At 42.9% G+C, this 57671-nt stretch carries 48 protein-coding genes and 2 pseudogenes; 1 reads left to right on the forward strand and 49 read right to left on the reverse strand.

Annotation, left to right across the window (positions count from 1 at the left end):
- Positions 1-3: 3 nt before the first annotated feature.
- The 23 genes from K8S19_01920 to K8S19_02030 all read right to left on the reverse strand — a co-directional run bounded on the left by K8S19_01920 (position 4) and on the right by K8S19_02030 (position 31171).
- Positions 4-3600, reverse strand: a complete 3597-nt coding sequence (locus K8S19_01920) for a hypothetical protein (GenBank protein ID MCD4812442.1) — start codon at positions 3598-3600, stop codon at positions 4-6.
- Positions 3601-3609: 9 nt separating this feature from the next.
- Entirely contained in the window at positions 3610-4500 is an 891-nt protein-coding gene (locus tag K8S19_01925) for an ABC transporter ATP-binding protein (protein ID MCD4812443.1), read from the reverse strand.
- A 170-nt stretch (positions 4501-4670) separates the two neighbouring features.
- Positions 4671-6887 carry a TonB-dependent receptor gene (locus K8S19_01930; GenBank protein MCD4812444.1) on the reverse strand — a complete coding sequence of 739 codons (2217 nt, stop codon included), beginning with the start codon at positions 6885-6887 and terminating at the stop codon, positions 4671-4673.
- Positions 6888-7025: 138 nt separating this feature from the next.
- Complete coding sequence (locus K8S19_01935) at positions 7026-7256, reverse strand: hypothetical protein (protein ID MCD4812445.1); 231 nt, start codon at positions 7254-7256, stop codon at positions 7026-7028.
- 95 nt (positions 7257-7351) lie between these two features.
- Positions 7352-9280 (reverse strand): TonB-dependent receptor, encoded by a 1929-nt coding sequence (locus tag K8S19_01940; protein ID MCD4812446.1) that lies wholly within the window; start codon positions 9278-9280, stop codon positions 7352-7354.
- A 119-nt stretch (positions 9281-9399) separates the two neighbouring features.
- Positions 9400-9549 (reverse strand): YezD family protein, encoded by a 150-nt coding sequence (locus tag K8S19_01945; protein MCD4812447.1) that lies wholly within the window; start codon positions 9547-9549, stop codon positions 9400-9402.
- Between the two features lie 11 nt (positions 9550-9560).
- Positions 9561-13385: a cobaltochelatase subunit CobN gene (locus tag K8S19_01950; protein MCD4812448.1), complete on the reverse strand. Its 3825-nt coding sequence runs from the start codon at positions 13383-13385 to the stop codon at positions 9561-9563.
- Positions 13386-14331: 946 nt separating this feature from the next.
- Positions 14332-14658: a DUF2149 domain-containing protein gene (locus K8S19_01955; protein MCD4812449.1), complete on the reverse strand. Its 327-nt coding sequence runs from the start codon at positions 14656-14658 to the stop codon at positions 14332-14334.
- Entirely contained in the window at positions 14648-15250 is a 603-nt protein-coding gene (locus tag K8S19_01960) for a MotA/TolQ/ExbB proton channel family protein (protein ID MCD4812450.1), read from the reverse strand. Before K8S19_01960 ends, K8S19_01955 begins: the two co-directional genes overlap by 11 nt.
- The gene (locus K8S19_01965) at positions 15244-15933 is read right to left on the reverse strand and encodes a hypothetical protein (GenBank protein ID MCD4812451.1); all 690 of its coding nucleotides are present in this window, start codon (positions 15931-15933) and stop codon (positions 15244-15246) included. Before K8S19_01965 ends, K8S19_01960 begins: the two co-directional genes overlap by 7 nt.
- Before the next feature lie 12 nt (positions 15934-15945).
- Positions 15946-16401, reverse strand: a complete 456-nt coding sequence (locus K8S19_01970; protein ID MCD4812452.1) for a flavodoxin — start codon at positions 16399-16401, stop codon at positions 15946-15948.
- Between the two features lie 3 nt (positions 16402-16404).
- Entirely contained in the window at positions 16405-17076 is a 672-nt protein-coding gene (locus tag K8S19_01975) for a DUF3793 family protein (GenBank protein ID MCD4812453.1), read from the reverse strand.
- Between the two features lie 58 nt (positions 17077-17134).
- Positions 17135-18409, reverse strand: a complete 1275-nt coding sequence (locus K8S19_01980) for a tetratricopeptide repeat protein (protein ID MCD4812454.1) — start codon at positions 18407-18409, stop codon at positions 17135-17137.
- A 5-nt stretch (positions 18410-18414) separates the two neighbouring features.
- The gene (locus K8S19_01985) at positions 18415-19065 is read right to left on the reverse strand and encodes an energy transducer TonB (protein MCD4812455.1); all 651 of its coding nucleotides are present in this window, start codon (positions 19063-19065) and stop codon (positions 18415-18417) included.
- Positions 19062-19463 (reverse strand): biopolymer transporter ExbD, encoded by a 402-nt coding sequence (locus K8S19_01990; GenBank protein ID MCD4812456.1) that lies wholly within the window; start codon positions 19461-19463, stop codon positions 19062-19064. The genes K8S19_01985 and K8S19_01990 overlap by 4 nt, the downstream gene beginning before the upstream one ends.
- 2 nt (positions 19464-19465) lie before the next feature.
- The gene (locus tag K8S19_01995) at positions 19466-20089 is read right to left on the reverse strand and encodes a MotA/TolQ/ExbB proton channel family protein (protein MCD4812457.1); all 624 of its coding nucleotides are present in this window, start codon (positions 20087-20089) and stop codon (positions 19466-19468) included.
- Positions 20090-20331: 242 nt separating this feature from the next.
- Entirely contained in the window at positions 20332-21726 is a 1395-nt protein-coding gene (locus tag K8S19_02000; protein ID MCD4812458.1) for a MotA/TolQ/ExbB proton channel family protein, read from the reverse strand.
- Positions 21723-22517 carry a DUF3450 domain-containing protein gene (locus tag K8S19_02005; protein MCD4812459.1) on the reverse strand — a complete coding sequence of 265 codons (795 nt, stop codon included), beginning with the start codon at positions 22515-22517 and terminating at the stop codon, positions 21723-21725. Before K8S19_02005 ends, K8S19_02000 begins: the two co-directional genes overlap by 4 nt.
- 149 nt (positions 22518-22666) lie before the next feature.
- Positions 22667-24937 (reverse strand): TonB-dependent receptor, encoded by a 2271-nt coding sequence (locus K8S19_02010; protein MCD4812460.1) that lies wholly within the window; start codon positions 24935-24937, stop codon positions 22667-22669.
- 299 nt (positions 24938-25236) lie between these two features.
- Positions 25237-27384 (reverse strand): ferrous iron transport protein B, encoded by a 2148-nt coding sequence (gene feoB / locus K8S19_02015; protein MCD4812461.1) that lies wholly within the window; start codon positions 27382-27384, stop codon positions 25237-25239.
- Positions 27385-27456: 72 nt separating this feature from the next.
- Positions 27457-28215 (reverse strand): metal-dependent transcriptional regulator, encoded by a 759-nt coding sequence (locus tag K8S19_02020; GenBank protein MCD4812462.1) that lies wholly within the window; start codon positions 28213-28215, stop codon positions 27457-27459.
- Between the two features lie 90 nt (positions 28216-28305).
- Positions 28306-29379: a class I SAM-dependent methyltransferase gene (locus K8S19_02025; protein MCD4812463.1), complete on the reverse strand. Its 1074-nt coding sequence runs from the start codon at positions 29377-29379 to the stop codon at positions 28306-28308.
- A gap of 64 nt (positions 29380-29443) precedes the next feature.
- Entirely contained in the window at positions 29444-31171 is a 1728-nt protein-coding gene (locus K8S19_02030) for a hypothetical protein (protein ID MCD4812464.1), read from the reverse strand.
- A gap of 538 nt (positions 31172-31709) precedes the next feature.
- On the opposite strand from K8S19_02030, the gene K8S19_02035 reads away from it, so the two are divergent.
- Positions 31710-32144: a peptidylprolyl isomerase gene (locus K8S19_02035; protein ID MCD4812465.1), complete on the forward strand. Its 435-nt coding sequence runs from the start codon at positions 31710-31712 to the stop codon at positions 32142-32144.
- 48 nt (positions 32145-32192) lie between these two features.
- Here the strand turns inward: K8S19_02035 and cls are convergent, their stop codons facing one another.
- From cls to K8S19_02165, 26 genes and pseudogenes are all read right to left on the reverse strand, one after another.
- Entirely contained in the window at positions 32193-33653 is a 1461-nt protein-coding gene (gene cls, locus K8S19_02040) for a cardiolipin synthase (protein MCD4812466.1), read from the reverse strand.
- A 65-nt stretch (positions 33654-33718) separates the two neighbouring features.
- Entirely contained in the window at positions 33719-35008 is a 1290-nt protein-coding gene (locus tag K8S19_02045; GenBank protein MCD4812467.1) for a radical SAM protein, read from the reverse strand.
- A gap of 143 nt (positions 35009-35151) precedes the next feature.
- Positions 35152-37566: a glycosyltransferase gene (locus K8S19_02050; protein MCD4812468.1), complete on the reverse strand. Its 2415-nt coding sequence runs from the start codon at positions 37564-37566 to the stop codon at positions 35152-35154.
- 191 nt (positions 37567-37757) lie between these two features.
- Positions 37758-39428, reverse strand: a complete 1671-nt coding sequence (locus tag K8S19_02055) for an FAD-dependent oxidoreductase (GenBank protein ID MCD4812469.1) — start codon at positions 39426-39428, stop codon at positions 37758-37760.
- 122 nt (positions 39429-39550) lie between these two features.
- Positions 39551-40387, reverse strand: a complete 837-nt coding sequence (locus K8S19_02060) for an MBL fold metallo-hydrolase (protein MCD4812470.1) — start codon at positions 40385-40387, stop codon at positions 39551-39553.
- Positions 40384-40845, reverse strand: coding sequence for a PaaI family thioesterase (locus K8S19_02065; GenBank protein ID MCD4812471.1), 462 nt, complete (start codon positions 40843-40845; stop codon positions 40384-40386). Before K8S19_02065 ends, K8S19_02060 begins: the two co-directional genes overlap by 4 nt.
- The gene (locus tag K8S19_02070) at positions 40835-41173 is read right to left on the reverse strand and encodes a NifB/NifX family molybdenum-iron cluster-binding protein (protein MCD4812472.1); all 339 of its coding nucleotides are present in this window, start codon (positions 41171-41173) and stop codon (positions 40835-40837) included. Before K8S19_02070 ends, K8S19_02065 begins: the two co-directional genes overlap by 11 nt.
- A 5-nt stretch (positions 41174-41178) precedes the next feature.
- Entirely contained in the window at positions 41179-42078 is a 900-nt protein-coding gene (locus tag K8S19_02075; GenBank protein MCD4812473.1) for an Mrp/NBP35 family ATP-binding protein, read from the reverse strand.
- A complete protein-coding gene (locus K8S19_02080) occupies positions 42075-42965 on the reverse strand; it encodes an ATP-binding protein (protein ID MCD4812474.1) in 891 nt (296 codons plus the stop codon). Before K8S19_02080 ends, K8S19_02075 begins: the two co-directional genes overlap by 4 nt.
- Before the next feature lie 4 nt (positions 42966-42969).
- Complete coding sequence (locus K8S19_02085; GenBank protein ID MCD4812475.1) at positions 42970-43938, reverse strand: SLAC1 anion channel family protein; 969 nt, start codon at positions 43936-43938, stop codon at positions 42970-42972.
- 263 nt (positions 43939-44201) lie between these two features.
- Positions 44202-45039: pseudogene (locus tag K8S19_02090) on the reverse strand (ATP-binding protein).
- Complete coding sequence (locus tag K8S19_02095) at positions 45039-45380, reverse strand: DUF5320 domain-containing protein (protein ID MCD4812476.1); 342 nt, start codon at positions 45378-45380, stop codon at positions 45039-45041. Before K8S19_02095 ends, K8S19_02090 begins: the two are co-directional and overlap by 1 nt.
- A 22-nt stretch (positions 45381-45402) precedes the next feature.
- A complete protein-coding gene (locus K8S19_02100; protein ID MCD4812477.1) occupies positions 45403-45768 on the reverse strand; it encodes a NifB/NifX family molybdenum-iron cluster-binding protein in 366 nt (121 codons plus the stop codon).
- A 6-nt stretch (positions 45769-45774) separates the two neighbouring features.
- Complete coding sequence (locus tag K8S19_02105) at positions 45775-46242, reverse strand: DUF134 domain-containing protein (protein MCD4812478.1); 468 nt, start codon at positions 46240-46242, stop codon at positions 45775-45777.
- 183 nt (positions 46243-46425) lie between these two features.
- Positions 46426-48006, reverse strand: coding sequence for a hypothetical protein (locus tag K8S19_02110; protein MCD4812479.1), 1581 nt, complete (start codon positions 48004-48006; stop codon positions 46426-46428).
- A gap of 16 nt (positions 48007-48022) precedes the next feature.
- Positions 48023-51385: a hypothetical protein gene (locus tag K8S19_02115; GenBank protein ID MCD4812480.1), complete on the reverse strand. Its 3363-nt coding sequence runs from the start codon at positions 51383-51385 to the stop codon at positions 48023-48025.
- 159 nt (positions 51386-51544) lie between these two features.
- On the reverse strand, positions 51545-52057 hold the full coding sequence (locus tag K8S19_02120; protein MCD4812481.1) for a dihydrofolate reductase: 513 nt from the start codon (positions 52055-52057) through the stop codon (positions 51545-51547).
- Positions 52058-52059: 2 nt separating this feature from the next.
- Entirely contained in the window at positions 52060-52911 is an 852-nt protein-coding gene (thyA, locus tag K8S19_02125; GenBank protein MCD4812482.1) for a thymidylate synthase, read from the reverse strand.
- Positions 52912-52959: 48 nt separating this feature from the next.
- Positions 52960-53103 (reverse strand): hypothetical protein, encoded by a 144-nt coding sequence (locus K8S19_02130; GenBank protein MCD4812483.1) that lies wholly within the window; start codon positions 53101-53103, stop codon positions 52960-52962.
- The gene (locus tag K8S19_02135) at positions 53103-53474 is read right to left on the reverse strand and encodes a DUF86 domain-containing protein (protein ID MCD4812484.1); all 372 of its coding nucleotides are present in this window, start codon (positions 53472-53474) and stop codon (positions 53103-53105) included. The genes K8S19_02130 and K8S19_02135 overlap by 1 nt, the downstream gene beginning before the upstream one ends.
- A complete protein-coding gene (locus K8S19_02140) occupies positions 53467-53757 on the reverse strand; it encodes a nucleotidyltransferase domain-containing protein (GenBank protein MCD4812485.1) in 291 nt (96 codons plus the stop codon). The genes K8S19_02135 and K8S19_02140 overlap by 8 nt, the downstream gene beginning before the upstream one ends.
- 64 nt (positions 53758-53821) lie before the next feature.
- Entirely contained in the window at positions 53822-55534 is a 1713-nt protein-coding gene (locus K8S19_02145) for an ATP-binding protein (GenBank protein ID MCD4812486.1), read from the reverse strand.
- 10 nt (positions 55535-55544) lie between these two features.
- Positions 55545-56588 (reverse strand): SIR2 family protein, encoded by a 1044-nt coding sequence (locus K8S19_02150; protein MCD4812487.1) that lies wholly within the window; start codon positions 56586-56588, stop codon positions 55545-55547.
- Positions 56585-56815, reverse strand: a pseudogene (locus K8S19_02155) (site-specific DNA-methyltransferase). Before K8S19_02155 ends, K8S19_02150 begins: the two are co-directional and overlap by 4 nt.
- Before the next feature lie 155 nt (positions 56816-56970).
- Positions 56971-57294, reverse strand: coding sequence for a nucleotidyltransferase domain-containing protein (locus tag K8S19_02160; protein MCD4812488.1), 324 nt, complete (start codon positions 57292-57294; stop codon positions 56971-56973).
- Positions 57264-57650 carry a HEPN domain-containing protein gene (locus K8S19_02165; protein MCD4812489.1) on the reverse strand — a complete coding sequence of 129 codons (387 nt, stop codon included), beginning with the start codon at positions 57648-57650 and terminating at the stop codon, positions 57264-57266. Before K8S19_02165 ends, K8S19_02160 begins: the two co-directional genes overlap by 31 nt.
- Positions 57651-57671 lie beyond the last annotated feature (21 nt).

A 57671-nucleotide genomic window follows, 5' to 3' on the forward strand; every position in this document is an offset into this window, starting at 1 on the left:
GCATCACGAAAGTAGCTTTACATGCGGCTTGAGGTCAAACTCGCTGAAATACTCCGAATTAGAGTCCCGGTTTTCAACGATATACCAATAATATGGATCCAGTTCAATTTTAATCGGTTCAAATTCAGTGTTAAATGAATAACTATGCGAGCCTGACTTTAATCTAATCTTTACTATTTCCTTTAGTTTTTCATTTTCATCAAGTATACCCACCTCAAGCCATTCATTAACTGCTTTTTTTGTCAGATTGCCAATGCCATCATTGTTTATTTTCTCCGCTAATATTTCTAAAGTAACCGCATTATTATTAACAGAAGCATTTCGCAATTTTATCCGGTACTGCATTCGGTTTTCAAACCATTCTTCAGCAGCAATACACATAGATTCAGGCAGCCATTTTTTCAAATCCCTGTAAAAATCACTAGATGTAACAAAATCACCCGAGCTGTTTCGCGATTGACGCAGCAGCCATTTACACAGCCACTCATTAAATTTTGTCACTCCTGCCTGCTGCGCAATAGAATACAATGCCCAGCCGCCCTTATTCCGGGATACATAACCAGCATCATCTACCCGCAATAGCAACGGTTCTTTTATGGATTCATCGCCTTTGCCTTTTTCATAATCAGCATATTTTTTGGTGAACCATTTTTTTAATTCCGGATGTCCGAATTTGTGATCCATAAAAATCAAGGCTGCATATTCGGGAATCGAATCGGTAATAACTCCGGCACCCTGCACATCCGCAGTCATTATTTTTACGGAAGTCCATTGTTTAGCCATTTCATAAGCGATGTTAAAGTATATATATTCCAGATCTTCCGGTTTTTGGGTATCTGCGGTCCATCCATGATTTTCGGAAATGGCAACCACATTGTGATAGGTAACAAAATCTTTATTATAAAATGGCTTTTCCAAAATGTGTAAGCAGGAATAGGGATATTCTCCGAATTTTTCAGATAGATATAGAAAAGATTCCTGTACTGCTTTTTGAATATGTTCAATATTGTAGGTATGTCTGGGATGGTAATATATTGTGGTTTGAGTTTCCCCAATCCTCATCACCTTCTTTGAATATCTCGCTGATGCTATATAAAAATTCATAAAACCGGGTTTTTCGGATTTATACTGAAAGTAATTTTTATCATTTTTCTGCCATTGGTTAATTAATACACCGGGACAAACTACTTGCTGCTCCCCGGATGTACTGACAACGATATTCCAGGATAATTTATCAGCCTGATCGGACTGCACCAGATTCCCACGGGAAAAAGGCTCCTGGTAACCGGCCATGCGAGATTTTTTAAGTACAAGATTATTTCCCAGACGATCTATGTTATTTTCCACTTCCCGCTTTTCATCATATCCAAAATAAGGAAGAATATCCGTACCCGAAAATGAGCCGTTATAAGTCAAATCCGCCTGAGGATCATTTTGATGAAACCCTTTATAATGAAGCTCAGCCTGGACATGAAGTACGGTTTTTTCTCCGGATTTAAGCGGGCGTGATAAATTGTAAATCGCATAACGCAGTAATTTATCTTCGGCTATCAATTCCATATCCCGGTTTTCCAGCTTTAAATTATCAATAAATAAAAACCTTTTCCAATTAATATGTAAAGTGTCGATTGCCTGTCCGCTCTTGTTTACAAGCAGCAGCCTGGCATTATATTTTGTTCTGCGATCAAGAGGATTTATATCCAACTCCATGTTTATATCAGCAATCTTTGGCTGAGGCAGTTCTGAATACTTTAGATATTTATTTTCATAATCAGCTGCTTCCGCGTTTTTTTGATCGCTGGTTTGGAATCCTGCCAGCTTATGAACGTTTTTATCAATTACATATTCAAAAGCGATAAATAAACCAAGAAAAAGGAAAAATACTATGACAAAACCTGCATTAAGTCCTTTATAAAAACCCATAAATCGTTCTTTAAAAATTTTTTTAATGCCGCGGTTCCATAATTTAACTGTAAGCAGCAGAAACATCACCGCCAGTGCGCTCCAGGCTCCGGCATACCAGGGCATGGCTTTATCGAATATGCCATAACCATTCATTTCCGAATAATCCTCTACCCCAGGCGTAAAGGGAAAAAGAAATCTCAGTTGCTCGATTAAACCAAACTCCACCGAAATTACCAAAAACAGAAATATGGCAATAGATGTTATATGCCCGGCTATACGACTATTGAATAAAGTGCCGGCAAAAAACGCGAGGGCTATCAAATGCATAAACGATACCAGACCAAAACGCGATAGATATATATCCTTAAAATATAATCCCCATTCTATATCAAAAAAGCCCTGGCTGATTTGCGCGCATAAACCCGCGCCGAGCATTACCGTACATACCAGAAAGGCAACACCTGACATCGCGATAAATCGCGATAAAACAAACACCCAGGTGGGCGCCGGCATGGCGTCGGTAATCTGCCAAATCCCGGATTTCCGGTCTTTAAATAAAACCTCACCTGCCCACAGCATTATAAAAATAGCGAGCACAACACCCATAGGTGCCCTGACAAATGACATGATATAAGTAAGCGGCAAATGAGAGGTGGTTATGTAATACTGAGTATTCCAGATAAAATTATAGCCGACAAACATCACAAACAAAAGCAGCATTACAATACGAAATACCACCGGCCGGGTAATATTTTTTAATTCCAGCCAGGCCAGGCGCAAAGACTTGCGCAGCAATTCCCTCACAGAATAAACCGGAGTTACAACGGACATTTCCAATTGCTGCCTGGCGGTGCCAGCAATATTTTCCGGTATTTTATTTTGTTTTGTAGCCAGAATCTTTATAAAATATTTAAAATTAAATTTTTTGAAAGAAATTATAAACATTATACCCGTTAGACCAAGCCAAAGCAGGCGGTTGATTAAAAACTCGGCATTAAGCGCCAAGTACGCGGTATTACGTTCTACAATACTCATGCTGTTAATAATTTTTTCCGCAACTACATAGCCGAATGGATCTATTAATGATAAAAGCAAAACATAAGTCGAACTGTCTTTAAGCGCCAGACCTACCATCACAAAAAAAAACAGGCTTGCGGTTCCAATAAAAGCAGCAGCGGCTTTTCTGAAAAGGACAACCAGAAAAATCGGAAATATAGTCAGCAGTAATATGTTAGGAATGGTGAAAATAATAAAAGCATGTATCAGTTGGCCGATAGGCGCAGGGCCGAATTGCTCCGGAGCACCAATCCCTATATAGGGTAAAAGCAGCATACCAAGGGGATAACCAATAAATAATACAATAGTTATCAAAACAGCGCTGATTAATTTACTGACAAAATAAACTTTATCATTTACCGGGCCGGCATACATTATTTCCGCAGTTCTTGCCTGCAAATCCCGGCCCAGCGCGGACGCGGCAATTATGCCGGAAATAACTATACCCAGCATTCCCATGCAGGCTATATTCAGATATATAGCAGCCGGCGCGTTCATAAATAATTTGACATTTGTCGCCATATTGTAAAAACCGAGATTATACCATATACCCTGGGCGGCCAGGATTGCAAACAGAATGTAGGTAAGGGGGTTTTTTAATCGTTCCAGAAATTCAAATTTAATTATTTTCGCTATCATAATAATCTCCTATACGCCGGCCAGGGCATTAGTTCCCGGATGGATAACGGTAAAATAGGCGTCTTCCAGATCAGGTTCTTTTCCCCGAAAGGAAGCATCCGGCTGCTCATCACTATAAACATCTATGCTCATCTTCCCTTGTTTTAAATGGGATGACGTTACTTTGAATTTATTTTCATAATCCGGCAGTTCATGCGCGGTGATTTCTTTCTCCCAAATCTTTCCTTTGACCGAGTCAATAATATCCTGCGGTATGCCGGTAACCAACATCTTGCCATGGCCAATAACCGCCATTTGGTGGCAAAGGCTGGTGACATCTTCCACAATGTGGGTGGAAAGAATTACAATCGCGTCTTCTCCCAGCTCACTTAAAATACTATAAAAACGTTTCCGTTCTGCGGGATCCAGTCCGGCAGTCGGTTCATCCACTATAATAAGCTCCGGATTTCCGATTAAAGCCTGGGCAATACCAAAACGCTGTTTCATTCCTCCGGAAAAAGTCCCCAATTTACTGTCCCTCTCAGCATACAAATTGACTTTTTGCAGCAAGGAGTTGACCAGTCCTTTGCGCTCATTTTTTTTTGACATACCCTTAATATCCGCCAGATAATCAAGCATTTCAAAAGCTGTAACTGAATCATACAACCCGAATTCCTGGGGAAGATACCCGAGTTTTTTGCGTGTTTCCATGGACTGTTTAAATACATTTATGGTATCAAAATATATTTCACCGGAATCAGCGTCTTGCAGCGTGGCAATCGTACGCATCAAGGTAGATTTACCCGAGCCGTTCTGGCCTAACAAGCCGAACATGCCTTTGCCGATGGTTAGACTGACACCCTTAAGCGCTTGCACCCCATTGGGGTAGGTTTTTGAAAGATTATTTATTTTTAATTGCATCATTTATCTCCTGGTTATTAAAATACCCTTCTCTGAAAAGACCGGGCCATAATTCATTTTTGTCATCCCCGAATAATGTTATCGGGGATACAGTGACTTTTAACTCTTAAAATTGAAACCTCTGGATTCCGGCTAAAATCATGCCGGAATGACGGCAAGGCTGTTTTCTCTCAAAATTTATAGGAAACCTTACCTCCAAATGTTCTTGGCGCTCCCATTAAAACACTATTCATACCCGTCAGATCATAGGCAAATTGAAAATACCTTTTATCTAAAATATTTTTCATCCAGAACATAAACTCAAAATTATTGATACCCAGTCCAATATGAGCATTAAAAAGCGCATAACCCGAATTTTTCATCGAGTTGTCCACACTATAATATTGTTCTCCGGTATATTTAAGTTCACCTCTAATAATGGGTTTGTACGACAGCTTATCCGAATGCATGATTTCTTTCGCATATTGAATACCAATCAGCCCGGTATATAACGGAGTAAAAGCCTGTGATTTACCCTTTAAGTCTTTTTTCTCCATTTGATTGGTCATAAAGTTATAAGTTGTTATCTCAAACTCTCTTAGAGTTGATTTATTGTACCCGCCTGAGGCATCAATAGTCAGACCATCAGCTATTAATGCCTGGGTCTCAAGTTCCACGCCATAAACCACGGATAAAGCGGCATTCTGTATCCCATAGTCCGTCGGGCCGAAATAAACATTCACCTGCTGATCCTTCCACTCTGCATAAAATATATTCGCATTTACTGAAAGCCTTTGGTTAAAAAGCCTTGATTTAATTCCTGCTTCATAGTTCCAGCTATATTCAGGATCATATTTAATTTTTCCCGAAATATGACTATAGGTGTTTATGCCACCGGCTTGATAGCCCCGGGTAACACTGATAAAGGGTTTTGCAATATCGTCAATATTATAGGCTATGGCAAATTTAGGCGACAGAGCCTGATAATCCGCTGATTCATTATATTTTTCCCCTGTAAATACTGTTTCGCCCATATAGCTACTCATAGTTTGGATTTCTGTTTTTTTAGTATCATAGTCACACCTTAGCCCTGCTGTTAATCCCAGCCGGTTAAATAAAGTATAGGTAAGTTCGCCAAAAGCCGAACCGGTTAATGTTGAGAGGGAATAATTATCCATAAACCCATTGCCTTCCATAGTAGCGTAAGGAAAATAGGGACTACATGAATCTTTCCCATATACTGCTCCCAAGTTCTGTTCCCGGTCATCATAGGAAACAAATAATCCCAGCAGCCATTTTAGATTTATATCTGTCATATCAGTTTGAATTCGCAGCTCATCATTTAAGGAAAAATCGTTATTCTCTCCACCGAATAACATAATATCACTCGCAGTATAATCCATTTCCATATCAGCAAATTTGCTGTCAGCTTTATTAATTCCCAGAATATTGACAATATTAATATTTTTTATTGAAAATTCAGACTTGAATGATCCGTTATGGCCAATAGTTTCATGAGTACCTGTTGCATTATGGTATAGCGTATACGGATCTTTATTTGCCATATCCGGCGAGGAATGAAAAGGGTATAACTCCTCTGACTTTTGCCAGTATTCATATTTTATATCAAACTCACTTGAAGAAGACGGCTTGATTTTTACAGCCACATTACCCGCACCTGCTGTAATTCCCCCGGTTTGCCTGCTAAGCGTTTCATTATAAAAATATCCGTCAAAAGACTTGAAATACCCTCCGAGTTTTAAAAATATTTTTTCATTTATCAGCGGGAAGGATATATCTCCATTGGTAATAGTATTATTAAAATTTCCATATTTAGTGCTAATATGTCCGCTAATTTCATTAACCGGAGGTTTTGAAATTATATTGATTACGCCCCCCATATTGTTTTTGCCGTATAAAGTTCCCTGCGGGCCTTTTAATATCTCAATCCTTTCCACGTCGTATAAAATCGGCGGGATTGACATAAACTTGCCCATATATATGCCGTCTAAATAAATCCCGGTGGCCGATCCACAGGCATTCATCGTGTAGAATCCCCGAATCACAGGCGATACCGATCCTGAAAATCCGGCATCTACTATAGTTACATTCGGACTTACTGCTGATAAATCCGCAATATCATCTATATGTAAATCCTCAATACGTCCGGAATCAAGCGAGGTTATCGCGGCCGGCACATCAAAAGCATCTTCTTCTTTTTTCTGGGCGGTTACCACGACAACCGGCAGCACGACAGCGAACAATTTTTCTGAGTTAGCTTCTTTTTCAATTGCCTGCGCCTGCCCGGTTTCCGGTGATGGTATCCGGGTATTTGTTTCTTCGGCACACACATTAAATTGCAGCAGCATAGCTGCCATTACCATTAAGCATGTTTTCTTTTTCTTCATTCTTTTTACCCCCTGTTTAAATTACTTTTTTATTTATTCTGCCAATAAGCACTCCAATATCCTTTTTATGCTTTTAATCCGCTCATACCCGTCTCCTCCTTAAATACATATAGCTTCTATCTCACATTCAACATCCTTCTAATTCAAATAGAATACCAACATACGCGGGCATTTGTGTCCCATGGAACATGGAAGCTTATGACTGTTTGCCACAACTTCAAGCAATGGCCCGCAGGTCTTTTGGCTGATAAATTCCCGCTTTTCAATCTCAGGAAGACAAAAATCAACAGGCCTTGCCCGGCAGGCCCAAACATCTGTAAATTTCGTCAACTGGACGTTTTTCTTCGAATTGATAATTTCAATCTCCACTGCGTGTGCCTCCGGTAAATTGATGTTATTAATCGGTAGGGACGATTCACTTGTGCCCTTCTTTTAGGTATGAATCGCCCCTGCATGACTATCGGTTAGAACTTCACTTTCAACCCAGCGAGAACACTGGTACCATCAATATCATATTCATCTGTGATATTTTTCTCGCCCGAAAGGTTATCTGCCCGGACAAATATGTCCACATAATCAAGAATATTGCGGGACAAAGCTAAATTAAACAGGGTATAGGCATCCAGTTGGTCTTCATTTTCCGCATCCTCAAAGCGTTCGCCCACATATTCCGCCTCTGCCACCAGCAGTACATCAATAAAGGGAATGCGGTAACTGGCGCTGAAGTCGAGCTTATGTTGAGGCTTACAGGTCAGTTCTTTCCCTGTCTCTTTATCCTCGGTTTGAAGATATGTGTAACCCAGCCTAAAGTTCAGATCATCCAGGGGCTGGCCGGCCACGCTAAATTCCATACCTTGCGTCATAACCGCATCCACATTGACCCAGTTCATATCCCAGGGCGGACGTCCCCGTCTTACATATTCAGCATTAATTAAATCCTCAATATCATTACGGAAATAAGAGAGCTTGGTCAGGAGCAGAGTTGAAAGGTTATACTCCGCGCCTACCTGATAACCAATGGATTTCTCAGGCTTGAGATCAGGATTCGCTTTGACCAGGAAAGGTCCCATGCGCCAGTCCTCTGCATACAACTTAACCAGGCTGGGAGCACGAAATGCGGTTCCCGCAGAAGCTCGCAATTTTAATCCTTCCATAACCTTATACATCAAGCTGGCCTTGGGATTAGTCTCTGTTCCCCAAAGGTCGTGATTATCCCCCCTGGCACCCAGAACTGCTGTTACCGGGCCAATATCCATTTCCGTCTGCAGCAGTCCACTGTGCAGGGTCTGATCCGCAGAATATTCTTTGCCCTGATCGTCTAATTTTTTGCTGTAATACGAATATCCACCGATAAGTGTGTAGTAATCAAACAAAGTACGGCTGTAATTGATTTCAGCATCATAATCATCGCCAATGTAATCAGTACTTTTATCCTCGGTGTAATGTTTATAATTTAATAATCCCCCCCGGAAATTTAATTTTGAATATTTGTCCGGAGTCCAATCAAACAGCATATTCAAACCCAGATGCTCCTGATTGCGGCCTTCATAATCCATCTTGTTTTTAGAGTAGGATGGTTTGACAGCTAATTTAACCTGGGGAGTAAATGAGTATTGCATGGTCCCTTGCACCATATCCTCGCTGTATTTATCGGTTTCCTTCTCAATGCCGTCGGACTGCCGGTGCGTATAATTTGCGGCCACCCCGAAATCTCCGGTCTTAATGCAGCCGCCTGCCTCATAAATCTGAGTCTGCCGGCTGCCCAAAGATGCGCCGGCTGAGGCTTGCATTTTTTCCGTCGCTGACTTAGTAATAATATTCACCACCCCGGCCATGGCATCGCTTCCGTAAAGCGCGGAACCCGGTCCTTTAACAATTTCAATTCTTTCAATCATTTCCACCGGGATTTGGTTAAGGTCAACAGCGTTGGCATGCCCGCCTACAGCTCTCTGTCCATCCACCAGAATAAGCGTCTGACTTGCGTCTAAACCCTGGATTTCAATCTTCCCCTTATCTCCCCAACTGCCGCAGGATTTGTTAATCTTTATTCCCGGCAAACCGCGCAAAGCATCCTGAACCGTTTTAACGCCCCTGGCCTGAATATCTTCCTTTGTTATGATCTCGGTTGTCACCGGCACATCGCCCAGTTTGTGTTCAGTCCGGGTAGCTGAAATTACAAGCGTATCTAAATTAAAATTTGACATTTCTTTCTCTGCTGAGGCAGCGGGAATCTCAACCGGCACTGCCGATTCCGCCACCGGAGCTGATTGCTCCTCAACCGGCGGCGCTGTTTGTTCTGCAACCGGCGTTGTCTCAATTTTCTGTTGCGCCCATGCCGGCATTCCCCATGTAACCATGCCCAGCATGGTTACTATTGCTATGTATTTTTGCATTTCTTCCTCCTGGTTTTACTAAATTTTTTTTCTATTCGGAATCCTCTGGTTATCCAGTGGGTATTCACGTATGAAATCTAAAAATAAGCTCCACCGGCATGGTAGCTTTTGGAATCAGTTTAGTTTTGGAAACGTTTCTTCTCAATTTTTTCTATTTGCACTATCTTTGCATCATGAATAATGATTCTCACCTCCCCATAATTCAATTTCATAATCGCCTTTGCGATTTCAGCCATAATATTTTTTTCTTCAAGATTCTCTTTTTTCATTAGCCTGACTCCTATAGTCGCTGCCTGCGCATGCCCCACAAAAGCGCTCCTGCAAAAACACCTATCAAAAGCAGCAAGATAAAGATAAGTTTTCTATTTTCTTTGATCATTTTTTTAACTTGTTCCATAACCTGCTGCTTCTTTTCCAGTTTCATGCCTTTTTGGTTTTCCGCAGCTTTGCCGACGCGGGTCTGAGTTATCTGTTTTTCATAGGCTTCTTTTAATTGCGGATCCAGTTGTTTGGTAAGCATGGCTCTTAATTTGGCATTGTCACATACAAAACCGCTGCATCCGGCTTTGTAATCAACCACCAATCGGGCATGCAGAATTGCCAATTGCTTGATCACTTTAGCATCCGGTTTCCATAATCCTTTGCGCACGGTTTCCAGCATAACTGCTGTCATTTCCTGCAATGCAAAAGGATTTTTCTTTTGAAAATATTTTTCCATACCCAGTTGATGCTTATCCTCAATATAGACCTGATGCAGTTCATCCCACAACGCTTTATCAATGACTTTAGGTTTCATTACATTCCAGCCATAGGTGTTTCTAAAACTCTCGGCAAATGTTTCCGCAGCAGAAGCTCCTTCTTTTTGCAGGCCTTTAATATATTTGGGATTAAATAGCGTTGTTCTGGACTCAAGCCATATAGCTTCTTTGGCGCCTTGTACTTGGGCACTATGTTTATTACGCAAATCATTAAAATAGGCATCCGGATCGCGGCCGGTTACATTGCGTATTACAGCATTAAGCCCGCCCATAAATTCATACACATGATCCAGGGATAAGGGACCGTTGACAGAAGACGAGCGCGGTTGAACAACAGTATCGGTCATCTGCAAAGCACCTTCAAAAATGCCAGGTTTAAAGGTTCCCCAGTTACCGGGCATATAAACTGCGCCCATATTTTTCATATATTGATCGGTTATTTCTTTGTCTTTTTCCCACTTGTCACCTGATTCCACTAATCCCATAATCGCTGTGCCATAATTACCATTAACACCTCCAAACACTCTGGCTGTTGAAAAAGTCCGGGCTTCTTCCGGTGACAAACCTTTGGCTTTCATCACTGCTTCTGCCTGTTGGGTACCTTCTTTGACATAATTCTTATATTCCTGTCCATCATCAGCCTGACTGGCCAAATCCACAGCTTTTTGAATCAGATTAATTCGCGATGAAGCAATATCCCGGAACTGTCCGGATGTCTGTACCACCACATCAATCCGGGGCCGCTTTAACCTTTCCATAGGAATTAACTTCAGATCGTGGACAACACCCCGCGAATTACGGACCGGCTCAATACCCAGTAAATAAATGATTTCTGCAATCTGAGTACCCTGACCACGAATAAATTCACCACCCCATAGGGTAAAAGCCACTTTTTTAGGATAGTTACCTGTTGTTTTTAATTTAGCTGCCAATAATTGTTCTGCCAGTTCAACGCCGGTTTTCCAGGCTTCTTTAGTTGGTGTTTTTTCCGCATCAATGGCATAAAGATTTCGTCCGGTAGGCACGGCCTGGGGATTAACAATGGCATCGCCGCCGGAAGAAGGTGCTATATAGCCTCCATTTAATGCATTTTCCACACCTGATAATTCAGCTCCGGTTGATGCCTGCAAATTCCGGTAATACGTTTTTACTGACAACAAGGCATTACTATAGGTTTTGGCGGCCCTGACATATGCTGCTTCTTTTGCTTCCAGATCAACCAAACGGGCTTGGGCCAGTTCCAGGCCTTTTTCCAGTCGCTCCGTATAAGCAGAACTTGTCATCATGGTTGATACTGCTTTGGCCATGGGATGATCCATATCAGTAATGATTTCCGCCAGATTTTTATTTTTTAAATAAAATTCCCAATCAATAATTATTTCTTTTAATTTGGCAACATTTTGCTTATCTACAATTGTTTTTTCAACCGAACTCCCTTTAAACAATATAAGCAATGCATTGCTGGTTTTTTTATCCAGACACTGCTCAGCCCGCTTTTTCCGCATCATTACTTGTTGGGCAGCAACCCGTTGCTGCAATTTCTTGTCCTTTAATAATTCAAATACCCGCTGCCGGACATTCTCATCCTGCATTTTTCCAACTAATTGAAGAACATCAGGCATGTTCATAAATTTTAGTTTCTCCTGCATGGCAGGAATTAGTTTGGCAATTTTCATAGCCTTTTTCATACTTACCGGATCAAGTAATCCAAAGATACGATCAACGTTTTTCTCTTTTTTTAATTCTTCAATAAATGCCTTTTTTTCAGGATCACCGGCAACAGCCACCACATCATTAATTAATGCTTCTTCATCTATAAAAGAGACCGACTCGGCTTTTTTGTGACCTGTTTTTTTCCCCGACATGGCAATCATGCCGGCAAAAAATTCATCATCACTCATGGTTTTGTTGGCATCATCCCAGACTTTGATCCGTCTTTGATCTTTTAGATCAAGATAGTCAAACTCATCTTTTTCACCTTTGAGTATGGCAGCAATCATCGCGCCTGCTTTTTGGCGGTAGTGTTCTTCAAAATAATGAGCATTACCTTTTTTTTCCAGCGTTAAAAGGCCTTTAATTACATCCATATCAGCTAATCCATACGCCAACCCATCAATAGCCATTAACCTGGCTGTTTGATAATTTTCCTTTTTTGTATAAGAGCGGCCCATTGAATATAATCCTTTGGTGATTTTTTCCTGTTCAATGGCATGAATATAATTATGAAGTTTGCTTAACATTTCTTCTGTAAAAGGGTCCTCATCTTTAAGACCTATATCTTTTCTCAAATTAAGTTTATCTACTACTTCAATAACAGTATTTTTATAAGCTTTTTTCATGCCTGGTTTTTCTGTGCTGTAATAATGATGAATCGCCTCATGCAGGTCATTAAATTGCGCATACAATTCTGATTCTGTAAACGGCGGAGTTAAATGCGTTACCAATGTGGCATAGCTTCTTCTTTTGGCAATAATGGCTTCACCAATATTGTTAATTACATATAAATAGATGTGCGGCATTTCACCGATCAGGGCATCAGGCCAGTCTTCTTTGGAAAGTGCTGTTTGTTTCCATGGTGTGAATTCAAGACTGCCATGAGTACCAAAATGCATAACTGCATCCGCGTTAAATCCGTATTGCAGCCATAAATAGGGCGCAATATAGGAATGAGGCGGCGCTTTTTTAACCCCATGAATTAATTTGGATGATTCGTCTCCATAGGCCGGCATGGGCTGCGGCAGAATAACAACATTGCCGAATTGAATGCGTGCAATCGCTAAATATTGAGCACCTTCTTTTTCCACGTTCATATAGGAACCCGGCGCCGGTCCGTATAATGAAACAACATTTTTAATCATGTCCGGTGTTAAACGCTTTTGACACCAGACTTGATACGTTTTTACATCAATCAATTCCGGTTCACCTTGTTTTAAAAATTGTTTGATGGTTCCCTGGGCATAGGTACCAAGCACAGCACCTTTTTTTTGAATAAGCTGTTGCAGTTCATTAACCGACTTTGGCAATAACCCGGTTTGATAGCCTTGGGACTTCAAATAGTGCAATGTATTGAATAAGGATTCACAGACATTAAGACCTCCGGCTACCATGGCGTTTAATCCCGGTCCTTTGTAATAAACAATCGCCAGTTTTTTATCTTGGTTATCCGCTTTTTTTAACTTCAGCCAGTTATCTGCCTTAGCTACCATGCGCTCTACCCGTTCAGGAATGGCTTTAAACACATATAATCCCTGGTCGTTTTTAAACTGGGCGCCAATAATCTGCATATCAATGGCCCCATCCAGTTCCGGCATGACCATACTCTGACTGAGCATAGATCTTCGGACCATTCCTCATAGGGTCTATACATTTGCAGAGCACACATAACCGGAATGTTTTTTTCTTTTAAATAAGCAATCAGCGCTTCTCCCTGCCCGGGAATCATTCTTCCATGGGGCATAAGAATCACCAGATCAGGCTCAACTGACTTGATAAATTCAAAACGCCTGGTAAATCCGGCAATCGGGTAGACATTATGACCTGCTGATTCCAGGCCAATGATCAAAGCGTCAACCGGACCGCGATTGTTGGGATTTTTTGGTCCTAAATTGCTGGTCACAATACAAATATTACTGGCGGCTTGATCGTAATAACCCCTGGTTTCATAAAATAATTGATAGTCTTTTTTGACGGGATAATATGCTTCTTTATCCAGATGAAAAAACAAATTACGCGGAATAATATGCGGTTCGGATATTTTTTGGGTAAATAGTTTTTTATTATCAAACACACGTCTGCTGTAATTCAAAAGATTGGTGAAATTCTTTTTACCGCTGTTTTCAAAATAACCTTCAATTGCTTTTAAATCTTTTCCCGTCAGGTTGGTCAAATCACTCCCGGTGCTGGTGGCTGCATAGACATAAACTTTGCTGCCCTTTTTAATCGCCTGTTTGATTTTTAGCTGTTGCTCCGGTTTTAGATGAAGCCCCATGCCAAATAAATAAATCGCTTTAAAGCGGGTCAAACGCGGCATTTTTGTTTCGCGCAGATCATACCGTTTCAATTTCACAAACATATTCGGCTTAGCCTTCATAATCTCGGCATATTGAAAATCCCGAAAATTAATAAACGCGATTGATGTGGGTTTTACATAGCGATAAAACAATCCTCCCAACACAAACAGTAGTAATACCCCGGCAATGATTATTTTGATTTTATTTTTTTTCATTTCCCCGACCTTTTCAATTCATTATTTGGTAGGGGCACGGCGTACCGTGCCCCTACCGATATTTATGTTTATTCCGGCACATAAATAATCTGCCCGTCTTCCAGTTCATAAGCGATGCCAATCTTGCGCCCTTTCCCTTCTCCGCTTTCCTGACTACCCTTATACGATGTGATCTGTTTCCCTTTTTTCACAATAATTTCCATATTTTCCTTACCGGCATTTTTTATCATAGTAAATTCTTCCTGCCTGAGCAGCTCCGGCACTTTGAAAAAAGTAACCATTGCCACCATCAGAGCTACTGCGAAAATCATAGCCAGATCAAACAAATTGGCCATACCTTCCAAAGGATCGCTATCCGCATCCAACAGACGGCGATAAGGACGATTATTGCGCATCTGCTTCACTCCGGCTTTTATTTACTTCCATCACAAATTGTAAATCATTCAAATCTTCCGTATTCCAGCGATGCCGGATAAGCTGGATTACAAAACCGATAGCGCCCACAAAAACCCCGACGACTGTTGTTGAAAAAGCAACCTGCATATTAACTGCCATTGACTCAATATCACCTGAAGCCAGCCCCACCAGCGCCGGTCCCATGGGTATGAGGGTCCCCATAAGTCCCAGCATGGGACCAAGACGCATCATGGTCCTGGCTTTTTCAAGCTGTTTATGATTTTCCAGCTCATAATCCGCCAGCAGCTTGTCTGAAATAATTGATTGCCACTTTTTTATTCTGCATTGCTCTACAAAATAGAAAAATCGATATTGCTGTATATCTGCTGACATATCCTCAGTCTTTTCATGATTCATTAATTGCTTTAAAAGAGTCTGCTTTTTTTTCTTTAAATGCAACCTTTTGGTATAACTGCCATAAAATCCGCCCAACAGGATTAAGGTCATGACAAATATCGCAATCAAAGTCACAATCACCGGTATTAACAATGCCGTTGATATCCAATATAAAACATTCGTCAGTACTAACATTTTTTTCTCTCCTTTGCCAACTTATGCATAAACCAGCCGCTGATCACAAACAACATCATTCCCATCAGAACCAGACTGCTTTTTATCCATTCAATTTCAAATACCTGCTCACGCATTTCTGTCCCGGTTAACATCAACGGAATAAACATAGCTACCAGGATTTGGAAAAAATTAATAATAATCTTCATTTCCAACCGCCCGATCCATTGCTGAAAAACCATTCGCAAAAAAATGACTAATAAAAAAAGCACCACAACAACAGCTGCGCTCATCATCAACGCAATCAACCAGTACGACCACTGATGTGCCACATGCAACAAACCGCCCAGACCGACAAACAAAAAAACAAATACCAAACCATTCGGAAAAAGAATCCCATTTGTAAGTATTTTTCCTTGATCCCTATGCAAAAAATGATTGCGCATCATTCTAATCGTCAAAAACATTACTGCCATGGATTCCACAATCTGAAACGTACAAATACTCAACAAAACTTCCTTGCTTTGAACCCATGCCATCATCGTCAACGTATTCACTTTCATACTCAGCGGCAACATCACAAGTACGCTGATTGCAATCACACCCACCACACTCCATAGCAACACTTTGTTTTCATAAAGCGATAAAGTCAGCATGGTATGACCAATAGCTAAAATTGATAAAAACAGTAATAAGACCAGCATTATTTCTCCTGCTTAACTTTGATTTTCTTCAAAAGCTCCGGCCATTTTCACACCCCAGTCTTTGGCTTCATCCAAAACATCTTCACTAATTTCACCGTCGATTTTCAGATTGTCCGTAACGATTTCCGCGCCGCCGGCCTTGAGGGTTTCAGTCAAAATATCCACGGCCTTGCAATATTGAGCATACATACTGTCACCCGGTCCAAAAACCGCAGCCTTTTTGCCGGCCAGGTTCAGATTCCGCAGGCCTTCTTCGAACTGAATAAAATCATCCTGCAGTTCCCCGTCACCCCAGGTCGAACAGCCCAGTACAATTAGCTCGTAGTCTTTCAAAGTCTCCGGGGAAAAATCCGCGACATTCTTCCGAACCACCTCAAACTCCGCTGCTTTCAAACCCGTTGCCACGGCCTCGGACATCTTCTCGGTATTTCCTGTTGTACTTCCAAATACAATAATTGCTTTTATCATTTTCTATCCTCCTATGGTTTGAATTTGCATTTGCTGCTTTATAAAATAACCGGCTATTTTTTCCATATACAAATCCGGATCTTTTTTATTTCCTATTAACTTCTCCATAACCATTTCCGCTTTTTTCTGAAGTTCCATGGTTCTTATGGCTTTTTCAGGATGTTTATAAACCAGCCAGCGGCCTTTTGGAAAAAGCGGTCTCTGCTTACCTTCCATAAACATTTCCACATCATGCAAAGGAAACCCCAGAAACAATCCGATTTCATGCGGAACTGATCTGGATTTAAATCGCATTGCCAATATATCAATATAATCTTCGAGTGTTTGACAGGCAGCATAACCCTGCGCACTTAAAAACCGGCATACATTTTCTTTTTCCAGTACTTGTTGTAAGTGCTCCGGCCGGTAAAAAAGAATATGCTGAGCGTTTTTCTTGGTCCCCATTTCTTTATAGGCCAATCCCAATGATTTCGTTACCTGACATCTATAGTGCGTCCATAAAAAACATTGGCTGATATTGTCGTAGTTCTCAAAATGACTTAATCCCAGCAGGCATGCCGGTTTCAGCTTGAACAAAAGTACCGCCAGTTTCTTCTGTAAAAGACCAATTAAATAGTCAGCATGCCCGGAGCAACAGTGACTGTGATATTTTTTGATATGGCGATGACTAAACATAATCCTCTCTTTTTTTTGTTAGTTTCGTCTAACTTTTAATTTAAATTTTTTCTTTCTTCTATCGAACCAGGCGTTTTACCTGTTCCAAATAATTGCCTATATGTTTTTGCGGTTTTAATAATTGGGCCGCTTCCAAATACTGCTGCGCTTTTTCATACCGTGTTCGCGCCACAGACAATTGGGCCAGCCGGATAAGGGCATCAACCTTATAGAGTTGTATCCTGCCGGCGCGCTCATAGGCAATGGCAGCCTGTTCATACGTTTTTTCATCATAATACAAATCTCCCATAGCCAGTAAGGCTTTGCCATTAAGCGGATCTTTTTTCAGCACTCGTTTATAAGCGCTTAATGCTTTGGTTTTATCACCTTCCAAATCCGCTTTTCCGGCTAATTGCAAATACAGTTTATTCGCCTGCCTGGCCGTCAGTTTATTTGCAGCATTTAATTGTTGGGCCTTTTTAATTAATTCGTTTACATAAGTAATCTCCTTTACCATTAAAAACCCGTCAATGGCCCGGAGTAAACGATTACTATCAACTGTTTTTTCAGAAAAAGCCTGTTTATAAACTATTAATGCCTGTTTCGGTTGATTTTGATTCAAAAACAGATCACCTAAAGTGCTTAAACCTTCTTTTGAAATCACCTTTAAACGTCTGGCGCTTTCCAGAGCACTGACAGCGCCGGCTGTGTTTCCCAATGACATGCGTCCATTGGCGAGCAATGCCCACAATTCCCCGCGAAAAGGATAATCTTTTATAACTCTTTCCAACAATTTAATTGATTCCTGATAACGTTCCTGTTCAAATAAAGCTTTTACCAATCCCAACACAGCATTCACATCCTTAGGATTATACATAATAGCCTGGCGATATGAAGATTCCGCAGCAACTGCATCTTCTTTCAACAAATAAGTGTATCCCAGCAATGTCAGGGTTGATGGTTTGGGCGCACCTTCCAACAATAGATGCTTTAATTCGTCAATCGCTTCATCAACTCTGTCTTGCTGCACCAGCACTCTGGCCAAATTGGCACGGGCTCTGTTAAAATTCTCCATTTTTTTCAGCGCACCACGATAAGCTTTTTCCGCTTTTTTATACTCATTCAACTGGAATCGAACATTGCCCAAAGCAAAATTCAAGGCAGCACTTGATTCAGCTTTAATTTTTGCTTCCAGTACCCGGGCTGCTTTGGTCAAATCTTTTTTGGACACTTCCGCTACCTGTGAAAGCAGCTTGGCTTCTTCCGATGAAACAACCGGTTCTCCTGCATAAACCGGTCCTGAAAGCAGAATAATTACCGCTGTCATCCCCATACTAATCTTAACTTTTAACATTTTACTTACCTCTCCAGTTTAAATTCCAAAGGCAATTCGACACTGGTAGCAACCGGGTTGTTATTGCGTCTGCCCGGTTTAAAACGCCATTTTTTAACAGCATTGATTGCCGATTGTTCAAATAAGTTGGCCGGTGCGGCTGATTGAATCTTAATGCTGCTTACCGAACCGTCAGCGTGAACAATAAATTTAATAACTACTTTGCCTTCTATACCTTTATTTCTGGCTGCCAAAGGATATACCGGCGCTACCTGATAAACAACCTTGGGCGCCTGATCTACTTCTGCAATGTCAAACACTAATTCATCCGCGTTTAACACATTACTTAAATTGAAATTCAATCCAAAATCACCCACTCCGGGTTGCAGACCAAGCACTACATTCATCTTCATCATTGATAATTGCCGCCTCACAGGATTTAGTCTCGGTTTGGGATGTTCTTTTTTCTTTTCAATCAGCAACGGTATACGGGGCGGAACTTTTTGCATTTCAACGCTCTCCACCTGCCTGACAACCAGGGCTTTTGTTTTTTTTGCCATTGACTCGATTAATGGCAAACCAAGAAATATCGTCAGCGTAATAAGCAAACTAAATATAACCACCTGCCGGCTCCAGACCGGACCAATATCGATTTGGTATATTCGGACTTTACTCATCGGGCCTCCGTAGCGATACTTACTATTTTTGCACCGCCTAATTTGCATTCATCAATAACATCCACCACCACGCCACTTTTACTGCTTTCATCCGCCATAATAATAACCGGCCGATCCTGTTCTTTGAGCATTCTCGAAACCAAACTGCGAACTCCGCGCAGTCCGATTTCTTTGCCTCCGTAAATAATACTTCCATTGGTTGCAACACCGATCATAATGCTTTGTTTTTCCAGTGTTTGCGCGCTGGCAGCTTTGGGTTTTTGTATTTCCAGCCCTATTTCTTCTACAAAGGCTGTGGTAACTATAAAAAATATGAGCAATAAAAACATCATATCAATTAAGGGAGATATATTAATGTCAACCTTGTCATCTGATTTTAAATATTGCCGCCGATTCATCTTCAGCTCCTTTTCAAAGCCAGGGAAACATGTATTTGCAATGCCAAAAGATGATGCTGCAATTGCTCCATTCGCTTTTTTAATACATTTATCCCAAATAATCCCGGTATGGCTACAATTAAACCAAATTGAGTGGTAATCATGGCCTGACTGACACCGGATGCCATTAATTCCGTGGTTTCTCTGGAATGTTCGGCAATTGCATCAAAAGTCCCGATCATACCCAACACTGTTCCCAAAAGTCCCAACAAGGGAGCCGCAGCAACCAGGGCCTGAAGAATAACCAATGTTCGGTTATAGGGTGTTACTTCTTTTTGCCATACTTCTTCAAATACATTTTCCGGTTTGCAGCCCTGTTCAATTTTTTCAATGGCATAGACTATAATTTTCCAGAAATAGTATGCCTGACCGGCCGAAACTTTTTTCAGTGCTCCCCATTTCTTTCGCAAGGACAATTCTTCTTCGATTTCATGCTGAACAATTTCCGGCATATCAAGTTTGCGTTTTAATGATTGATTCAATTGAATAAAATAATACCAAATGAGATAACAAACCAATGCTATGGGAATCAAAAGCCATCCGCCTTTTATCCAGTAACCAATACTGTCAGATAATAAATTTATCATCGTTTCCAACCTAATACCTTTCCAACCTTGCCTAGAGTATCTTGTAGGGACGTATTGCAATACGCCCCTACAATTAATTCCTTTAAAATCAAAGCCTATGGTATTTTTGTCATGCGATGTTCGCCTACGGCGATATTCCCTCGCTTCATCAATGGGCTTACCCGGCATTCGCCGGGCAAGCTGCCCATTGTGTTCGCGTTAGCATGATAAAAGCATTCGGGAATGATAACCTAAAAAACAGACTAATTGCTCAAGCTCCCGGTACCTTTCCGGTGTAGTCCATTAATAAAGCTTATTGATGTTTGTTCCAGCGTATGGACAATGGTTTTTACTCTTCTTGCCAAATAGGCATGCACCAACAAAGCCGGAATTGCGATCACCAATCCGAATTCAGTTGTCACCAATGCTTCACTGATACCGCCGGAAAGCAGATTTACTTTTCCGGTTCCAAATATTGCGACCATATCAAAGGTATGGATCATGCCGGTAACTGTACCGAGTAATCCCAATAGCGGCGCTGCTGCCGCCGCCACCGACAGAATGGATAAATTTTTCTCAAGATAAGGAATCTGACTCATAATCTGCTCATGCATAATTTCCTCAATATGTTCCTGGGATGCTTTGTGATGATGAATCCCTTCTAAAAGCACTGTTCCTATTGGTGCGCCGACTTTTTCCGCTTCAGTTTTTGCTGCTGCAATTTTTTTATTATGCAGCAAACTTAATACCTTACATATTACAGGATCCGCATTAACTTCCAGTTTCATCAATGACCTAAATTTCCAGACAGCTGTAACCAGACAGAGTAATCCCAAACCCAGAATGGGTATCATGGTTATACCTCCGGCTTGTATATGCCCAAACCAGGTTTTTTTATACTTTTTAACTTTCAAGGCTTCGCCCAGCGTGAAATCAAGAGGTATATTTTTTTCATTTCCCTTTAGTAAGGATGAAATAATATCAGGCGCTATGTTATAAACCATCGCCAACGTACTGCTGCCTAATTTAATACCCAAAAGTCCTGCAACTTTTTGCTTATCATCCACAAAATATTCTATAGGTCCTGCCTGAACTATATTTCCTTTGTGCAGATAACCTGATTCATCCAATGCTTCACCTTTATAGATATAACCGCCTAATTGCTGTCTGTTTTTTCGAGCTGTAAATTCCAGTACCGGCTGAACAGCTTCCAGGACCGCTTCCGGAGTGTCCAAATTTAAAAAACGATCTATTTTAGCGAACTCACCGGCATAATGCTTAACTTCACTGCCACTCATTCGCACCATGGTATCTTTCCGGTATTCATTAAGCAAAGCAACTGCGAAATGTATTTCTTCTTTTAATAACCCTGTCTGATCTTTCAATTGTTCATAACCGGCTTCTTTCATCCAGAGAACATCTTTTAACATTTCTTTTTTTTGCCGCAAAGGAAGCAATGCCTGTTCAAGTGTTTCCAGCTTTTGGCTCATCACCACACGTCCGGCGCTGTTTTTTTCGCGAATATCCGCCAGTTTTTGATTCTCAAGAGCAATTTCCTCTTTGACTTCCAGAACCGTCTTTTCAATGGATTGCTCTGCATGAACCTGCCCGGTTAATGTGATCAGGCTTATTAAAATTAACAGCAGTATTCTTTTCACGGCACATCCCTTTCAAACTTTACGGGCAAGTGAACAAAGTCCGCAATCTGACTATGATTATTGTATTCAATGCTTTTGCGAATTTTTCCCGCCAATTCGCAGCGCCATTCCCATTGCCACCCGTTTATACCGGGACGTCCAATACCGGCTTGCCGGTTATCCGTAGATACACAATACCCCTGGGCCAGACCTAAATAAATCACATCGCATTCCCGCTCTTTTCCATCATCCCCCAGCAGTACTTCTTTCGCTGTATTAATACTTTTTTGATACAGTTCAATTTTGGAATATACACCTATGATGGTTTGCAGCCGCTGCGAAATACTTCTTTTCCCTGCTGCTTTTAATTGACCAAACATTTTTTCCATTTCTTTTTTTAATGAAGATGGTAATTTTGTTTGCCATTTAAGCAACTCTTCTTCCGCCTGTTTAAGATGAACCTGACTGCCGGCCAATGCCCGATGATAGCGTTCCTGCTGCGCCTGCCATTTAATCCGTTTGATACGATTGCTGTGTTTATCCTGTTCCATAGCGCGCACTTCTTTTCTCAAAAGAGCTTTCTCTTTTACCAGCAATGCATGTATGCGCTCAAGCCGCGACTGTTCTTCCTGGCCGGCTAGTTTTTCAGCTTCAACCTGCTGCTGGATTTCCGTCAACTGGCGAACCAGCTTGTCCAAAGTCATTGTATCCGCTATTGGATGATGCAGCTCGTGACGCGCGCTTTTATGCGCTGCCACCATTTTTTCACAGCCATGGCTTTTATTTTCTTCCGCATATAGCAATGGTCTCACCCAGCCTGCCAGCAGGAGAGCTATAAAAAAAGAACATGCTATTTTCACAGTTACGTTGTGTTCATTCATTTTCTTATCCTTCCGTAATATTCACAATATGGTAGTGACCAGGCATGCCTGGTCACTACCTGACAATTATTCAGCGTGCATCAGAAGGCGAACTTGGCCCCACCGTACAGAATGCGCCCGGTATAGGGTTTATACATAAACGCCGCATCATCAGGTCGTTTATCGGTTTGTATTTCATTTAATGCGTTTTTCGCTCCGGCAAACAAGGTCAGCCCCAGTTTGTCAAAAGTATAGGCTGCACTTACAGTCATCATGAGGTACGGATCGGTTTTGACGATTTCACTGTCAGCAGACGCTACATCGTCTTCTGCATTGTAATCAATGTATTGACTGCCTATCCAGTCAGTGTCCACTGAAAACTTCCAGTTATCCGGCTGGTAAACCACGTTGATCCCTGCTGTCATCTGAGGCACACGGGAAATGTACTTACTATCTTCTAAATATTTATCACCATGCACCGAATGATCCGCCCAATCACCGCGCGCTTCATTGTGTTTGGCATCTGTATATGCTGCATCCAGTTCTACTATCAGATTACGCAGCACATCCATTTCTCCGGACAACTCCACTCCCTGGGTATGAGCCTGACCGGCATTTTCCCAGATGTAATCATATCTCAGAGTATTGGCGCTTGATCCGTCAGGCGCATCCGCCAACTCCACTTTACCTTCCAGATCAGTCCTGAAAACATTGGCACTGGCTGAGTACCAGGACCCAACATAATCAACACTCATATTGTAGCTAATGGATTTTTCCGGTTTTAAATCGTCTCCTTTGAAAACACGGGGCGAACCGCTGCAAAGATGCAAATCTTCAGCAAACCCAAAAGGCACACGAAAACCCTGGCCAACATTAGCGCGTATTTTCATCGATTCCATCGGCACAAACATTAATCCGACGCGCGGTGTAAAAGCATTTTCATCATAGGTTAAAGATCTTTCCACCAACCCAAGCAATTCACCACCGCTAAAAACGGTTTTGGATTGATGCATGTCATAGCGTCCTCCAATAATCAAATCAAGACTTTCCAACAAACCCCATTCATCCTGGAGGTATAATCCCAGGTCATCAGCTTCTTTAGTGCTGGTTGACATATAGGGCGAACCGTAGTCAGAAACAGTATCATCCACAATCACATACATGCCGCCTTCTTTAAGATAATTATGCGACAAGGTCACGCCGCCCAGAATAAAATGTTCACCGCCCAATTTAGCCGGCAAACCATAATTAATATCCGCTACATAAAAGTTTTCATCCGCCATATAGGGATTCATATCAGCACTGCCCGGATAGGTTCCATTGGCTTCCAGATAATCACCCACAAAAGTATCATTGGTGGCATTACGATGATGTTCCGTATAGGTCGCATGAAAGTTGCACACGCTTTGATTGGAAAAAGTTTTTTTATAACCGACTCCTGCTTCCACCCTGTCGGTATAAATATGTTCACTTCCTTCTGCAAAAGGATTCTGAAAGGCATTCGGCAGTTCGCCGCCTTTGCGCGCTTCTTTAATGTTACGTCCGTTAAATGTCAAAGTATCCCTGCCTAAAAGCTCATGCACATTAATGCGAAAACCAAGTGAGGAATTATCGCTCCATACCCGGTCAGAGGCCAAATCGTTATTTTCATCAATAATATCTCCATTATCTTTCTGGGCTGCAATTAGCATATCCACCTGTTCGTTCAATTTGGCTGATGCCGCCAAGGCGTATAAATTGGTATTATCCGTGCCAAAGCTGGTTGAAATTTCCATAGATGGTTTTTTGCCAGGACTTTTTGTGATAACATTAATCACACCTGAAATAGCCTTATTTCCATAAAGCGCTGAACTGGCTCCCTTAACAACTTCAATCCGCTCTACACTGGAAGCCGGAATTTGTTGTAATCCGTAAATCGAAGCCAGACCTGAATAAATCGGCTGGCCGTCGATAAGCACCTGAACATGATCCCCGGCCAATCCCTGCATACGAACCTGGGAAAAATTACAAAACGAACATTGCTGTTCAACGCGGATACCGGCCACACCATCTAAAGCTTCATATAAATTGACCGCTCCTTTTAACGCCAGATCTTCCGCAGTAATAATTTCCGTACGTATTGGAACATCGGACAACACACGTTCCGACTTGGTACCGGTTACCACCACCTGATCCATTTTGAATTCAGCAATTTCTTTTTTCTTTTCAACAACTGCTTCTTCCATCGCAGAATCCGCCTCTGCAATAACCGGTGAATCCATTGCCATATTATCCAGAATCACTTCCTGATTTTCAGCTTTGACTATTGCACTACCTGTCACAAACATGGCTAAAACCATTAAACTTATTACACTTACTTTTTTACCAAACATTCTTCTTCTCCTTTGTAGTTAGACTAGTCTAACTTAGCTGTTAAATTTTTTTATTTCTTTTTACTACAACCGCAGCTGCTGTCACATCCTTCGCAACTGTGGGATCCTTGACGGTCTCCACTTATTGTCAACTCAGGTCTTAACTTCCTTTTTTTACTATAAACCGTTACCAGGAATATACATGATGCACCCAATGCCAGAGCAATAACAACAGTTTCCATAACCAACCTCCTTTTCTATGTTAGATTAATCTAACTTTAAAATTATTTCTTTTCTTTCGCTATCCCCAAACATAGCTCCTATATCCCGATTTTCAACAATGTCCCAATTTGATAAACCAGAAATGTAAGAATATAGCCTACAATCGTCAGTCCAAAAAACTGTGCTGCCGCCCATTTCCATGATCCGCTCTCTTTGCGCGTTATGGCAACCGTTGCCACACATGGGGTTGCAATAAGCATAAAAAGCATCATACAAAAGGCAACCAGCGGTGAATAATTCTTCTTCAATTTTTGCCGAAGTGTTGTTGATTCTTCATCTACCGCACCTAATGAAAATACTATTCCCATTTGCGCTACAAATACTTCCTTAGCTGCAAAAGCACCCAGCATAGCAGTTGAAATACGCCAGTCAAATCCGAGTGGTTTGAAAAGTGGTGCAACAGCACAGCCAACGCGTCCGATACATGAATATTTCAAAGCATCTGCTGCTGCTTTGCCCTCTACGGTTTCTATTTCTTCATTGGTTTCAGCTGATTCCGGTAATACTTCCTGGGTAAGATGAACCTCGCTCCCTTGGGCGCGATCAATCGCGCCCCTACTGGATTTCTGCTGAGGGAAAACAGCCAATACCCACAAAATAACAGAAATAGCCAAAATAAGCGTCCCGGCTTTTTTCAGATAGAGCCATGATTTTTCCCACATATGCATAAAAATACTGCGCATAGTTGGCAGCCGGTAGGGCGGCAATTCCATAACAAATGGTGCAGACTCACCTTTGAATACGGTCATGCTCAAAATTTTCGCTCCGGCCATTGCAATTAGAATGCCGATTACATAGAGCAGCATAACAATACGCGCTGTCCATAGACCTGGAAAAAATACCGGTGCGATGAGAGCATAAATCGGCAAACGGGCGCCGCAGCTCATGAGCGGCAATATCATCATGGTAATCAAACGATCGCGCCTGTTCTCCATGGTCCGCGTAGCCATAATCGCCGGCACCGTACACCCAAAACCAATGATCATGGGAATACAACTTTTGCCGTGCAAACCAATGCGATGCATAAGTTTATCCATAATAAAGGCCGCCCGGGACATATATCCCGAATCTTCCAGCAGCGAAATTCCCAGAAATAAAAGTACGATGTTGGGTAAAAATATCAGCACTCCTCCTACCCCGCCAATAATGCCGTCAATCAAAAGGGACTTCAAAAAACTGTCTGATCCATCCGGCCACCAGCTGCTCACAACAACACCCATCCACCCAAAAAAACTTTCAATCCATCCCATCGGTGCTTCACTGATCGAAAAAGTAAATTGAAAAATCAAAAACATTATGAGTAAAAATAAAGGAAATCCCAAAACACGATTTGCCACAACAGCATCCACTTTATCGGAAAAATCATGCCGCACTTCCGCAGAAGTCATGATTGCTTCCTGGCACGCACCGGAAATAAAACCATACCGGGCTTCTGCAATAAGGACCTCTGCCGGATCATTGGTTAATTTTTTTAAATACTTTTGAGCCTTATTAGCCACTTCATGGACCGCTGGGGATTGAATCAGCTCTTCAATTTCTTCATCTTTCTCTAAAAGTTTTACTGCCATCCATCTTGGATTCACATCTCCCGGCCCGGCATTTTCTTTTTTAAGAACATCATCAATTTTTCCCAGAGCTTTTTCAATATCCTGATTGTAATGTACTATCGGTGTATCGCAGGCAAGCCGGCACTGCAAACGGTTAATTATAGCTGCTTTTAATTTATCCAATCCCTTACCATTGCTGCCAACGGTAGGAACAATCGACACATTAAAAAGCCTCTCTAATTGCTTAAAATCATAATAAATACCTTTGCGCTTAGCCAAATCACTCATGTTCATGGCCAGAACAAGGGGGATATTCATTTCCATTAATTGTGTTGCCAAATACAGATTACGTTCCAGATTAGTCAAATCGAGAACATCGACAACTACATCCGGCTTGTCCTGAATGATAAAATTCCGCGCAACTTTTTCATCCAGCGATTGCGCTGACAAACTATAAGTGCCCGGTAAATCAACAACCTTGATATCCCAATCCTGATATTTAAATTTGCCTTCTTTTTTCTCAACCGTTACACCGGGATAATTGGCCACTTTTTGATTGGACCCGGTCAAGAAATTAAATAATGATGTTTTACCTGAATTAGGATTACCCGCCAGCGCAATAGTTAACTTGTTTTTCATAACCACACCTTTTTATTTTTATAGGAAACTTTCGTAGGGAACAGTCGCGACTGTTCCCTACATTAACATTGTTTATTTTAATATTTTCACATCTATGCTCTTTGCTTCTTCTTTGCGCAAAGATAAATGATAACCTCTAATTTTGATATCTATAGGATCACCTAAAGGCGCTATTCTTTCTACCGTCAAAACAGCGCCGGTGGTGACACCCATTTCAAGAATGCGTTTTCTAAATACACCGCGATGGTTTATTTTCAATATCTCAGCCTTTTCCCCCGGCTCCAGTTTACTTAAAACACTCATTTCCGCTTGCTCCTTATTTCCCGTCACATGCAGTCTGACTCTCCTTGACATATTATCCAAACATTGGACACAGGGCCGGGCGTTCGTTTCATCACAGTAATACTTATGATATTGTGCTATCCAGTCCTTACCATTCCGTGGACAAATATCAATAAATTCCATAAATTTTATAAACTTATCCGTCATATCTTTTGTGAGTACATGCTCCATTTTACAGGCACTCTCATCGGCCTGCTTTTCATCAACATCCAGTATTGTGACAAAAAACTCCTTCAAGGTTTCATGCCGCCGGATAATATCCCGGGCAACAGTTTCACCGTGTGCTGTGAGTGTCACATTACTATAAGGCGCGTAATTAATCAGCTGCTTCTTGGCCAACGTACGCAAGGCCACTGTGACCGAAGATTTTTTTACTTTAAGTGCTTCCGCCAATTGCGTTGACCGGGCTTGGTTCTCACGCCGGATCAAATGATAGATTGCCTCCAGGTAATCTTCCAAGCTGCCGGTCAATGTCTGTTCACCTGCCATAATTCTGCTCCTGTTATTTGTTAGGTCGGTCTAACATTAATGCAGTTTTAATAATTTGTCAATATTTTTTTCCATTGAACACTTAAAAAATCACTTTCGTTTACAGTGGATCAGCGTATGACTCATTCCCAGATGATCGTGTACCGCTTCAATTTTAAGCCCCGCAGACATAATAAACCGCTCCATTTCTGAATACCGGTACATACGGCTGTTGCCATTGGCCATGGCAGTAAAATAGGGGGAGGAATTAATCAAGCAGTAAGCGGCAATATCGTATTTTTGACGGTCCCAGTAGGTATCTAAAATAAAAAAATCTCCTTGCGGTTCCAACGCCTCCCGTGCCCGGGCGAGCAGACTTACAACCTGTTCTTCGGAAAAACAGACCAGAAACTGGCTCATCCAAACGGCATCAAATTCTTTGGGAAATACCTCCTCCGGATCAAGTAGATTATTGACGGGTTTTCCTTCAATCCGTTTTTCCAGACCCTTTCCCTTGATGTTGACCGCAGCTTTGGCCAACTGCCCGGGAAGGTCTAAAATGGCGATTTTAATATCCGGATCAAAGTCCGCACATTGCAGCGCAAACTTGCCTGTATTACCGCCAACGTCGAGCAATGTCCTGGGTTTTTGTTTGAAAACAATCGGCAATGCTTCCGGAAAAGCAGAATCACTATAATAATGATCAAAAGCGAACCAGCTTTTTTGTGCTTTGGGAGGCAATTGACTCAACGCCTCATACACCGTATCCCACTCACCAAAAACCTTTAATCCGGCGGGTTTGCCTTCTGCAATTGATTTATCCAAAGCAAACAGACCCTCGTAGCAGACATCATTGATGAAATCCATATTCACCCGGGTCATTTCATCATTGAGTAAAAAATGCCCGACCCGGGTCAAAATATAATGCTCGTTTTTCATTTCGAGTACACCCTGGCTGAGTCCGGTCTCGCAAAGCACGGTCACACCATACTCTGAAACCCCGGTTTCTTTGGCAATTACCTCAACCCGCAGCCCTTGCTCCCCCGCCGTCTTAATGGTCTTTAAGATATTCAAGTCACGGAGTAACCGAACAGCTTGAAACACCACCGGCGCAAATGCGATTTTCTGCGCGGCATACCTCGCTTCCAGTGCTGTCTCTTTTTTTTGTTCAAATTTTTTATCCATGACCCCTCATTTCAATCAATTAAAAATTAGGCTGATTCAAATCACCCGGCCGGCATGTGTAAAATCATCCTGTTGGCGGTGAAACGATACGCTGGTTGGAATTCAATTTTTTAAAAAACTCAAAATTACAAATACGGATATCCGGTGTTCCGGCCGCATCCCGGACAATTTCTTTTCGACTGTTAACGGAAATCAGAAGGTGTTTGCCGCTCAGATTCAAATCCTCAATACCGTTTCGCATTAGTTGCTCCTTCATCTGCATAACAACACGCATATATTCATCCCGGGAAATAATACCCTCACGGAAAGCATAAAGTGCATTGATTCCTTCATAATAATCCCCGTCTTTTTCAGCCAATTTCTCGTCCGGGCCGTTCCAATAACCCCAAATAATAATATAATTCCGGTTTTTTTTAAGTACCGGTGTCTTGTCAGGACTGAGAATCCCGGCATGACTGGCATAACGGCTGTTATCAAAAAAACGCTCAATAATCTCAGTTTTATGCCCAGTCATATAAATTGCCCGCGGATAGATGGTGGCGATGCCCTTTTGGGTCAATGCTATTGCCAATCCGATTTCTTCAAAGGGACTATTATATCCATGATCTAAAATTTTCTTTTCATCCTCTAAAAAAGGATCCATATCCGGTATCAGTCCGACTTTAGAAACCTCCCACACAATATGAATGTTATCCTTGGTCACCGTATAATAACTTTCCGAAAACATGGATATCTTGGTCCGTTTGGTTCCCTCCCAGCGTTCCGGTTGAAAATAATCGAACAAATAGGGATCCTTCCCCGCAACCCAGAGTCGGCCCTTGGTACTTTCCACACGACCGTAAACATAGTCCACACCAAATAATTTCATATGCTCCAAGTGGGGATGAAACTTGTCCGGCGTCGCTATGGAAAAACGGTCCTTCTGTCGGCGATGATAATCTTTGCGCAAATCCCTATGACGCAGTTTTTTTTGCTTTTCCGAGTATCCCAGCAATTCATAATCAATGAGCGCATATTGAATTCGACCGGCATCATCCTTTTTCAATGATTGTTCGCCATCGGCCTGCACAATAATATGATTGGGTTTATTATCACTCACGACAAAACCGTTTTTCGCAAGCCGATCAGCCGCATCCTGGGTCAAGGCCCTAACCTGAGCATCATCCAGCAGCCCTTTTTCATAGGCCTGGGCCGCATCCATGCCTGGAAGCCACTCATAAATCACCATATACAATCGGTTCATATCCAGATCGATCTCTGAATGAAAATGCATCATTGATTTCATTTTATCCTGGCTGCGCCCGGTCTGCCAAAGCTTGTACCGCTTTGAGGGAACATAAATGGCCAGCGGCTTTTGAAGAACGATGCCTTCTGAGGATTTACGAAATATATTACGCAGGTCCTTGACCAGGGAGAATTCTTCAAAGGGACTATTAAATTCCGCATAAATCAGTTCATCGTAATCCACCGCACCCGGGACATCCTCGCCCATCCGGTTCCACTTAATAACCAGATCACGATTGCGGCCGTTGATTTTCTTGGTCCGGACTTTATACACGCAACTTGTTCCGGAAAGCCGTTCCGAATTGTTTTTAAACCACTGGCTCTCTGCCTGAAAATCAGCAGGATTTAAATCTCCCAGCATGGAAAGTCCAAAAGCAGATATAAAAAAGTCATCCTCATTTTTCAATTTCAAATGTGCATATTCAACATCAAAGATGGCGGTTACCCGGTATATTTCACGCTCTTTTTTGTCGAGAAACCATTTTTTTATTTTGGCATTCTTAATCATGGTTAACTCCGAAATAATTTTCCAACAAATATTTTCCAGCATACACTATTTTATGACCTTTGTCGCCGACAACGCTCATTTGACAAGACTGTTAATTTGCAGGGTCCAGGCAACTTGCCCGGCTTGCCCCGCGTATGCGGGAGCGAATGCCGGGTGCCGGGCGCCTGGACCCTATCCTATGGTGATATAATCAAAACCTATAATCCCCGCATATCATCGTCTCATTTTCCGTCAGCGCAGCCTTAGTCTGATTTAAACCACCGGTTGATTTATAGTTTCCCGCTATTCAACAGCGTTTACGTAGTTTGGAAATAATTTTACGGTTGGCGGCGAAAAAAGCAAACTGCGCAATTTCAGAGAAGCGAATCCATCTCACTACATCAATTGGAGTATAGTGTGCAAGCACACGACTTGGATTCATAATCCGCACCTGTGCGATTTTTTATTTACTTCTCGAGTAATCCTTGTTAAAGTCATAAAAATTATTTGTGAGTTTTGGTTCCATTCCCATGGATCCGGCGGCAAACCAGGAGGCGCTATGACACAGGCAAAAAACGGAGACAAGGTGAAGGTCCATTACACCGGCAAATTGGAAGATAAAACAATTTTTGATTCCTCACAAGATCGCGAACCTCTGGAATTTCAGATCGGGAGTGGTCAGGTAATCAAAGGTTTTGATCAAGCTGTCCAGGGCATGGCAGTAGACGAAAACAAGACCGTGACCATCCCACCGGATGAAGCCTATGGCATTCTTCAGGAAAAAATGATCTTCGATGTTCCCAAAGAAAAATTGCCCAAGGATCTCAAGCCGGAAGTAGGCATGCAACTGAGTATGCAAGGTAATGATGGCCGCTCGCTGCCGGTGACAGTTGTCACAATCGGCGAGACCTCAATCAAACTGGATGCCAACCATCCCTTGGCTGGAAAAACCCTTATTTTTGATTTAAAAATGGTAGCAATCCAAACTGCCTAAAACTCTGATGCCGTCAATTAAAAATTCATACACCCGGCTGTTTTTGCTTCACAGCAAAGGCGCGAACAACCGCGCAAGGGAATTCCGGATATTTTTTAACTGCCCCAGGCGAAGATAATCTTCCAGGGTAAATTCCCGTGAATCTTTCATGTCCTGTACAAATTGCTTTTCAACTTCACCGGCAACCCGGCTATCGTAGAATACCGAACTGAGTTCATAATTAAGCCGAAAGCTGCGCAGATCCATGTTGGCTGTCCCCACAGAACACATCACCCGGTCTATCACAATGGTCTTGGCGTGCATGAATCCCTTTTTATAATGATAAATTTTCATTCCCGCTTCCAGTAATTCCTTAAAATAAGTAAATGCGGTCCAATACGGTATTTTTTTATCCGGCAAACCTGCAATCGTAATGCGCACATCAAGACCGCGGAGCACTGCAGTCTTGAGCGCTGTATAAATGCTGGGACTGGGAATAAAATAAGAACTTTGGATATAAACATATTTCTGTGCTGAATTGATCATACAAAAATAAAGCTGTTCAATGGATGGCCATTCCGAGTCAGGGCCGGAAGTGGTAATTTGTACCGGCAAAACCACACTCTTTTTTCTTTTGGCGGGAAACCGGAAAAAAGATTTTTCAAAAAGGGATTCGTGCGTTGTGTTGTACCAATCAATGGCAAAAATACCTTGCAGATGCATGACCGCCTGCCCTTCCATGCGCAGATGGGTATCCCGCCAAAACGGGAATTTTTCCCCGCCATCCCGGTACTCCTGCCCCATATTCATTCCGCCGGTATACCCCACCGTGCCGTCAATCACAACAATTTTACGATGATTGCGATAATTCAACGTATGCAGTTTCATAAAAGACAGAAAATTGTAATAAGGATAGATTGCGATGCCGGCACGCCGCAGTTTACGAATATCCTTGTTTTTCAAAGTCCAACTACCAAAAAAATCATAAAGGACCCGGACCACAACCCCTTCCGCCGCCTTGGCAATCAGACACTCATGAAAAGCCGCAGTCATATCATCGGAGCGCCAGATAAAATATTCCATATGAATGGTTTTTTTTGCTTTTTGCAAATCAATTAACAGTTCCCGAAACTTATCTTCACCGTCGTGATAAAGACGCACATCATTCTCCGTGGTAAGCAAAGACTGCGAACTATGATACAAAAGATGCATCAACTCTTTCTTATATGCCGGTTGCCGCCAAATCCGGTCATACATCTCCATCTGCTTTTCCTGCACATGGACAAGACTTTCAAATGTTTTAAAAAGTTTATCCCCCAAAATATGCTGGGTAACCTGCTCGCTTTTTTTTCGTTTATGCCATTTACGGCCGATAAAAAAGTAGAATACAAATCCGAGTATGGGTAGAAATACAAAAACCAGTATCCAGGCAAGGGTCGAGGACGGTTCACGATTGTCAACAATGATAAAGACAATGGCAACAAGAATATAAATTTGGTAGGTTGTGACGGCAATGAGCAGCCAGTCCATGGGCATCTCCTGTTGCGGTGCAATCGTCTCATCCTTCTCTATTGTCGCCAATCCCCGCTTCCAGTTCAAGCCCCAATCTTGTCCATGCGTTCTTTCATGACAGCGGAATGTGCAGCAGCTTGCTTCCTTTTAAACGGCTTTCGTCCGTGAAAAAATCCAGTTTGAATGTAATATTTCCAGTCTTTCAGCCAGTAACGCCGGTACAACCGGTCCGCCATGGGACCGGTTGCGATGGAGAGCGGACGGCGCAGCATATCAATGATCGGCCCCAGCATTTCCGAGGGATCACGAAAACATTCCCAATCGCATCGGTTGCAATCGGCATCCCACGAATCCGCTTTCCAATCCCGGTTTTCCAATCGGCCCATATCATCCTTTTCACGATAACCGCAAGGATAAACATGCCCGTCACGGGCGCTGACAAAAAAATAGCGAATCCCGCCCAGGCATGGATGCATTTTTTTTAATGTGCCCCGGTATTTCTCCCGTAATGCGTACAGGGATGACAAGGGTGTAAAATGACGAATCAGGCGGCGATATTGCGGCACTACGCGCAAAAGGGCGTCAAAAAGAGCCGCCTTCTCATCACTTTGGTAATTCACCACCCAATCGGAAGATGTTGCCTGATAAACCGGTGCCAAACCGTCTTTAGACTTTTCCGAATCCATGCACATGGGAAAACAGATACTGCTCATGGTAAAACCCAATTGGACGGCGAACGCGAAGTATTCCGCTATGACGTCGACATAACACTTTTGAAACGCCTTGAGATACTCCTCCCGGCTGGAAAAACCGTCCGGCCGAAGTGTATATGTTTTATCGCCGGCCAAATTTCTGTTCAGTCCCAAATTCACGGAAGGGTATATCCCATATGCATGAAAAATGGGCAGCGCCCGCCGGATCCCTTCCACCACACCGGGAAGACCGCGCATGCTTTCATGTACATCCGGCAGATAAGAATCAAGACTGATCCAGAAATTACGCAATGGCGTCCGTGACAATATGCGCGCAAACTTTTCAATTTTTTCAATATAGCCGTTTTTTTGCCAGCCGCAAAAAATAAAACCGTTGGTCCCGGTCCGGATATGCTTGATACCGTATTGACGGGCCGCATGGATGAACCGGACAAGCTCATCGGGAAACATCATCGGCTCACCACCGGTAAAAGAGATGATTTTCAATCCGCGCCGGGAAGCCGCCTTAAGAATGGCATGCACAGACGCATCCCCCATTCGAGTCCGGGCATATTTATTTGAGATGCGCATGCCGCACTGCGGGCATTTGGCATTGCAGTGATCCGTATACTGGATCACCAATTGACCGGGGATGATGGTGTTCAACAATTTATCAAACACAATAATAACACCCCTCCTAAGTGACGAAAACAAGAAAAAAATCGCCGGCGGCGAAAACGAGGCCAAACAAGACCGCAGGTTCACGCCTCAACCGGAACAGGCCTTGACCTTTGGGATACTCACACAGTCCGGGATTTTCGCGTTCAACGGATCCCCACACCCGTTGACACCTGATGACACGGTTCAGTGGCCATACGCATGACATCGTCTCCAAACAGATCCCGCAAGGAATGCTCCCAGCAATAATACTTTTCGACCTGCTCCCGCGCTTTTCGGCACATCATGGCATACTGTTCCGGGCAATCATGTTTCATATTTAATATCTTGGTAATGGATTGAATCCATTCGTTTATATTTTCCACATCAGCGATCATCCCGCTTTTGCCGTGCAAAATGATCTCTTGCGGCCCACCCACATTGGAAACCACAACCGGCAGCCCGCATGCCTGCGCTTCTAAAACCACCATCCCGAATGTATCGGTCGTGCTGGGAAAAATCATGCAATCGGCTGCAGTGTAAACCGCCGGCAGAAACTCTCTTTTGAGACGGCCCAAGTAACGAACGTTTTCCAGCATTGCCGTTTTTTTCTTCAATTCATTCAAATAGGGTCCGTCGCCGGCAAAAATCAGGTGGCAATCACGGTTTTGTGAAACCACTATTTTGTAAATTTCCACCAACAAATCAAGATTCTTATCTTTGGATATGCGGCCGGCATAAAGCAAAATATCCCCTTTGATCTGTCGGAGCGATTCTAACGGGCTGATGCCGGGCGAAAATTTTTCCGTGTCAACACCCTTTCTGTAAAAAGACAATTTCGAAGGGTTATAACCCTTTTCTTCCAGAATATCCATATACATGCTGGTCGGAACTTTAATGCAATGCATAAGGGAGTAAAACCATTGCATGTAGTTCTCAATCAGCTCACTGAAATCCTCTTCCTGTGTGATCAGTTTGGCCTGAGCGGCAAAATCCGTATGATAAATGCCGGTGCATTTGATGTTCAGCAAGTGACCGGCCAGCAGCCCGACCAGACCCACCGGACCTGGTGTGGAAATATACATTTCCTCCGGAGCCGCCTGATAAACCATTGAGATGGTTTTAAGCAGCGAGGGAACCCTGACAGTAATCTTCTCATACCCCGGAAGCGGCGTAGCATAAATGCCCGGCACCGCCATGATATTGGGAGGAAAACCATCCAAAGCTTCATGCGGTTCGATGACCGTCACCACCGACAGGTTGATGCCGTGCCGGTGGGTGCGCCATCCAATCTGTTTAATCGTTTCCGCAACACCATTCATCTCGGTGAAGGTATCTGTAAACCATAGGATACGTTTGTTAACATTGCTGCGTTCCGGCATAACCGCACGCAGCATGGTCTCGGTCAGAGTACGGTTCCGGAAGAGGTGTTTCAAGCTGGAAAAAAACGGCGTTGCCAAAAAAATACCCGGTATCAAAGACGCAATGTCGCGGATAATCTTGAAAACATCGCCCTTGGAAATGTCTTTGCGGAAAGAATCAAACAACCTGCTGAAATAATTATCCAATATATCCGATATCTTTTTATAAACAATTGTAAATTTTTTCTCAATATTCTCGCCGGTTTCCTGTTTTAACTCTTCGACCAAACTCCGAAACGATTGTTTCATCACGTCTTCCTTGTTCGTGTTTTTCGCGAACAATTTCAACTTGATGCGGTGTTTCATGCTGATGGCGCGGTTATTAAAAACCATCTCATTGATCTGACCCAACCAGCTCCCGGCAAATCCCGAGCTTTTACGCCGGGAAAATTCATAGGCGATTTTGTAAATGGCAAAGGCAAATGACTGATAATTGTTATGCCTTCCTTTGGGAACCGTCAACTTCAATTTGATCATCCTTAAGAACTCATCAATTCCTACAGCACCGGCAAATGTATAAGTCTGCCCGATAAAAAGCGCCGCATGGTCGTCGCTGCCTGCGGTATAACCCTTGATCCAGGGATCTGCACTGATAGGTTGGATGGCATGTTTTTGCTTAAGTGTCTCAATATAGTGCGGAGTCAAATTTTCAAGTATTTCCATCCACTTTAGATTGCTGTTTTGATCACGGGCGCCATTGATGCCCTCAAATACATCAAAAAGCAAAATAAGTTTTTCCAGATGTTCCTGTTTGAGTCGGTTATTGACCGAATAAGTGGCATGCGCCACGGCATACGCCATGTCATGTTTTTGAATATAGTCCCGCAGGTCATAAATACTAGTGCGGCAACGTTCAATCTCCCGATAGTGTTCTTCATCCACATCATACACCAGGACATGAACTTTGCAGCCGTCTTCCGGGAAATACGCAGTTGCTTCGACCCCGACAATAACATCGCCGGGATGTTTTTTCTTTAAGTGCAGAGCGCCATCAATTCTATTGTGGTCGGTCAGCGCCACATAATCCATTCCCCGCTGCTTTGCGATCCGATAAACCTCTTCCGGTTCGGTATAGGATTCATGCGCACCCAACCGCTTCAGGAACCATTCCGAAGCGTGGCGGGAATACTTGGAATGCACGTGCAAATCCGCTTTGGCCATTGTAACCACCGCCTTTCCCTTCAACCAGTCATAACTGCTGTAACTTTCTTTGCAGTTCGACTATACCGGAGAAAAGGAATTGCAAGGTTAGTCTTTGCTTTATTTTCGATTAGAAGTTTGTGAACAAAAAAAGCGCAGGCTGGGCCTGCGCTTTTTGATGAACCAATCTCACTAGGTGATAGTCGCCCCAACTATTTTTCCTTGCGATAGGGCCACATAACTACCCCGCCGTCCATTACCCTGACTTTTTTAAATCCTGCTGCTTTAAGAATAAGCGCTGCTTCATATCCTCGCAACGATATTTTACAAAAAGCGATAATCTCCTTATTTTTTGGCAATTCGTCTATACGCAGACGCAATGCACCTAATGGTATCAAGGTTGAATTCGACAGACGCACTTCATCACTCTCAGCCTGACTGCGAACATCTAAAAACACAAAATCTTTTTTAGCCTCTTTCATCTCATGAACTTCTTTGGCAGAGATACCTTCTATATAACCATCAAGTTTATTGCGCGCCACATTAGCAGCAGTAATAATATTATCCATGGCCGGCGAATAGGGTGGTGCGTAGCACAAATCCATATTGGCCAAATCGTCAACCGTCATTTTGGCGGCCAGTGTCATGGCGGCAACATCAATCCGTTTATCCACATCACCCGGACCGGTCGCCTGTGCCCCGAGCAACTTGCGGGTTTTTTTATCCACCACAAGTTTCAGCAGCAAGGGTTTTGCATTTTCCATAAAATGGGCACGATCCGGTCCCGGCGCCAACACCACTTCAACGTCGTATCCTTCCTGCTTGGCAGCTGCTTCCGTCAGTCCTGTCCGGCCCACGGTAAAATCAAACACTTTGCAAACCGTGCTGCCCAAAACACCGGGAAAAATATCTTTGCGTCCACAAATATTATTGGCCGCCACACGCCCATGCTTATTGGCGGTTGATCCCATCGGCATATAGCATGCTTTGCCTGTAATCCGGTCCTTGGATTCAACACAGTCACCCACAGCATAAATATTATCATCACTGGTTTTCATGGTTCCGTCCACAACCAGAGCACGGAAATCACCAATCGCCAATCCGGCGTCTTTCGCCAAGCCTACGGCAGGCCGCACGCCAATCGCCATAACAACCATATCCGCTGCCAGGGTTTCTTTGTCGGTAACGACTTTTTCAACCGCACCCTCTCCTTCAAATTTTACAACAGTATGGTCCGTCAGAACCTTCACGCCCTTGGCTTCCATATGCTGTGTCACCAACCGGGCCATTTCCCAGTCAAGCATGCCGAATATTTGCGGCAATTTTTCAACAATTGTAACACGACATCCCTTGGATACCAGCGCTTCGGTCACCTCAACCCCAATCAACCCACCGCCGATAATGACCACATCCTTTGCCTGGTCTTCCGCCAACAGCCGTTTAATGCCTTCGGCATCCTGCACACCGTGAAGCGTATAAATATTCTCTAAATCAATTCCCGGAATCGGCGGGCTGACCGGCGTGGCGCCGGTTGCCAGAATTAATTTATCGTACCCAATCCAGGATGTTTTCTGGTCCTGAAGGTCTTTTATCTGAATGGTTTTTTTGTCCCTATCGATCTTCAGGGCTTCGGTTTTAGTCAATACATGGACATTTTTTACTTTTTGAAAAAATACCGGATCGCGTACAACCCCGACCGGAGTACACATCAGCTCTTTTTGCTCCTTGACCTCGCCGGATATGTAATATGGTAAACCGCACCCGGCATAAGAAAGATATTCGTCCTTTTCAATAATTGTCACTTCCGCTTCCGGCATCATACGAATAATTTTCGAAGCCGCTTTCGGTCCCGCCGCCACCCCGCCAACAATAACAATTTTCATTCCTTGCCTCCCCTAAATTAATCAAATTTATTTAAAAACCACAAATGTCCCAATTGACCAAATATTTTAGCGCAGAACCGATCAGCATGCTTGTTTTTTTTGATTTGAGTTGCGGTATTTTTTCAGAGAATAATTTCCATACCTGAAAATAATGTCCGGCATTTTTCCTGATATCTCTCCGACAGCACACGCTCCATTTCAGGACCGGTGCAATGACCTGGAAAGATCTGATGGACATTCATTGCCTGCAATGCCTTCAGTGTATTTTCAATTCTCCCTGCGCCGGCATGCTGAAGATGCATGCCCCCCACCACTGTGTGAATCGGTTTGTCCGGAAATTGTTCTTTGACTTGTAAAAGTGTATTGACAACGCCGCTATGCGCACAGCCCAACACAACCACCAATCCAACCGCGCTTTCACAGACCAACGCCTGATCATCCTCAAAAAGATCGAAATGTTTACCCTCCGTATCCATGCAATAGTCAGGCTCACCGCTTTCAAATTCCGTTTGGCGTTTAACCGGCCCTGTCATCCATACGCCCGGAAACAGCATTTGCGGTGTGTTCAAAAAAACAACACACTCCTTATTTTCACGCAACGCGGACAAGCCCTCAGCCGGCATACCAATGCTCCGGGCTTTTCCACCGTTTTTAAAACTATACCGAATTTTCATCGCCTTGGGATGTAAAAAAACGCGGGCTTTCCTTGCCATCTGCAGCACACCGTCCAAACCACCGGTATGGTCATAATGTCCGTGACTCAACACCACCGCATCCAACCGGTTCAAATCAATACCCAGGTGGCTTGCATTGGCCAACAAGCCTGTGGTCTGACCCGTATCAAAAAGCAGTTGTTTATCTTGATACGCCATCCAAATTGCCAGTCCATGTTCCGCTACCAGCTCTTTCCGTTCGGAACGATTTTCCACCAGTACAACCATACGCAACGCGGAATTCATACTTCGCGCTCCTTGTGCACCTGAAATTGTTTTTGTTCAACAAATTTACCCTTGGCTGAGACCCTCACCTCACCATCATGCAGTAATTCTGATTTCATATAATAGATCAAAGATGTTGCCTGATCAAGATATGCGCGAACAATCACGGTTTGATGCGTATGCACCGGTTTTTTAAAACGCACATTCAGCTCCGCTGTCACTGCAATAATACCCCAGGCAGCCAAACAAGTGGTCATCGCGCCGTCTAAAAGCGATGCCACCACCCCGCCATGCAGTCGTCCGGCATATCCGGTATAATACTCATCACAAACAAACTCAGCTTCCACGGATTGGTCTCCACGGACTTTAAATTCCAGACCGAACCCTTCCGGTTTTCGATCCGCTCCGCAAATAATACACCGGGCATGTTCCTGATTTTTAAAATTCCGAATTTTTTGTTGCGCCGTATCAATGGTCACAGTAATTTGCGCCGGTGCGAAGCGTCTGGTCCAAATACTGCATCACCAGATCTTCCGGTGTTTCCGGTGGTGCACCCACCACAACCTTGATCCCTTTTTCGACAAACAAAGTTTGCGCCCGGTTGCCCATACCGCCTGCAATGATAACATCCACACCCAATTCATGCAGCCAGGCGGGCAGCACACCCGGTTCATGCGCCGGTGGCGCCAACTGCTCTTTTGAAGAAATACATTTCTTCGCTTCATCAACATCCAAAACGGCAAATACCTCACAATGCCCAAAATGACTGGTTAATTTTCCCTGTGCCAAAGGAATTGCTATTTTCATCTGCTTCACCTCTCTTTAGTTTCTGCCAACCCCAGCAGGGGCTGAATTATTTCCGTAAATGCCTTACCGGCGACGGTGCCGGCATACTTCCCGACAAAGACCTCACCGGCATCACCACAGTGTGCGATGACCGGCTCAAGGGGAAGCCTGCCCATAAACGGCACGCCCATGGCTGTCGCCATTTTTTCTCCGCCGCCTTCCGGGAACAACGCCATCGGATGTCCACATTTTTCACAAGCCCACCCGCTCATATTTTCAACCACACCCAGAATCTTGACATTGGCCTGTTTACAAAAATTAACCGACTTCCGCACTGCCGCCAAAGCAACCTCCTGGGGCGTGGTCACAATAATCGCACCTGCCAAATCATCAATGGATTGACAAATTGTCAATGGTTCATCCCCAGTACCCGGGGGGGCATCAATAATAAGATAATCAAGATCATCCCAGACCACATCACGTAAAAACTGTTGAATAACCCCCATTTTCATGGGACCGCGCCAAATCACCGGATCATCAGGATGCGGAAGAAAAAATCCTATGGAAACCACCTTGAGCGGTCCTACAGAAACAGGTTCAATATCAACACCATTTGATGTGACCCGTTCTTTACTTAGATTGAGCATAGTGGGAATACTGGGACCATGAATATCCGCATCCATCAAACCGACACGATACCCGGCACGTGCCAATGCAAAAGCGGTATTCACTGCCACCGTACTTTTCCCAACCCCGCCTTTCCCGGACAACACCACAATTTTATGCTTAATCCGGCAGAGTCGTTGCTTAATTTTTTGCCGGTCATCAAATATTTTTTGATCTTCACCCGGCTTCATTTGCTTGGCACTACATGTTTCTGACTCACAGGTTTCACATTCACTCGCTGTTTTTTCATCTGCTTTCATTGCATCTGCTCCTTCATGATTTTCCATACGCCCTGAATGTCTTCTACGATACCCGCACTGGTTATTTCCGGCAGGGTACGTCGTGCCAATTGCGCTTTTACAACCGCTTTATCATACCGTATACGTCCGGCCCAAATACCCTGGTTGGCATTGCAAAAATCCTGTATTTCTTTTGTCATACCGGGATTCAAGTCCCATTTATTGACACAAACATACGTCTGGGATTGAAAATGGCGCGTAAGTTCAAAAACTCTTTTCAGGTCATGCAATCCGCTTTGCGTAGGTTCGGTCACAATCAGGACCTGCTGCGCTCCGGTAAGCGATGCGATCACCGGGCATCCAATCCCAGGCGATCCGTCGATTAAAATCAGGTCCTGCTGCTGCTCTTGCGCAATACGTTTGGCTTCTTTTCTAATCAAACTTACCAATTTCCCGGAATTTTCTTCCGCGATTCCCAACCTGGCATGCACCAGCGTTCCAAAACGAGTATGAGATATAAACCACTCTCCGTTTTTTACCGGTTCAAAGCGAATCGCTTTTTCCGGACAATAATAGGCACATACCCCGCATCCCTCACAACTGATCGGGTCCACCCGAAAAGTCCTCTCCGCCTGCGAAGTCCGGGGTCCGTCAAAGGAGACCGCGTCAAACCGGCAGACTTCCAAACACTTACCGCAAGCTGAACATTTTTCCGGAATGACTTCCGCCCGGCCGCCGCCGCTGAAATCTTCCTGCTTGATATTTTCAGGATCCAAAACCAGATGCAGATCTGCGGCATCCACATCACAATCCGCCAGCACAACCCTGCCGGCCAATGCAGCAAACGAAGCTACCAATGATGTCTTACCTGTACCGCCTTTACCGCTAATCACCACAAGTTCTTTCATTTTTTCATTCCTCTTCAACGCAAATTTCTTTTTTTACAATACGCTTGATGGTTTTATACGACAAATAAACTATAAACAAACTTAGCACCGTCAAAAACAGATAAGCACCAACTTTAAAAACGGACAACGATGTTTCACGGTACATCAACAATGTCGCCAATGTCATTGCGGCGGTGGGAAACGTATACGCCCACCACGAAAGATAAAATTTGATCTTTCTAAACAAATTAAACTGTAAAACAACCAGAAAAAAAAGAAAAACAGCAATATAATACAAAATCTTCGCAAACGGATCAAGTGAATGTGTTAATTTCATATAAGAAATAAATCCGATCGCGGGCGGCGCAAAAAGAATAAAAAGCGTGGGCGCCAATTTTTCCGCCAGCGGATGATGAAAAATAATCCTGTTTAAGACGATTACAAATAATGCCAGCCACATGATGATGCCAATGCTAAAGAAAAACCAGGATAATTCCGCTGAAAAATGCCGGACCCCTGCAATCGGTATAATCATATTCCCCACAATCGGAATAAACCAGGCAGGATTAAGATGATGCAGCTCAATTTTATTATTTTGAATCCAGACCGACATAATAATCAGTGTGAATAAAAACTGCATAACAACACCGACGATCCATAAATATTTCGAAACTGTCATATTTAAATCCAGATAAATAATGCTGAATATCAATAATATTTTAGCAATGATCGGAAAAAAATTTATTTTCACCGGATGCAAAAATTCTTTTTTCACCTCACCCGGATACCGAATAAATTTAGTCAAATAGATTACACTGATTACAGCCGCGAGCGCAATTGTCAAATATCTTACATAAGCACTAATCGAGACCGACAAATGCAAAACCATTTCCGCCCTTTGCAAAGCCAGCGCAAATCCTACCATACCCAATACGATTGCAAAAAACGATATTGAAAAATTTTGCAATCTATTTTCCTGATGCGCAGTTTCCATAACATCCTCTTTTTTTAAAATAATCCAACAAATCCAGTGAGTTTCCTGTTGCGGATACCCTAATTAGTTTCTGTTGCGGAAAACATAATTTCCTTAATCCCCTCCCCGGATTTGGTGGGAGGGGATTAAGGAGATGGGGTTTCGGCCTTTAATTTTAAAGCTTACTCCCTCACCTTCATCCTCTCCCAAGAGGAGAGGAATATTTAGTAAATCAAAAATTGGCCTTTCCGCAACAAGAACTAATTATATTTCCCTGAATAATTTCACCCGACCTGCCCGCCTGCCTTTTGCACGATCTCCTGCAATAGCTGTTGAAATAACTGCCGATAGTCCGGCAGCGCCGCGCAGATCATTTCACCTTTTGAATAAACTTCAGCAACCCGGCGGTCGTCCGGAATTTCCGACAGGATCGGAATACGATTATCCCTGCAATAATCCCGAACTTTATCATCTCCGCTATCCGCCCGATTAATAACCACACCAAAAGCCAAACCCAGTGCCCGTACCATTTCAACCGCCAGCTGTAAATCATGCAATCCAAAGGGTGTAGGCTCCGTCACCAGCACGACATAATCCACTCCACGAATACTCTCAATCACCGGACAGGATGTGCCTGGGGGCGCATCAATAATAATCAACCCTTCTTTCGGTGCCGCCTGTTTCACTGCCTGAATGACCGGAGGACTCATGGCTTCGCCAACATCCAATACCCCGTGGATAAATTGTACCCACCTTCCCTACTTCACGCGGGTGCTCGGTAATCGCCTCAACCGGGCAAACCCGCTTGCACCCGCCGCAAGCATGACATAAGTCAGGATACGTGAGGACTTTTTCTCCTATTAAAACAATTGCACTGAACTGGCATATTTCCCCGCACTTGCCGCAAAGTGTGCACTTCGCTTCATCGACAACTGGAATAAGACGCATTACCGGATGTCGTTCCCTGATTTTCGGTTTTAAAAAAATATGGGCATTGGGTTCTTCCACATCACAATCAAGCAACGCAACCTGTTGCTCTGCAGCTGCGGCAACAACCGCCAGATTAGTTGCCACCGTTGTTTTTCCAGTCCCGCCTTTTCCACTTGCAATAACAACCCGCATCAATCTTGGTCTTTTCCATCATCCAGCTTATTGATGCGTTCGTTCAGTTTGGCCAGTTCCGACGTGAGCATGGCTGCCTGGTTTTTTAGTGTCTGCGCATTTTCCTGCGGTTCATCCTCCAAAGATGCTGCCGGACCAAACCCTGCGTAGGGTCCAAAACCGCCGCGCATGCCGAAAAACTGCCTGCCATTCGCGTATTGACCGCCGCCACGCCCGCCGCGCATACCCCAGCCGCCCCCTAACCGGTTATATCCCGGTTGGTTGGCACCACTACAGAATCCCATTTTTCTGCCTGTCATAGGGCCGAAACCCTGAGGCCCGCTTTGATCTCCTCTTGGCATAATAATTCCTCCTTTATTTTTTTTAAACCCAATGCCCTTCTACATCCGCTTCTGCTATGCTTTTCAACTGGTCGCTTTGATACTTTTCCATCACTTGCGCAATCGTCCATTGGCCTTCAAGCGTATATATTTTTATCCCTGCCGCATGGAGCGCGGCAAATGCTTTGGGACCGACATGCCCTGTCACCAAAACTTGAGCACCGGCCTTGGCAACATGCCGTGCCGCCTGAATCCCCGCTCCCTGCATCGCCTCCAATTGTTGCTGATTATCCATCGGACGCACATCCCCGGTTTCAGTATCCATTACGATAAAATAGTCTGCCCGCCCGAAGCGTGTTTCAAATAAAGCATCCATGGTTTTACCTTGTGATGAAACTGCGATTTTCATTTTATCTCATTCCTCCTTCTCTTCTTTTTCCGGCACATAGCCGGCCCACAATCCTTTTCTGTTTTCTGTATGCACCCGCCTGACCGCAGTTTTTCCACATTGTGGACACTGGCCCGGCCGAGGAGTTCCAAACGGCACTTCCCATACATGCTCGCAAGGGCGGCAGGCAAACTGGCGTTTCCCGCGGATGGCCACCGGGCCGCCTTCAATATTTAAACAGCCGCCTTCAACAATGACTTTGGCAGTTTTTTTATGCGCCGCTTCCAGAATTCTCCCAAACGTTTGCCGCGAAACATTCATGTGTTGGGCCGCTTTTTCCTGGTACAAACCCAAACAATCCGCCAAACGCAGGGCCTCATATTCATCCAGTGTCAAGACCACCTCAGGCAACGACTGCGCCGGAATCCCGGCCGATTTAAAGCGTTGGAATTGAGGTTTCCCGGCAACATTCCGGCAAAAACGGGGTCTGGGCATAGGCGCCTTCCTTCTTCAAAGCATTGACATATTATGAGCATATGCCCATAATATGTCAATGCTTTTTTTTAATATGTCCATATCCGCAACTCCTAAATTTTAACCTGTTTGATTAGTACAGGAAAAACCAAAAACACAGTTATAGAAAAACATTCCTTGCTTCTTTACTGACCCTATCCTGCGTTAAAACCGCACATGAACACTCAGTTTTCCTGTTTGGCTGGAATAGTTGTTGTCAGAAAAGGTTGAAGTAAATTGGGTTACTTTAAATTCGCCGGCCAGTTTGATATGCCCGGCCTTGGTCATTGGGTAGGCTGCAGTGAAGTTGTATTCCTGCCGATTCGTATCCGCAGCATTGGCACGGTTGGACAAACTAATGTTCACCAGTCCGCCCAGATCCAGGCGCTCATACATCCTGGCGTATATTGACAGTTTGATGCCATGGGTAATATTCTTTCCCGTCAGCAGAATTGTATTATCATAATAAGTTACATTTTCCTGATTGAGTGAATACCCCACACCGGGTGTGAGCTGGTTTAAAACTCCGGTTTTAAAAACAAACGGCACTTTTACATCACCCAGTATGTAATCAGTACTGTAATCATTATCATTATTCCGCTCATCCTGGTAATCAGCATGTTCATAGGAAGCGTTTACACAAACCATTCCGGCTTTGAAAAAACTATTGGCAGCATAGACCAGGTTGGCATTATCAATCAAAACGTTATCATTGCGATCTGTCAGTTTTGTCATTAAATTAATGCCCATTCCCTTGTAAAAGAAATCCAGTCCAACTTTGGGGGTAAAAGTAACCAAGGTGTCGGTCATGTCTCCGTTAACATTATTATTATAACGTTCGCCATACACATATGCTTTGAGCATCCGGTTAAATAAATATTTATACAGATTCCCCTTAATCACCAACTTATCCGGACTCGCAAATCCGGTTAAGGAGTTGAACTGACTGCCTACCCGTTCGAACTCGGCAAAGCCCCGAAAGCCCTGGTACTGAAAAAGATTTCGTAAAAACAGGGCAATGTCACTTGTCTCGTCACCCGTACTTTCATTCTTTTGAAAGACCTGGGAGAGCTCGCCTTCAAAACGAAAATCGCGGGAAAGGGTATACTTAAAATCCGCTCCGTAGATATTATTTTTCAGAACATTTAAAAGTCCGGTAGAGTCGGTGATACTTCCCTGATCATCGGCGGCATTGACATAATTGATCCCCACCTCCAGAGCGCGGCCAAAGAAACGTTTATTTACCCGAATACCACCGGCATAACGGGCAAAAGCGGCATTCTCCCGGGGCACCACTACCCGGCCGATAAACGGAGTCACCTGATAATCCATTAAGCTCACCTTGGCCATGGCACCGCGGGCTGTCTGTCCCATGGTATACCGGGAATAGGTGGTAAAAAAATCACCGGCTGTAATTTTGTTAAACCCGCTGCCGGTCTCGACCAAAAATTTCTGGAGCTCAAAATAATCCTGCCCTTTTAAATTCGGTTCATCGGTATACTTGGCAGTTGTATTGGCCCGGATATAAAAAGAATCGAAATTTTTAATAATTGATCCTGTTAAATAATGTTCGGAAAACAATCCCGGTGTTAGAATCGAACTACCTTCATTACCTTGTACGCTGTTGCTAATCACCGCAGAAGTAAGATCGAGATTGAGTATGTCCTTCTCCCCGATTTTTAACGCCTCCCCCGATGAAACAAACAGTAGCAGTCCAATAACAGCAGGAATAAATGCTTTGTTCATGGATGACCTCACCTTTTTAATGAAAATTACGTGATCCGGCCGGTTGATATTTGTACTTTATTCTAATGCTATACTCTATACTGCCATATCCATCGTCACTGCCAGTCATATCCAGCACTTCGAAAAGACCATATTTATTATCCAATGTCCGCACTGCGTAAGTATGCCCAACTGCGGGATTAATATTGTATCCATCACTGCCTATGTATTGTCCGTTATCTTCGGGAACAGTGGTTACGCTATCTATGCTGACTATCCCTAAATCCAGCGCACCGGAATAAGGCGGAGTGGTATGATTCATTAAAATCGCCGGCACTCCGTACGGTTCGACCAACATATCATGAGGATCATCAAAGCCAACAAAAGCATGCCCGGTAGCAAAAAGAAAGAGCCTGTCACCTGACGGTGACAAGGTCACCATCCCCGAGGGCAAGGGTGCTTGTACTACCTCCCCCTGGAGTACGTTGGAAAACATGCCAAAAAGAGTAGCCGATGATTTGAGCACTTGATTACGAACGCCGGTACTAATCACCATAACTTCCCATTGATTCTCTTTTACGGTTGAGTTGGTCCGCGTGTTTATATAAGATTTATTCCAGTGGAAATTAATCACAATGATACCTCGATCCATCTGCGCGATATCAACTACGGGCTGGATCCGGATATTATCGGCATTGCGGAAAAAATTCCTGAGATTTTGCTCCAGGGCGTAACGGTCGCCGTAATATTGATCAGAGATATGACGCATGAACAAGGCAACATTTTTGGTTTCATAGCTTTCTTTTAATTTGTCCAGGAGGGCTTGCGCAATTTCCTGATAAGTCTGATGAACATACTTGATTTTAATACGCGGAAACTCTTCCTGTAAGGAATGATCCCTCTCTTTATCCACTGCTTCACCGGAAATATAAAAGGTTTCATCACCCAGCGGAGCAAAGACCAACTCAAACATCCGGTTCCCGTTTTTATTATAAACAGCTGTCCGGCGATCGCCATTCACCTGAATAAATACTGTAGCAACATCACTGCCGCCATAAAACTCCGGTTTTTGATGGGTCCGGCGATGGAAATAATAAAATGACTTGGCAAAACCCCTGATCACAATCTTGCCGTTGACCAGACTATTTTTGTAGACTGTCACTGTGCCGTCTTGCAATGTATTCAGTGGTTGATCCTGAATAACGACATCCTCAATGACCGGTCTCGAGTCCTTTTTCCATTTAGTAATCAAGGGTTCTTTCATATCCCTTAATTTTTTAAGCATAGTCTCATTCTCACGGCACATGCCGTAAAACTTGCGAAACGTGTCCAGTTCGTCATAAATCTCCAGAATTTCTTCAATATCCTCGTTACGCGTTTGTCTGCCATTAAGCTTTTCCGCCTGACCCAACAGTTTGCTCAGCAAAACTTGGGCTGCCTGGTTATCCTCGTTTTTTTGAGCCTGGTACTTGTCAGCCTCACCATCCCGCTGCGCAGCCCTGGTAATAATTTCCTGATATAATACAAACACCTGTTCAATGGCTTTCAGTGTCTTTTGTTTCTTATCCGTACTGCTTTGATACCATTTTGCCCGGATGCGCACACCTTTTTCATCACCACTCCACTTCAGGGTAGTTGCATAGGTTTTTATGTATTGCTGAATTTCCTCATTAATCATAGTGATTTCCAGCATATCCTTATCCATTTTATTTTGAATGGCCCGGGCTTCTTCTGAAATCCGGCTATAATCAGCTGCGGATAATTGAGGAAAAACCTCTTTTTCCGTACCGTGAAAACGATTACTGATGGGAAAACCAACATACTCCGCCTGGGGATTGGGACGATTTTTACTAACCTGTTTTCCCTGCCAGTACCAAACTCCATAGCTAAGGAGCGTATCAATCTGTTTGTGTTTGTCCGCAAATTCTTTTTCAACGCTCTCATACTTTTCCTTCAAGCCGCTCCAGGCTTTGACAGCTTTGGTAATCGGACTCTCCACATTGTTGAGGATAAATTGGGTAATCGATTTCTTTACATCACCATTCTTACCCGCTCGTACCCCATTCACCGTCAGCGTGGCATCTGAATCCATTATCCCTTTAACTTTCTCAATCTTCCCAACCTGATTTTCCACCTCTGACTTGATGGAACCGCGTAAATTTTTAATTGCCGACAGTATGCCTTCCAAAGAAACAACCCACTCGGCAGCTTCTTCTGATTTGCGATTCACCTCATCAACCGCTTTATAATAAGGTGTGATATTTTGTTCTCGAATCTCTTTATCCAGACGATTCCAAAGCCCGGCATAAGCCTTCAGCATAGCGGTGGTTTTCTCTTTTTGCTTGGTAACTTTGACAATTTCCTGATTCAGTTGGGATACCACAATCATGAGCGCTTCGACATTCCATATCGTGGCTTTGGCATATAACTTCTGTTTTTTGCCGACATAATCCTCATCAAGATAGGGTTTTAAATTAGTGCGCGTTTGACTTAAACGCGTTTTCAGACTTTTAATATCCTGAATAATAGATCCGGCTGATTTGTGTTGACCTTTGACCGCTGCCACTGCTTTTTTATTTTCCTTATCCAGCGCTTCGGCTTGCTTTTGTTCTTGGTATTCCAACAACAAGTCCTCCGACGTACCGTCCCGGTTGTTGAAAATTTCTCCGTATTGGCGCAACACACTATCCAGTTTTCCTGATAAATTTTCTAAAGCGCGTAATCGTTTTTCCAGAGCTGCGGTCTTTTCTTTCTGGTTCTTAATTTGATCTTCACATATAGTGCCCGCTTCTTTCTCAAACTCTTTTATTGTCTCAAGTTGGGCTTGCAGTATATCAGCATCTTTTTCATACTCGGTCTTGGCACTGGTAATCCGGGCATAGGCATGATTTGCACAAATCCTGAGCGCACCGCCTTTGGAAAAATCAAAGTGATCAATAAAAACCTTGACTGCTTCCCGCACAACATTGGCCTTAAATTGTTTTTTCAGTTTTGCGACAACAACATTGGTTTGCCTTTGCTTTTCATCCAAACGCTCCTTTTTATCAACGCTGCGCTTGATTTCAGCTTTGGTCTTTTTAATTGCCACAAGATAGGGATTGACTGCCTTCACCCCATTGGGTTTGTATTTCGGAATTTCCGCACGAATATTGGCAAGGGATTGACTAATCGCCTTGCAGCGGGCAGCCAGATCGTTAATCTTTTGCTTACCGGCTTGCAGCCCGGCAGCACCTTTGAGAGCCTGTCGGCTTAAAACAACATTGGCGGTATCATAGACTTGTACACCTACCGCATTGATCTGACCCTGGATGGCGTTGTACCTACCGTGGATATCAGAACTGCCCCGGCAAATCGAGCATGCCAGGCTGAATGTGAATAATAATAGAATTAACTTTTTCATAATCCCCCCAATACGCAACTATGCATTATTAATCGGCAAATTAAGAAAAGGCATAAGTAATGCAAGCGGAACGTTCCAATTTCACAGCTTAAGTTCTTCCGGATTTACCGTTTTTTTCAGAACCGGCTATTTAGGCGCCGGGGCATACAATGAATCAAATCATTTTTCAGCAAAACGGTATCTTTTTATAGAATATTTCAAACCATTTTCTTCACCCGGGCGAATTTCCTCAACCATTGTAAAAGCACTATACTCCGGAAAAAAGGCATCACATTCAAATGCATGCTCAATTTCCGTAATAATCAATTCCTCTAATGCAGGATGTGAAAATGCTTCCGCATAAATACTTGCGCCGCCAATGACAAACATGTCTCCGCCAAAGGATTTCGCGAGATCAAGCGCTGCTTGCAATCCATCGGCCGTGTTCGGTGCAGAACATTTTTCAGGATGCCGGGTAATGACAATATTTTCACGCTCCGGCAGCGGACGAAATTTCTCCGGAATGGAGTCCCAGGTTTTCCTGCCCATGATGACACAATTGGGTTTATCCAAGTTCTTTGAAATCGTGGTCTGCTTAAACCACTGCATATCGCCTTTTAAGCGCCAGGGCAATTGATTCCCTTGACCGATCCCCCGTTTAGCATCCACTGCGACAATGATTTTAAATCCCATGATCAGACCGCAATCGGAAAAACAATTTTAGGATGGGATTGATAATCAACCAGTTCAGTCTGGTCATACTGCCAATCAAAAATAGAGATAAAGGATTTGGTCTCAATACGCGGTAAGGATAAGGGCTCACGCTTGAGCTGTTCTTTCGCGCCCTCGATATGATTTTCATAAATATGCACATCACTTAACATACCGGTGACCATGCCTTCCTTGAGTCCGGCTTCTTTAGCAAGCAAATGGAGTAAAATGGCATAGGAAGCCAGGTTAAATGGAATGCCCAGCATCAAGTCGCAGCTGCGCTGGAACCAGGTTAAATTCAACTTATTCCCGATCACCACCAGATGAAAAAGAACATGACAGGGCGGCAAAGCCTGATGCGGCAGTGCGAGCGGATTCCATGCCGATACCAGCATCCGCCGGTCCTGCGGATTGGTTTTTAAGGTTTCAACCACTTGCGCAAGTTGGTCAACACCCTTTTTCACATCATCAGATTGTCCAAAATGACGCCATTGAAATCCATAAACCGGACCCAGATCATTTTCTTCCATCTGGATTCGTTTGCGTTCCTCATCCGGGGTGCCTTCCGGAATATGGTCAGGCGAACACCATTCATCCCAAATATGGCAGCCGCGTTCTTTGAGCCAGTTTTTATCGGTCAAGCCTTTGATAAAAAATTCCAGCTCTACGCGAACGGACTTGAATGCCATTTTCTTGGTAGTCAGCAAGGGAAACCCGTCCGCCATATCATGCTGCAACATTGCCCCGGCCAGCGAGAGCGCCTTCACACCGGTCCGGTTCTGCTTTACATCCCCTTCCGTTAATACTTTTTTGACCAATTCAAGATACTGTTTCACCCAACATCTCCTCTAATTAAAACAAAGTGTTTTTTCTCAACAAAACTACTATTCTTCTTTATACCGTCTAAAACTCCGTGGAATTAGTTTGTCATAACTTGTTTCCCGCAACGCCTCATCCGCCGGAAACCAGCGAAGATCGGGATCGAGTATCTTGTAGGACGAATGCGGAAAATCAGGATGAATGGTCATTATTCAATATCCTGAATAATTTTTTTGATTGTATCGGCAAGAGGTTTTATCTGGTGTTTGCAGACCCAAAAGATTTCTTCAGCATCTATATCAAAATAATGGTGCGTAATAATGTCCCGCATTCCTTTGGCGCCTGTCCAGTCTATTTCAGGGTATTGCTTCAAGAGTTTGTGATCCGTAATTTTATCAATTTTTTTCAGACTTTCGCCAATGGCAATAATCATCATACAAATACTGTCTAATTTATCTATACCGTCCGGAGTATCAGTAAAATCGCTAACCGCGCTAATCGGCTCAAAACGTCGGATCACTTTTTGAATCGCATCATAAATCTGCCGCAATACATCTAAAATTATTTCTTTATCATACATACACAGCTTCCTTTTCAATCCGTTTTTTTAAAAAAGGATTCATTCTTTCACGAAGTCTCACAATGTCTACATGCTGGTGGAGTTGTTTCTCCAAATCTTGTTTTATATGCACGATGTTAAAGGGGTCCGGGATTTTAGTTTCAAGAAAAACATCCACATCGCTTTTATCAGTAGCCTGGTCTCTGGCAACAGAACCAAAAATGCCCAACACCAAAATGCCGTATTTTTCAGCATCCTTTGCTTTAAATTCTTTGAGTATTTTAATAACATCGGAACGGGACATACTTTTTGCTCCTATAATTTAATTTTACTTTTTACCATCTTTCCATTTATCGCAGATTTGTTTATCACGCTTTTGTCTGTTTCCGCAAAGAATCAATTGCAGCTTTGATAGCATTCTCATCTTTTGATTTTGCCCATTCATCCCAAAAATCAACTGTAGCGCTTTTTGGCTTTACTTTTGGTTCTGCAACTTTTATTCTACTGGGCAATAATGAAGCATCACCAACAATCAACGCCTCACCAATATCAAGTATTGGCAATAATTCAGCGAAATTACCTAAACTATCGGGAAAAAGACGCTTTATTACAGACTGATCTTCAGCATTAGTTAGTCTCATAGCAATGAAGTTATTGCTTTGGCTTAAAACAGTACGGTTTACATCTGCCGGGCGTTGACTAACCACAACTAAACCAATGCCATATTTCCGACCTTCTTTCGCTATTCTTTCAAAGTTACTTAATGCAGATTCATCAATAGTGGATTTAGGATTTTCTGTTATATAAAGGTGCGCTTCATCACAAAATAGCGCAATAGGATGCCTATCTGCCTCTTTTGTCCATTGTTGAATAGAAAATATAACTCTTGCTACCAATCCGATAATCAAAGGTAAAATATCAGACGGAACTTCTGCAAAATTAATAACTTTCACTCCTTTTGCGCCCTTCTCAAATCCCATTAGTTTTTGACCGAATTCTTCAAACCATTCATACTTCTGCAAATCAGCATTTGAGCTGAATAAAAAGTTAAGCCTTTTATCGCTTTGTTTTGTTTTTAGTCTTTGAATAAATCTTGTTAGTTTCCCAAACAAAGGGCCTTGTTTTTCAGTTTTCGCTCCAGGAACCATTTCTTTATCAAAGTTATCCAATTCAGTTATAACTTTATCCAACGCATAAGGTAGCGGACTATCAATGGTAAAATTACTTAAAATATCGGTTTTATTTTCATAATTAAGTTTGCTTTTCTTTGCGTTGATTACAGCGTCAAAAAAAACCCTTGCTTGATTGGGAGCATTTTGGTCGCTCCTGTCCAGCATCATGGCTATCATCTCTTCATATGTAAGCAGCCAATAGGGCAAAAAGATGTTGTTTCCAACATCACTATCGCCTGGTCCGGCAATTTTCAAGTGCTCAATGCTTTCAATTTCATCGGCCAACGGTTTGTACTCACCGTGAATATCAAATATCAAAGCATTTGCAGATGGCAGACTTGCGACTTGTTCAATAAGCCTTGCTACACTCCAGGACTTACCTGAACCGGTACTGCCCACAATAACAGCATGACGCTGAAAAAACTTATTTCCATCCAGCCAAGCTTCGGCTTCATCATCCAAGGTATATTTTCCCATAGATAATGGATTCTTATTCTCGGCTGCTAACGTAGAAATCGCTCGCATGAATTGAGTTAATTTCTCACTGCTAATCACAAAGCATTCGGCATTAATTTCCGGGACAGTTTCCAGTGTACGTTTAAACACATTTGGCTTTGTCCCTACTTTGTCAATATGCGTTCCTATCAGAGTAATTTTTACTACATTCTCAACAATAGTCCCTTCATCAGGCATATCTTCATCAATTGGATTGGAAGATGCTTTTCTCATGATTTTAGTAACTAATCCTATAAGAAATTGTCCTACTTTACTGCTTCTTAATGCTACCAGATGATTAACCTGTAATTGTCTGAGTTTTTCTTCATTTCCAACTCTGACTACAACTGTTGCTGTATCAACACTTTCTACCAATCCAATAGCATCATCACTTTCATAATTAAAAATACTCATACTATTCTCCTTAAAACCAAATATTCAAAAAATTGTTTAATTGCCAAATATCACCGTCTAGAACATCCGTATTATTTCTATTGTCCTCAAAATAATGTACCCTAGTTTTATTGCTTTTGTCATCTTCTTCCAAAACAATTGATTTAACCTGATTATTTAGTAATATTTTTTTCCCGTTATCTGATATTTTTTTTGTTATCGCTACAATCGGTTTTCCCTTTTGCTGTACCTGGTGAATTAACTTTGGTTGAATATGCTCATCATTAAAACCATAACCAATACATAGAAAACACGGTGCCTGCTCCAATGCCTCATCTGCTTTGCTCATTACAGTTCTGTATGGTTCATTGTGCGTTCGTTGATATTTTTCGATTCCAGGAGTCACTATCAAAGGAATGCTATTTTCGGGAATTTCTTTAGCTAATGGTGATGAAAAAGAAGTACTATTTTGCCTATTGAACCAATCCAATGAACCATGCACTTTCCAAATATCAATTCTGTTCTGACTCGAACAGTTCTGAAGATAATTTTGATTAAAATTCAAAATATACTTCCCTGAAAAGCCAGTATGAATATTTGCATCAGCTAAGTCTGCTGCATATTCTGCAACTCTGTCATAATTGGTTGTTATTATTTTTAAATGCTTAGGATGCGATTGAAGTAATTTTAAAAATAAATCTTTAAGGAAAAACCCGCTTGTATCTTTAACTATTTTTTTATAGAAATCCAAATCTTTCCCATTAACTAGTTTCCAGGTCTCGGCCACAACTCTACCAACCAAATTTTGAGATAACTGAACATTTTGCAGTGCTTGTTCTAAATTATTTGTCTTTTCCAACTCTTCTAAAAAATTAATCCATTCTGTTGTTTTATCAATAATCGTACTCCTCAAATTTTCAGCAAATTCATCCATTGATGGCAAACCAAAAGGAATGGTCGCTCCTGTACCAAGTATTACAACCGGTTGTTTCTCCAGATATTTTTGAACCATCTTTGCAAACTTATTTTTTTTATCTTCCAAAATATTTTTTTCTGTATTAGAGGCTCCCTTCATACCCTCACCTCAATAATCTTCATAGTGTCATTGCCGAAGATATCCACAACTTTAACCGCAATTTTTGTCCGTTTTTTCGAGCAGGGATAATAAGCGGATTTCAATTCCAAAGAGCGGTCTTTTTTTGTGCGGAAGCTCTGCCATTCATTCTCGAAAACAAAATCTCCGGTCCAGACTTCCTCAACCTCGCCGGAGGCCTCGTTCTTTTGGCGCACGATCTCCCGTTTTTCATTGTCTGTAAGATTTAAAGGCATGCTGTTATTCCCTATTTTTCTTTAAAAGCAAACATAAAAGACGGTATAAACCAGTTCATTAACTCAACTGCTTATTGTAATCAGCTCCCACGCCATTTATAGCGATGGCGTTCAGTGCCGCTCTTGCACTATGCTGCTATTTTAACGCCTTCACGCCTTGCCATTTCAATAATAATCCGTTCATCATTTTTTTCCCATTCTTCCACACCGCAAGGGACCGGTTCTATCCGGCTATCGGTACGTGCGGCTGTCCGCCATAACCGGTTAATATCTTCATATGAGTAACTTCCATCGTATTTCCTCGACACAACGATTAAGTCAATATCACTCCATTGATTTGATTTGCCACGGGCATAAGAGCCAAAAAGAATGCCAAATTGAACAGGAATCCCTTCTTCGCACAGTCTGGATAAATATTTTTTTACGCTTCCAACAATGCTGCTGTCAACCATTTCAAAACCTCCTCGCTTTGCGCCAACTTTTCCCGGCATTCTTCCCCGGATACTTCATCTACTACAGGATCCGGGTAACGACCTGCCAGATTGTAGCGATTCATATCCGCCAAAATATCGATATATTTGTCCGATAATTCCAATTGTGCTGTTTCAGCCAACCGATTGAGATTATGTAGCAAAGGTGCTATCGCCAGCGTTTTCCGGCACACATGCGCTTTCAATATTTTTTCCAGAGCCAAATGTACGTGAAATAAGCACTGGGTATAAAACTTATCGCGATCCAATGATTTTGCGGCCAATAATTCTTTTTCCGCCCCGATCTGCCAATATTGGATTTGTTTGGCAATATCCATCGCGTTTACCCCCAATATATT

The organism is bacterium (genome assembly GCA_021108215.1).
GTDB lineage: Bacteria > Oederibacteriota > JAAXVQ01 > JAAXVQ01 > JAUVAV01 > JAIORK01.

What these genes read in the sequence shown, in the direction of transcription:
- K8S19_01920 (MCD4812442.1), bottom strand. Translation starts at nt 3,600, where the DNA reads ATGATAGCGAAAATAATTAAATTTGAATTTCTGGAACGATTAAAAAAC.
- K8S19_01925 (MCD4812443.1), bottom strand. Translation starts at nt 4,500, where the DNA reads ATGCAATTAAAAATAAATAATCTTTCAAAAACCTACCCCAATGGGGTG.
- K8S19_01930 (MCD4812444.1), bottom strand. Translation starts at nt 6,887, where the DNA reads ATGAAGAAAAAGAAAACATGCTTAATGGTAATGGCAGCTATGCTGCTG.
- K8S19_01940 (MCD4812446.1), bottom strand. Translation starts at nt 9,280, where the DNA reads ATGCAAAAATACATAGCAATAGTAACCATGCTGGGCATGGTTACATGG.
- K8S19_01945 (MCD4812447.1), bottom strand. Translation starts at nt 9,549, where the DNA reads ATGAAAAAAGAGAATCTTGAAGAAAAAAATATTATGGCTGAAATCGCA.
- K8S19_01950 (MCD4812448.1), bottom strand. Translation starts at nt 13,385, where the DNA reads ATGGTCCGAAGATCTATGCTCAGTCAGAGTATGGTCATGCCGGAACTG.
- K8S19_01955 (MCD4812449.1), bottom strand. Translation starts at nt 14,658, where the DNA reads ATGCGCAATAATCGTCCTTATCGCCGTCTGTTGGATGCGGATAGCGAT.
- K8S19_01960 (MCD4812450.1), bottom strand. Translation starts at nt 15,250, where the DNA reads ATGTTAGTACTGACGAATGTTTTATATTGGATATCAACGGCATTGTTA.
- K8S19_01965 (MCD4812451.1), bottom strand. Translation starts at nt 15,933, where the DNA reads ATGCTGGTCTTATTACTGTTTTTATCAATTTTAGCTATTGGTCATACC.
- K8S19_01970 (MCD4812452.1), bottom strand. Translation starts at nt 16,401, where the DNA reads ATGATAAAAGCAATTATTGTATTTGGAAGTACAACAGGAAATACCGAG.
- K8S19_01975 (MCD4812453.1), bottom strand. Translation starts at nt 17,076, where the DNA reads ATGTTTAGTCATCGCCATATCAAAAAATATCACAGTCACTGTTGCTCC.
- K8S19_01980 (MCD4812454.1), bottom strand. Translation starts at nt 18,409, where the DNA reads ATGTTAAAAGTTAAGATTAGTATGGGGATGACAGCGGTAATTATTCTG.
- K8S19_01985 (MCD4812455.1), bottom strand. Translation starts at nt 19,065, where the DNA reads ATGAGTAAAGTCCGAATATACCAAATCGATATTGGTCCGGTCTGGAGC.
- K8S19_01990 (MCD4812456.1), bottom strand. Translation starts at nt 19,463, where the DNA reads ATGAATCGGCGGCAATATTTAAAATCAGATGACAAGGTTGACATTAAT.
- K8S19_01995 (MCD4812457.1), bottom strand. Translation starts at nt 20,089, where the DNA reads ATGATAAATTTATTATCTGACAGTATTGGTTACTGGATAAAAGGCGGA.
- K8S19_02010 (MCD4812460.1), bottom strand. Translation starts at nt 24,937, where the DNA reads ATGTTTGGTAAAAAAGTAAGTGTAATAAGTTTAATGGTTTTAGCCATG.
- feoB (MCD4812461.1), bottom strand. Translation starts at nt 27,384, where the DNA reads ATGAAAAACAAGTTAACTATTGCGCTGGCGGGTAATCCTAATTCAGGT.
- K8S19_02020 (MCD4812462.1), bottom strand. Translation starts at nt 28,215, where the DNA reads ATGGCAGGTGAACAGACATTGACCGGCAGCTTGGAAGATTACCTGGAG.
- K8S19_02025 (MCD4812463.1), bottom strand. Translation starts at nt 29,379, where the DNA reads ATGGATAAAAAATTTGAACAAAAAAAAGAGACAGCACTGGAAGCGAGG.
- K8S19_02030 (MCD4812464.1), bottom strand. Translation starts at nt 31,171, where the DNA reads ATGATTAAGAATGCCAAAATAAAAAAATGGTTTCTCGACAAAAAAGAG.
- K8S19_02035 (MCD4812465.1), top strand. Translation starts at nt 31,710, where the DNA reads ATGACACAGGCAAAAAACGGAGACAAGGTGAAGGTCCATTACACCGGC.
- cls (MCD4812466.1), bottom strand. Translation starts at nt 33,653, where the DNA reads ATGGACTGGCTGCTCATTGCCGTCACAACCTACCAAATTTATATTCTT.
- K8S19_02050 (MCD4812468.1), bottom strand. Translation starts at nt 37,566, where the DNA reads ATGGCCAAAGCGGATTTGCACGTGCATTCCAAGTATTCCCGCCACGCT.
- K8S19_02055 (MCD4812469.1), bottom strand. Translation starts at nt 39,428, where the DNA reads ATGAAAATTGTTATTGTTGGCGGGGTGGCGGCGGGACCGAAAGCGGCT.
- K8S19_02060 (MCD4812470.1), bottom strand. Translation starts at nt 40,387, where the DNA reads ATGAATTCCGCGTTGCGTATGGTTGTACTGGTGGAAAATCGTTCCGAA.
- K8S19_02070 (MCD4812472.1), bottom strand. Translation starts at nt 41,173, where the DNA reads ATGAAAATAGCAATTCCTTTGGCACAGGGAAAATTAACCAGTCATTTT.
- K8S19_02075 (MCD4812473.1), bottom strand. Translation starts at nt 42,078, where the DNA reads ATGAAAGCAGATGAAAAAACAGCGAGTGAATGTGAAACCTGTGAGTCA.
- K8S19_02080 (MCD4812474.1), bottom strand. Translation starts at nt 42,965, where the DNA reads ATGAAAGAACTTGTGGTGATTAGCGGTAAAGGCGGTACAGGTAAGACA.
- K8S19_02085 (MCD4812475.1), bottom strand. Translation starts at nt 43,938, where the DNA reads ATGGAAACTGCGCATCAGGAAAATAGATTGCAAAATTTTTCAATATCG.
- K8S19_02095 (MCD4812476.1), bottom strand. Translation starts at nt 45,380, where the DNA reads ATGCCAAGAGGAGATCAAAGCGGGCCTCAGGGTTTCGGCCCTATGACA.
- K8S19_02100 (MCD4812477.1), bottom strand. Translation starts at nt 45,768, where the DNA reads ATGAAAATCGCAGTTTCATCACAAGGTAAAACCATGGATGCTTTATTT.
- K8S19_02105 (MCD4812478.1), bottom strand. Translation starts at nt 46,242, where the DNA reads ATGCCCAGACCCCGTTTTTGCCGGAATGTTGCCGGGAAACCTCAATTC.
- K8S19_02110 (MCD4812479.1), bottom strand. Translation starts at nt 48,006, where the DNA reads ATGAACAAAGCATTTATTCCTGCTGTTATTGGACTGCTACTGTTTGTT.
- K8S19_02115 (MCD4812480.1), bottom strand. Translation starts at nt 51,385, where the DNA reads ATGAAAAAGTTAATTCTATTATTATTCACATTCAGCCTGGCATGCTCG.
- K8S19_02120 (MCD4812481.1), bottom strand. Translation starts at nt 52,057, where the DNA reads ATGGGATTTAAAATCATTGTCGCAGTGGATGCTAAACGGGGGATCGGT.
- K8S19_02130 (MCD4812483.1), bottom strand. Translation starts at nt 53,103, where the DNA reads ATGACCATTCATCCTGATTTTCCGCATTCGTCCTACAAGATACTCGAT.
- K8S19_02135 (MCD4812484.1), bottom strand. Translation starts at nt 53,474, where the DNA reads ATGTATGATAAAGAAATAATTTTAGATGTATTGCGGCAGATTTATGAT.
- K8S19_02140 (MCD4812485.1), bottom strand. Translation starts at nt 53,757, where the DNA reads ATGTCCCGTTCCGATGTTATTAAAATACTCAAAGAATTTAAAGCAAAG.
- K8S19_02145 (MCD4812486.1), bottom strand. Translation starts at nt 55,534, where the DNA reads ATGAGTATTTTTAATTATGAAAGTGATGATGCTATTGGATTGGTAGAA.
- K8S19_02150 (MCD4812487.1), bottom strand. Translation starts at nt 56,588, where the DNA reads ATGAAGGGAGCCTCTAATACAGAAAAAAATATTTTGGAAGATAAAAAA.
- K8S19_02160 (MCD4812488.1), bottom strand. Translation starts at nt 57,294, where the DNA reads ATGGTTGACAGCAGCATTGTTGGAAGCGTAAAAAAATATTTATCCAGA.
- K8S19_02165 (MCD4812489.1), bottom strand. Translation starts at nt 57,650, where the DNA reads ATGGATATTGCCAAACAAATCCAATATTGGCAGATCGGGGCGGAAAAA.